This is a genomic window from Streptococcus sp. Marseille-P6264 (assembly GCF_902460355.1).
Classification (GTDB): Bacteria; Bacillota; Bacilli; order Lactobacillales; family Streptococcaceae; genus Streptococcus.
This window is the reverse complement of record NZ_CABPTO010000004.1, coordinates 115,344-173,014: the sequence shown is the minus strand read 5'-3', so window position 1 is coordinate 173,014 and position 57,671 is coordinate 115,344. Positions and strand designations below refer to the sequence as shown.

Genomic DNA, 57,671 nt, shown 5'->3' with positions numbered 1-57,671 from the left:
GGTGACACCACCAGCTATTATCGGTTACCCAGAAGGTTACACGGACCATTTCCGGGATCCAAAACTATGGAAGAAAGATGGTCATTATTATGCGGTTATTGGTGCCCAACGTCAAGACAAAACTGGTACAAGTCTGGTCATGCACTCACTTGATGGCTTTGACTGGTCTATTCTAGGTGAAGTGGGGACTCCTTATCAGGATTTTGGTTATATGTGGGAGTGTCCTAACTATTTTGAAATGGATGATAAGGGGATTCTCCTCTTTTCCCCTCAAGGACTAGCACCAGAGGGGAATTATTACCACAATATCTATCAGACGGGTTATGTAGTGGGGAATCACATAGATAAGGAAAATTTGCGGCTGACCGATCAGAAAAATTTTGTGGAGCTTGATCGTGGCTTTGATTTTTATGCAGCCCAGGTCATGCAGGCTGGAGGTCGTACAATTCTCTTTTCTTGGATGGGTCTACCAGATATTAACTACCCAACAGAAGACTATGCTTATTGTGGTTGCTTGACTATGCCACGTGAGCTTTTCTTAGATGGGGACAAGTTGATTCAAAAACCTTTGCCGGAATTGGACAATTATCGTAAAGAAATATTGTCTAAAAATATTAATGCTTCAGAGGGGAAGGTATTCATGACTGGTTTTAAAACCAATCTTCAGTTTTCAGTGACCAAGGCGGAAGAAAGAGGGCAAGTGGTGATTAAACTTACAGCCAGTCAAGATGGTCGTTTGGGAACCAAATTGATCTTAGATTACGATAGAAAAGAGATAGTTTTAGACCGTAGCCAGGCAGGTGCTCCTCTAGCAGAGGAGTATGGCAGCCAGCGCGTGCTTTTGGAGGATTTGGGTCAGCAACTTGATTTGGATATTTATCTGGATCGCTCATCCCTAGAGATTTTTGTGAATGGTGGGCAAGAAGTAGCTTCAAGCCGTATCTTCCCAGGGGATGAGCAGGTCTATACAGTGATTGAAGGAGCAGATGCTGAACTCGACATGACGATCTATGACTTGACGATTTAGGAGTTGATATGATTTATTTTGATGCCGATAAGCAAATTTTTCATCTGACCAACGGTCAGGTTTCCTATATTATTGGTGTGGAGGAAAAGGGACTTTTGGCCCAGCTTTATTATGGTAAGGCTGTTTCAGGTTATCACGGTGGGCGTCACTACCCCCGCTTTGAGCGCTCTTTCTCCTTTAACTTTGAGGAGGACAAGAAACGTGTCTATTCTAGAGATACCCTTTTACAGGAAATCAGTAGTTTTGGTGGTGGTGATTTTCGGGTACCAAGCCTTGATATAGCAGGGTCGGATGGCTCTCATCAAACTGATTTTCGCTATGATTCTTACGAAATTTATAAGGGCAAGCCTGACTTGGGAGGGCTTCCTGCGACCTTTGCTTCAGAGGAAAATCCTGTTGAGACTTTGGACATCTGCCTTAAAGATAAGTATCGCCAGCTAGCTCTCCATCTACGTTACAGTATTTTTGAGCAGCTATCTGTTATTACCCGTAGTCATATCGTGGTCAATGAGGGCAGAGATGAGGTGGTTATTCACAAATTGTCTAGTCTTAGTCTGGATTTTCCAGCGGACAAATGGGAATCTATCCATCTACCAGGTGCTTGGGGTAATGAACGTCAATTGCAGAGGGACCCTCTCGTTCGAGGGATACATACCTTTGACAGTAAGCGTGGAACCAGTAGCCATCAGGAGAATCCCTTTGTTGCCTTGGTTAAGAATGATACGACTGAGAATCAGGGGCAGGCCTATGGTTTTGCTTTAGTCTACTCAGGTAATCACGAAGAAACCATCGAAGTAGACCAATACCAGCAAGTCCGCTTGACTATGGGGATTAATGGTTATGACTTTGTTTGGCATTTGTCTGCAGGAGAGTCTTTTACCACTCCTGAAGTTGTAATGGTTTATTCAGACCAAGGCCTTAACAGGATGTCCCAGATCTTCCATACAGTAGTACATAAGCATTTGACACGAGGGGCATGGAAGGATAAGGAACGTCCTATTCTTATCAATAACTGGGAAGCCACATATTTTGATTTTGATACAGATAGCATCAAAGGCTTGATGGATGAGGCTAGTCAACTGGGGATGGAGCTCTTTGTCCTTGATGATGGCTGGTTTGGACAGCGAGAAGACGACCAAACTTCTTTAGGAGATTGGTTTGTCAATGAGGACAAGCTACAGGGTGGCTTGCAGGCCCTAGCTACCTATGCTAAGAGTAAGAATTTAGACTTTGGTTTGTGGTTCGAACCTGAAATGATTTCACGGTCTAGTCAACTTTTTGAAGCTCACCCTGATTGGTACCTTCATCATCCAGGGTATGAGGCTGCGACTAGTCGTTCCCAATTTGTCCTAAACCTTAGTCGTGATGATGTCACCGATTATGTGATTGAAACCTTGTCAACTATTTTAAGGACAGTGGATATTTCCTATGTCAAGTGGGATATGAACCGTTATCTCAGTGATATTTATGCGACTGGAAATATTAGCAATCATGGCGAGGTAGCTCATCGATATGTGTTAAATCTTTACCGGATTTTCGAACATTTGCTAAGAGTTTTTCCTCATATCCTCTTTGAGGGCTGTTCTGGTGGAGGTGGCCGTTTTGATATGGGCATACTCCACTATATGCCGCAAATTTGGACTAGTGACAATAGTGATGCTATTGCTCGCCTAAAAATTCAATATGGTACTAGCTTGGCATACCCAGTTTCTAGCATGGGCGCCCATGTGTCTGCTGTACCTAATCATCAAAATGGGCGTATAACCAGCATGGAGACTCGCTTTAATATTGCCATGACAGGAGCCTTTGGATATGAATTAGATCCAAGACAGTTAAGTTCAGAAGAAAAAGCAATCATTAAAGACCAAGTTGCCTTCTATAAGAAGAATCGTCAGCTCCTTCAGTATGGAACCTTTACACGATTGACTAGTCCTTTTGAGACCAATGCTTGTGCTTGGCAGTTGGTATCACAAGACAAAAATCAGGCTATGGTGATTTATACAACGGTCCTTAGTCATGCGGCTCCAGCTCTACAAATTTTAAAAGTTAAGGGCTTAGAAGCAAGCAGTCTCTACTATTGCCAACAAACAGAGCAATGCTATTACGGAGACGAATTAGCTGAAGTGGGATTCTATATCCACCCCATTTTTAACCAAAAAGACTTTGATAGCCGACGCATTGACTTTGTTAAGGTAGAAGATTTACCGAAGGGGAAATGACCGTAAATGGACAAACTATACTCTGCACCCCAAAAGTTAGATAGAAAAACCCTAACTTTGGGGTATTTTATTATGAAATCCGAAAAGTTTTATGGTTATGAATAGACCTTTAAGTCACCTAACCAAATGGAACAGCTTTTGTAGACTATATTAATTACTAAAACATTAAACGAATTAGAGTCAAACAAAAAGGACTGAAACTTTAAACATTTCAGTCCTTTTTTTGCCGCTTTCTTCTTGACAAAAGATGTAAAGGGAGCTATACTATATTTAAAAAGTAAAGTTTGTTTTACATTATGGAAAGGAGGCAGCCTTGGAAAATCGAATTCAAGAATTGCGAAAAAGAAAAAAGCTCAGCCAGGAGGAGCTGGCTGAGAAGCTAGAGGTCACAAGACAAACGATTATTTCTTTGGAAAAGGGCCGCTACAATGCCTCGCTGCTTTTGGCTCATAAAATTGCATCCTTTTTCAATTTAAGGATTGAAGAAGTGTTTCTCTTTGAGGAGGATGAATCATGAAATGGACTTATTTGTGTAAATGGATATTGGCTATTTTGGTGGTGGTTGGCTTATCTTATCTCCATTTGCAAGCTAATTTTATCCCTAAAGAAATCTTGCCTTTTGTGGGAATGTTCCTGATTGTGGTGATGTTGAAAATTTCCCAAGCGTATGAAAAATAGGAGGCTGACATGGAAACATTAACTAAACAAGAATTTCGGAAAAAACTTCAAAAGAAAGTGATCATGGGTCGCATCCTAATCCTAGTCCTCTGGCTGGGACTGGGATGGAGCTACATTCATTCTCTGGATGATTTACAGGAAGGCATCATGGTTGGTCTGCTTCTAGGGATTTCTTTGATGGTTCTGCGTTATAATCTTGCCTTGAAACGGGAGGAAGCCTTTAATAGGCTCTACATTCAGGTGACGGATGAGCGCAATCGCATGATTGACGAAAAGACTCGTACCCTGCTTTTTGATATCCTTTTGCTGCTGGCAGCAGGCCTGAGCCTTCTGTCTATGATTTTTCCTATCATTTTAAATCTCAATCAGTTTCTGACTTTGACCATTATCCTAGTTTTGGCCCTTTACTATCTCTTGCGTTTTCTCCTGTCCAAGCGTTATTAAGAAAAAAAGCTGGCAGAGCCAGCTTTTTCAACAAGCTTTTAACAGAGCTTGTTTTTATTTTCTATAGAGTCGATCGTACTGGTAAACAGGGTCCATGGTCACATGGATGCCTAGTTTACGCAGGACATTTTTATCTTCGTCGGTCAGCATCACAGTCGAATGAGCTTCGCTACCCTTGAGGTTGCCTAACTGTTGCATAGCATGTGCGGCATCTTGATTTTCCATGGCTGTGATCGCAAGAGCCATTAAGATTTCGTTTGAGTGGAGGCGAGGATTGCGACTACCCAGATGATTGATTTTCAGACCTTGGATTGGTTTAACGTACTCGGGTTCGATCAGCTTGGTCTCTTTGGCAATGTTGGCTAACTTCTTAATGGCATTGATCAAGACAGCAGCCGTAGGACCAAAGAGTTCAGAGGTCTTACCGGTTACGATTTCGCCGTTTGGCAATTCCAAAGCCAGAGCGGGGTCACCAGTGCTTTCAGCCTTGGCACGCGCAGCAACGGTTACTTTGCGATCCAGCGGTGTGATGCCCAAGTCGTTCATCAATAGTTCGATTTTCTTGATAGCAGATTCAGAAACGCGCTCCGCCTTGAAGTCCAGAATAGTCTGGTAGTAGCGGCGGATGATTTCCTGTTGAGATGCCTCGATAGCTGCATCATTATCTACAATGGCAAAACCGACCATGTTAACGCCCATGTCCGTTGGAGAAGCATAAGGTGATTTTCCAAGGATGCGCTCTAGCATACGTTTGAGTACTGGGAAAATTTCAATATCACGGTTGTAGTTGACTGTAGTCTTGCCATAAGTTTGCAGGTGGAAAGGATCGATCATGTTGACATCGTCTAGGTCTGCTGTCGCCGCCTCATAGGCTAGATTGACCGGATGGTGCAGGGGCAGATTCCAAACTGGGAAGGTCTCAAACTTGGCATAGCCTGACTTGATGCCATTGATTTGGTCGTGGTACATGTTGGACAAGCAAGTAGCCAGTTTACCAGAACCAGGACCAGGTGCGGTCACCACGACTAGGTTACGGCTGGTTTTGATATAGTCGTTTTTGCCCATGCCTTCGGGCGAGATGATATGGTCCATATCAGTCGGGTAGCCCTTGATTGGATAGTGGATGTAGGAGTCAATCCCGTTCTTTTCTAGCTGAGCTCGGAAGAGATCGGCTGCTGGCTGGCCGGCATACTGGGTAATGACCACTGAGCCTACATAAATATCCAGCTCATTAAAGGTATCGATTAGTCGCAGCACTTCTTGGTCGTAGGAAATGCCCAAATCACCCCGCGCCTTAGAGTGCTCAATGTTGTTGGCATTGATGGCAATGACAATCTCTACTTGGTCCTTGAGCTCTTTGAGCAGTCTGATTTTATTATCCGGCTCATAGCCTGGCAGGACGCGGGCAGCATGGAAGTCTTCCAGCATTTTACCGCCGAATTCCATGTACAATTTGCCCTCAAATTGATTAATGCGCTCCAAGATATGGTCGCGCTGCAGGTTTAAGTATTTCTCTGAATCAAAAGCAATTTTTTTCATGTATAGTTTCACCTCTGCTAAGCATTATAACAAAATTTTCTTCAAATTGGAAAATTAAAAGAGATTATATTAGATAAAATAGATAGCAGCCCGAATGAAGAACGGGCTGCTTCTCGAAATTAGTAGTTGGTAATCGTGTCCACCGTTGAGCGATCCAGCTTTTTGACCAAAGCTTGCAGGAAAGCTTGGGCTTGCAAGAAATCGTCCATGGCATAGAGAGTTTGGTGGGAATGAATGTAGCGAGCGCAGACACCGATTGTGGTAGATGGCACACCACCGCTTTGGAGATGGGCAGCGCCAGCATCGGTTCCGCCTTTTCCGCAGTAGTATTGATACTTGATACCAGCTTCTTCTGCGGTTGTCAGGAGGAAGTCCTTCATGACTGGCAGCATGAGATGACCAGGATCAAAGAAACGAATCAGCGTTCCTTCGCCGATGGCTCCTTGGCCGCCATAGATGTCACCTGCTGGGGAGCAGTCCACAGCTAGGAAGACCTCAGGGGCAAATTTTGTCGTAGAAGCATGGGCACCACGCAGGCCAACTTCTTCTTGAACATTGGCACCGACATAGAGTTGGTTACCTAGTTCTTGACCAGACAAGGCTTGAGCTAATTCGCTGACCATAAGGACGCCGTAGCGGTTGTCCCAGGCTTTAGAGATGATATTTTTTCCGTTAGCTGTGAGAATAGCAGAGCTGTCTGGCACGATGGTGTCTCCCGGACGGATACCATAGCTTTCAGCTTCTGCCTTGTCCGCAAAGCCGCCGTCAAAGACAATATCGCCAATCTGTGGCATGACTGGTCCGCCAGCACCGCGTGTCAGATGAGGAGGAACAGAGCCTGAGATTACAGGAATTTCTCGGCCTTCACGGGTAAAGAGTTTGAAGCGTTGACTGCTCACGACCAATGGATTCCAGCCACCGATTTCCACTACACGGAAAGTCCCGTCGGGCTTGATCTCGCTAACCATGAAGCCAACCTCGTCCATGTGAGCCGCAACCAGAACTCGGGGAGCATTTTCAGCTTGAGAATGCCGAACCCCGAAGATGCCGCCTAGACCGTCGGTAACGACCTCATCAACGTGAGGAGTGATTTTTTCTCGCAGATAGCTGCGAACAGGTGCCTCGTGACCAGAGATTGCTGAAAGCTCGGTCACTTCCTTGATTTTTGAAAATAAGTCAGACATAAATTTACCTTCTTTCTGCCTCTATTTTATCACTTTTTTAAAGGGAATAACAGGATGAACTAGAAGAAGCTGAGAAATCTGCAATATTGTTTGTCGCCTCTACGCTTTTGTGTTAAAATATTCTACATGAAAGCTAAAAAAATCATTTTAACAACAACCGCTCTTTTGGGAGCAGGAGCCTTGGCCTTTGGAGCTGCCAAGCTTGTGCAGGAGCAGAAAAGACTGCGTAATAGAGAAGAAATTGTTCAAATCGTGCGGGAGTTTTTTTCCAGCCGAGGACCGATTGCAACGGTTTATGTGGAACTTTATGAATCAACCGACAGCCGTACAGTTGGAGGGGTTGTCCTAGAAGACGACCGCCATTTCACCTTCGTCTATGAAAATGGTCAGTTGACCTACGAGGAAGAGTGATGATTCAGCCGCAAAGCATGGAGGAGCTGGCTTCTTATGTAGAGCATAAGGGGAAGACTGTCTTCTTTTTCACAGCAGATTGGTGTGGAGACTGTCGCTTTATCAAGCCTTTTCTGCCAGAGATAGAAGCGGAGAATCCTGACTTTACCTTTGTCGAGGTGGATCGGGATCAGTATATGCCTGTCGCCCAAAAATGGGATGTTTATGGGATACCTAGTCTGGTTGTTGTGGAAGATGGCCGAGAGATTGGTCGCTATGTCAATCGTGAACGCAAGACCAAGAGTCAAATCAATGATTTTTTAGCGAGTTTATAAGAAGATTTAAAAGTATTTTTGGAGGAAGAAATGATTTTTACATACAACAAAGAGTATGTTGGAGATATTCTGATGGTCATCGCTGCTGATGATCAGGGAGCTAAGCTAAGCGCTGAGCGCAAAGGAAATGTAGCGCGTGTTTACCGCGAAGATAATGGACAGACAGTAGCTTGGAATATTTTTGAACTGTCAAATCTTTTTGAAATTGCAGAGCGCGGACAAGTTCAGCTGACGGATGAGCAAGTTGCGACTCTCAACCAAGAATTGACCAAAGAGGGCTTCCAAGCGGAGCTGGTTAACGACCGTGAGCCTAAGTTTGTTGTGGGGGAAATCCTTGAGATGGTGGCCCACCCTGATAGTGATCACCTCAATATTTGTCAAGTGCAGGTGGCAGCCGACAAGACGGTTCAAATCGTGGCTGGTGCTCCGAATGCTCGTGTCGGCCTCAAGACGATCGTGGCTTTGCCTGGTGCTATGATGCCGAAGGGCAATCTCATCTTTCCAGGAGAACTCCGTGGCGAAAAGAGTTTTGGTATGATGTGTAGCCCACGGGAACTCCAGTTGCCAAATGCGCCGCAAAAACGTGGGGTTATTGAATTATCAGATGACCAAGTTGTCGGAACTCCATTCGACCCAGCTAAACACTGGACTGCCTAGGGAGTTGTCAGTATCTGATACACCAAATAGAAGGAAATAAGATGGCAAAAAATGTTGTGATTACAGGAGCGACATCAGGAATCGGTGAAGCCATTGCGCGAGCTTATCTGGAGCAGGGGGAGAATGTCGTTCTAACGGGGCGACGGACAGACAGACTGGAAGCCCTCAAATCAGAGTTTGCAGTAACCTATCCAAATCAAACAGTTTGGACTTTTCCACTGGATGTCACGGATATGGCTATGGTCAAGACTGTCTGCTTCGATATTTTGGAAACGATAAGGCAGATTGATATTTTGGTCAATAACGCTGGACTAGCTCTTGGCTTGGCTCCCTATCAAGACTATGAAGAATTGGATATGCTGACCATGTTGGATACCAATGTCAAAGGTTTGATGGCAGTCACTCGCTGTTTCTTGCCTTCTATGGTAGCAGCCAATCAAGGTCATATTATCAACATGGGATCAACCGCAGGAATCTATGCCTATGCAGGTGCAGCTGTTTACTCAGCCACCAAGGCTGCTGTCAAGACTTTTTCAGATGGACTGCGAATCGATACCATTGCAACGGATATCAAGGTGACCACCATTCAGCCTGGAATTGTCGAAACAGATTTTTCTGCGGTACGTTTCCACGGTGACAAAGAGCGTGCTGCCACCGTCTATCAGGGAATTGAGGCCTTGCAAGCTCAGGATATTGCAGATACAGTGGTCTATGTGACCAGTCAGCCTCGTCGTGTGCAGATTACAGATATGACTATTATGGCCAATCAACAGGCGACAGGTTTCATGGTGCATAAAAAATAAAGAATTTTCTCGAAAAGTTACAAATTTCTGTAACTTTTTTTGATTCCCTGCGAATAGATAAGTAGGAGGAAAGAATATGTATAATAAAGTCATCATCATTGGCCGGTTGACGGCTACACCAGAGCTACACAAGACAGCAAATGACAAGTCGGTCGCGCGTGCGACAGTGGCGGTGAATCGCCCTTATAAATCTCAGAGTGGTGAGCGTGAGGCGGATTTTGTAAATGTGGTTGTCTGGGGGCGTCTAGCTGAGACTTTAGCCAGCTATGCAAGTAAGGGCAGCTTGATTTCTCTGGATGGTGAGTTGCGGACTCGTCGCTATGAAAAAGAGGGGGCCACTCATTATGTGACAGAGGTGCTCTGTCATAGCTTCCAGCTCCTGGAAAGTCGGGCTCAGCGCGCTCTGCGTGAAAATAATAGCGGAGCTGATTTGGCAGATTTGGTACTGGCAGAAGAAGAGCTCCCTTTTTAAGAACGAACTGACTGATCTGAGAGTTCCTTGATAAAAAAGAAAGTTAGGAAAGTAATCCTAGCTTTTTTGATTAAAGAGTAGGTGGAGAAATGGACAACTGAAGCAGGTCATTTACTTCATCAAGCCTGAAAAAGTATTTTTATAAAGGGGTTTCTATTGTTTTCCTATCTTAAATTTGGTATAATAAAGGTGAATCCAGAGGCAGGCTAGAAAGGAAAAAATCGGAAACGAAACAGCCGCTGATGGTCGCTTTGCACATTGCAGTTTGAAATAAGGAGAGGAGGTTTATCATGTCTTTGTCTACCTTATTTGAAGTATCAATAGCTATTTTGGGTGTGGCCTCTGCTGGTTACCTCATCTATGCCTATTATGAGTTTCTAAAAGATATAGCTCATATGGAGAAAGTACATCATTTTCATCACGGAGGTTGAGACAAAAGTGTCTCGACCTCGCTTTTTATTAGAAAGAGATCCTTGAGGTTGCAGCTGCTTGCTCAAGAGCCACAGATCGTCGAGCAACCTCGTGGGGCTGGGACTATTTGTAAGGTCTTGGAAAGCTTTTAAAGCTGTGCTCAGAAACAGGGAGCCAAGCTGGATGTTTGAAACTTTAGTGTATCCCAGCGCCTCCCTGATATTCTAGTCCTCTTGGTTTTCATATTGATTTAAAAATGTTAAAATAGTAGGCAAGAAAGCGGAGAGAGTGCATGCCAAAAGAAGAAAATTTAACGGGGAATCAGGTTGTAGCCCTAACAAAAAAATATTTAGCTGCAGAGGATGTGGCTTTTGTTCAAAAAGCGTTGATCTATGCGATGGAATGCCATAGCGGGCAGACTCGCCAGTCAGGGGAACCCTATATTGTCCATCCGATTCAGGTGGCGGGAATTTTAGCCAAGCTCAAGCTGGATGCTGTTTCAGTAGCCTGTGGTTTTTTGCATGATGTCGTAGAGGACACATCTGCGACCTTGGACGATCTGGAGCGGGAATTCGGCCATGATGTGCGCGTGATTGTGGATGGTGTGACCAAGCTTGGGAAAGTCAAATACAAGTCTCACGAAGAACAGTTGGCGGAAAATCATCGCAAGATGCTCATGGCCATGTCTGAAGACCTTCGAGTGATCTTGGTCAAGCTGGCTGACCGTCTGCATAATATGCGTACTCTGAATCATTTACGGCCAGACAAACAAGAGCGAATCTCGCAGGAAACGATGGAAATCTATGCTCCTCTGGCCCATCGTTTAGGGATTTCCAGTGTCAAATGGGAATTGGAAGACTTGTCTTTCCGTTATCTCAATCCAACGGAGTTTTATAAAATCTCCCACATGATGAAGGAGAAGCGTCGAGAGCGGGAAGCTCTGGTAGAGGAAGTTGTCCACAAGATTGAAACCTACGCGGGAGAGCGCAATCTACATGGGAAGATTTATGGTCGTCCCAAGCATATTTACTCCATCTACCGCAAAATGCAGGACAAGAAGAAACGGTTTGATGAGATCTACGATCTTATTGCCATTCGTTGCATTTTGAGCACTCACAGTGATGTCTATGCCATGCTGGGCTATATCCATGAGCTTTGGAAACCCATGCCTGGTCGTTTCAAGGACTATATTGCCAACCGCAAGGCTAACGGCTACCAGTCCATCCATACGACCGTTTACGGACCTAAAGGTCCGATCGAGTTTCAGATTCGGACCAAGGAAATGCACGAAGTGGCAGAATACGGGGTCGCTGCTCACTGGGCCTATAAAAAAGGAATGAAGGGTCAGGTTGACAGCAAGGAATCTGCCATCGGGATGAATTGGATCAAGGAACTGATGGAGTTGCAGAATCAGTCTGGTGATGCCAAGGAATTTGTTGATTCGGTTAAGGAAAGCTATCTGGCGGAGGAAATCTATGTCTTCACACCGGATGGAGCAGTGCGGTCTTTGCCTAAGGACTCAGGACCCATCGATTTTGCCTATGAGATCCATACCAAGGTCGGGGAGAAGGCGACAGGAGCCAAGGTTAATGGTCGCATGGTGCCACTCAATACCAAGCTGAAGACTGGGGATCAGGTGGAAATCATTACCAATGCCAACTCCTTTGGACCTAGCCGCGACTGGCTCAATCTTGTCAAGACCAGCAAGGCCAGAAATAAAATCCGCCAGTTCTTTAAAAATCAAGACAAGGAGCTGTCTATTTCTAAAGGGCGGGAGCTCTTGCAGGCTCAATTTCAGGAGAATGGTTATGTAGCCAATAAGTACATGGACAAGAAGCACATGGAAGATGTGCTGCAAAAGACCAGCTATAAGACCGAAGAAGCGCTTTTTGCGGCAATTGGTTTCGGTGAGATCGGTGCCATTAGTATTTTCAATCGTTTGACAGAAAAAGAGCGCCGTGAGGAAGAGCGGGCCAAGGCTAGAGCAGAAGCAGAGGAATTGGTCAAGGGCGGTGAAGTTAAGGTCGAAAATAAAAAAGACACCCTTAAGGTCAAGCACGAAGGCGGTGTGGTCATTCAGGGGGCGTCTGGTCTCCTCATTCGTATTGCCAAATGCTGTAATCCTGTGCCTGGTGACGACATTGTTGGTTATATTACCAAAGGACGCGGCGTAGCCATCCACCGGCAGGACTGCATGAATCTCAAGGCTCAGGAAAATTACGAGCAGCGCTTGCTTGATGTGGAATGGGAAGAAAATAACTCGACTAAAGAGTATATAGCCCACATTGATATTTATGGTCTTAATCGGTCTGGCCTCCTTAACGATGTGCTGCAGGTTCTGTCCAATACCACCAAAAATATCTCAACGGTTAATGCCCAGCCAACTAAGGATATGAAATTTGCTAATATCCATGTTTCTTTTGGCATTGCCAACCTGTCCATGCTGACGACGGTGGTGGATAAGATCAAGAGCGTGCCAGAGGTGTATTCGGTCAAACGGACCAATGGTTAAGTTGGAGCTTGTCAGAGTGGATGTTAGTCAGAAAATAAAGGAAAAAATATGAAAATCGTCATTCAGCGCGTCAAACGTGCTCAAGTTAGTATCACCCAGCAGCTGCACAGCAGCATTGAACAAGGTCTTCTGCTCTTAGTAGGCGTCGGGCCTGAGGATAGTCAGGAAGATATGGACTATGCAGTCAGGAAAATTGTCAATATGCGGATTTTTTCCGATGCTGAGGATAAGATGAATCTTTCTGTTCAAGATATCGGAGGGGAGATTCTTTCCATTTCCCAATTTACGCTCCATGCAGATACCAAAAAGGGCAATCGGCCAGCCTTTACAGGAGCAGCCAAGCCGGATATGGCTAGTCCCTTCTATGACAAGTTTAACCAGCTATTAGCTGAGCAAGTGCCAGTCAAGACGGGCGTGTTCGGAGCAGATATGCAGGTGGAATTGGTAAATGATGGACCAGTGACCATTCTGCTAGACACTAAAAATCGATGAAAGAATTGCGCGCCTTCTAAACGTCAGTAGTTTAAGGCTAGGCAAAAGATAGCTTGCTTCTTTCCTAGAGACAAGGAACATTTCATAGGCTTCATAAGTAACTTTTAATGACCCGTGCTGGTTTCCTTAGAAGTTCTTATGAGGCTTTTTGTGTGGCTTAAAAAAGATATTATTCTAGTAGGCGGCTTTGGAGTTGATAAAGCGGAATGGCAGACATGGGTTGCTCCTTGTCAGATGCGACAGATGTCTAGGGCTTATTGGAAAAGGGCTTTACGACTTATGGTATAATGATATATAAGTTTGAGGAGTCTCTTGATTTTTTCAGACTGATTTTCATAAAAAGAATAGGAAATAAGTATGCTCTCGATTCTTGCTTTATATATCACCCTGATGCCGGTCATTCTGGCTGGGATTCTGAATATGATCTTTTGCAAGTCTTCACTGCTAGGGGCGGCATACCGACCCATGGATGCCGGGCTGATTTTAAAGGATGGGAAGAGACTTTTTGGGGCTAACAAGACCTGGAAAGGTTTCTTTGGCATGATTGTCTGGGGAGCTTTGGCTCAGATACTTTGGGGCTTGCTCTTGAAGAGTATTCCTAGTCTAGAGAAGCTGCACTTGGTCTATGCCTTCTACGAAAATACCGTGCTATTTAATCTGCTGCTTGGAGCTCTTTTGGGGCTAGCCTATGTTTTGTTTGAACTGCCCAATAGCTTTATCAAGCGCCGTTTAGAAATCAGAGAGGGCAAGACGGCGGAGAATGGCTGGAAATGGACCTTTATCTGGATAGACCAGATTGATTCCTTGATTGGCTGTATTATTTTCTTGCTTTTCTATATCCCTCTGTCCTGGCAGCAGATGCTGGGCATTCTAATCCTAGGGGCGGGTACACATATAGGAGTCAATCGTCTGCTCTACTGGGCTAAGCTTAGAAAAAATCGTATGTGAGATGGGAGTTTTTGATGAAAGAACTATGGCTGGAAAAAGAGCCTTCAGCCGTCTATGGCGGTAAAATCAATCAGTTAATCAGCCTTTGTCGGCTGGGGCTTTCGGTTCCTAGAGCCTTGATTTTGCCAGCGGATCAAGTAATGGCTTGGCTAAGAGCAGCTCTGCCAGAATACTCAAAAGAGGGACTTAAAGAATTAATCGAACTGGGCAAAGAGGAAATTGCGGAGCGTTTGCAGCAGTATCCCTTGGATCCAGCTTGGCTACAGGAGTTAGCAGCCTTTTGTCAGGAAAATCAAGCTTATATCGTTCGCAGCAGTGCCCTCTTAGAAGACGGACAGGCCATGTCATTTGCCGGTCAATATGACTCGATTGGCAACTGCCGGACACTGTCAGAAATTGAGCAGGGCATTCGTTCTTGTCTGCTTTCTCTCTTTAATCCAGAAGCATTGGCCTACTGGCAGCGTCAGGGGCTGGCTGAGAAGGATTTTGCTATGGCGGTGCTGATTCAGGAGCAGATAGAGCCTGACTTCAGCGGCGTCTGCTTTTCCCTAGACGTGGCGACTAATCAGGATCAGTCTATGTTGCTTGAGTATGTAAAAGGCTCGGCTGAGAGCTTGGTTAGTGGCCAAGTTAATCCTGAGCAACTAACTCTTCTTTGGTACAAGCCGGACTGGAGCCAGTTTGAGAAAGTTGAAATCCCTCTGGCAGTCTTGCAGAAGCTGCATGACCAGGTTTTGGAGATTGTAGCACATTTTGGTCGGCCCATGGATATTGAGTGGTGCGCTGTCCAAGAGCAAGTCTATCTACTGCAGGCTCGGCCCATCACAACTGTGCCAACTAAAATCGACAGTGGTCGCTGGACAACGGCGAATTTTCGGGACGGAGGCGTGGCAGCCCAGCCCTGTCCCAACCTTATGTGGAGCCTTTACCGCCATTCTTGGCAAGAGGCACTCTCCAGCTTTTTGCTGGCAATTGGCCTAGAGCCTGAAGGTGTGATGCCGCCGCTGATGCACCTGCATTATGCTCGGCCTTTCTGGAACTTAGGCGTGGTCAAGCAAGGTATGGAGCAGATTCCGGGCTATATTGAGCGAGACTTTGATGATGAGCTGGGAGTTAATAAAGACTATCAAGGTCAAGGTTTTACCAGCAAATTAAGTCCAGCCTTGCTCTTGAATTTCCTGCGGGTAGCATTAAAAACGCAAAAAGTAACTAAGACTTTTCTGCATCAGGCGCCAGACAAGTTGCAAGAGCTGCGCCAGCAATTTACCCGCCTGAATCAAGAAATAGGAGAACTGAACGACCAAAGCCCGCTGCAACAAGTCGAGAGTCTTTGGCAGTTAGTGCTAAATCAGGCTTACTTAGACAGTGAAGGAACTTATTTCTGGCAGGCCTACATCAATACGGTCCAGCTGTCTATGAAAAAGACTAGTCTGCTCAAATGGCTAACGGTCGATGAATTTTTCCGACTGATAGCTAAATTAGGCAATGTTTCGCATACCAAGCCCTTAGCTAGAATGCTGGAAGTTGCGGATCTTGTTTTGGCAGAGGAGAGACTGACAGACGATTGGTTGAAGCTATCGGTGGAAGAATTGCAGGAACTGGCTGCACAATATCCTGAGCGAGCAGATTTCATCAAGATTCAGGATTTCCAAAAGGAATTTGGCTATCACTCGGCACGGGAGCTGGACTTGCGAGTAGCTAGTTATGAAGAAGATGCTCATCAAGTGCTGACAGCAGTCCAGCGGTTGGTTGCTGATTCAGCTTACTACCAGACGGCCAAAGCTTCGCTCGGTCCTGGCTCGGAGTCTGAGCTGGATCTGGCTCATCTATCTCGAACCAAGCAGAAAAAAATTGAAAAAATCAATCAAGACCTTCGGAACTTGCTCTGGTGGCGGGAGGAGTTCAAGGATATTTCCACGCGCTATTACCACCTCATTCGCCAGATTAGCCTCAAACTCGGCCGAGCCTATGAAAAGCGAGGCTTTCTGAAAGATTCTCAAGATGTTTTTTACATTAAGAAAGAAAGCCTGACTGCCTTTATGGAAGGGCAAAAGACTGCTGACCAGCTTCAAGAAGAAGCGACTGATAATCGGCATTATTGCCAGGCCTATCGGAATTTTGAGCCAGTGGGTGATTTGACTGATAAAGAGATGAGCTTGGAAAAGGTAGCCCATGACAGTCAGGCCCTGCTGACGGGAATGCCAGCCAGCAGCGGTCAGGTGACCGGTCGGGTTCGAGTCCTCTTGGATTTGGCGGATATTGAGACGATTGAGCTGGGAGAAATCCTTGTTACTCGCTATACAGATACGGGCTGGAGTTATGTTTTTGGTATTCTGGGCGGTCTTGTGACAGAGTACGGTGGAGTTCTCTGCCATGCATCCATTGTCGCTCGGGAATGCGGGATTCCAGCTCTGGTCTGTGCCAAGAATGCAACTCAGCTGCTAGAAACTGGCATGCTGGTAACCTTAGATGGAAGAAGAGGAGAAATAAGAATTCATGAAGAAGAATGAACCTTTGTTTATCGGTGAATACGATAAATCTGTTATCCTGACCTATATGGGCGCTGCTTTTGCACTGTTGGCAGTCTATGCCGTCATTCAGTCCCAGCTGCGGCTAGCCATGATGGCTTTTATCGTTAGCGGTATCTGTGACCTCTTTGATGGTGTGGTGGCTCGGCGGATGAAGCGGACTGAAAGTCAGAAGCGTTTCGGCATTGAAATTGATTCGCTCTGCGACATGATTAGCTTTGCGGCTCTTCCGGCAATGCTCCTCATGACCCAGCTACCCTTGGGAGCGGCCAATATCATTTTGGCTGTCCTCTATGTCTTGGCTGCGGTCACGCGCTTGGCTCATTTTAATCGCTTGGCCAAGCATGATGAGGGATCTGGCTCTTATTTTATTGGCTTGCCTGTGACTTACAGCGCTCTCTTTTTCCCTCTGACCTATCTGGTCTGTCAATGGCTGGCGCCTGGTTTCTTTGCTTGGGTGTGGCTGGGCTTGTCTCTTTTGCTGACCGTCCTATTTGTCTACAACTGCCGGATTCCCAAGCCGAATAAGCTGGCCTACCTAGTTTTTGCGATTCTGGCTGTTGCAAGTCTGATTGGTCTGGGGGTTCTGCCCCATGGTTAAGGTCTATCAGAGAAGGACTGGACAGGTAGTGGAACCGACAGAATACAAGGCGGGTCTGTTAGACAAGCTTTATGGTACTGCTTGGGGCCGCTTCTTATTGCCTATATTGACCCGACCTAGCCTGTCTTATCTGCTGACTTTGAAAGACTACACTCCTTTTTCTCGCAAGAAAATAGCAGCTTTTGTGGAAAGTTATCAGCTGAATCTAGCTGACTATGAGGATGGCCCCTATCCTGGCTTTGCGGCTTTTTTCCAGAGGAAAATCAATCCAGAACTACGTCCAATTTGTCCTGACAGTCAAGTACTGGCAGTGGCGGATGCTAAGCTGGAGGCTTTTACCATCAGTCAGGACTTGCAGCTGACGATTAAGGGACAGACATACAGGCTAGCTGACTTACTGTTGGATGAAGAGTTGGCTCAGCTATTTAGAGGCGGAACAGCGCTGGTCTATCGCTTGGGAGTAGAAGATCTGCACCGCTATCTGGCTGCCGAATCCGGCAGAATTACCCGAAGACGAAAAATTAAAGGCCGCCTGCATACGGTCAGACAGGTAGCCCAGAAGCGGCGCTTGATTTACAAGGAAAATAAAAGAGAATACTGTCTTTTAGAGACCGAGCTAGGGCCTGTCCTGCAGATGGAAGTAGGGGCGCTCTTGGTCGGCAGAATATACAATCACAATCAGAACCATTTGGTTAGGGGACAGGAGAAGGGCTGCTTTGGTCTGGGCGGCTCAACTATTCTTGTCCTCTACCCGGCAGACACGATTCGCTTGGATCAGGATATCCTGACTTACTCAGACCTTGGAATAGAAACCCAGATTCAAATGGGTGAAAAGATTGGAGAAAAGCTATGTTTAAACGATTAGCTGTTTATTATAAGGAAATGTTTCCTTTGCTGCCGCGCTTTTTTGTGGCTGCCATCATGTTTTTTGAGATTTATTTTGTCCTTCTGCTCAATGACGGAGTGACCACCTTTCACTTTGACCATCAGGAGTTGATCGGAATTTTTACGATTTTTGTCTTTCTGATGATTCTGCGGATTGCAGATGATTTCAAGGACTATGAGACCGACAGACGGCTCTTTCCTCATCGTGCTCTGCCATCTGGCCGAGTGAAAAAGAAGGACTTGGCTGTTGCCCTCAGCTTTATCGTAGCTGTCTCTGTACTCCTTAATGTCCTCTTTATGAACAATATCGGCTGGTTCCTCTTTCTCTATATCTACGGAACCCTCATGTCCTTCTGGTTCTTCAAGCGTGACAAGATTCAAAATTCTCTGCCATTGGCTCTAGTGACCCATAATCCAGTCATGATGATTTTGAATCTCTATACTATTTCCTTTGTCTGCTACAAGTACAATCTGCCTCTCTTGTCCCTACCGACCGTCTTGCTGGCTTTTACCATGTATTTCCCAAGTCTGATCTGGGAAGTCTGCCGCAAGATTCGGGCACCAAAAGACGAGACCGAGTATGTGACTTATTCGATGCTTTTTGGCTACAAAAAAGCCACTCGCTTTATCGAGGTGGTGACTCTGCTGGATATCTTGACCAATTTTGTCCTCCTCTGGAATATTTCCCATGTCGGAGTGGTAGTCTTGGTGCTGAATGTTATCTGGATGACCGTCCAGTTTGAGCAGTTTATCAAGGATCCGACTCGCTTTAATATCCGAGAGCGGGTGGAGCGTTATACTTATATCACAGAGACGACCATGGTTCTGTCCGTTGCTGTTTATCTTTTGATGGGGGTACTTTGATGAAAAGAATCAAGCAGACAGGGCTTGACCAGGTTGGAGGCAAGGCCTATCATTTGCTGAAAATGCAGGCTGCTGGTTTGCCGGTTCCTGACTTTGCAGTGTTTGCTTTTGACTTTTTTCAAAAATCTGCCAGCTTTGCTGACTTGGAGCGGATGGAAGCAGCTTATCGGTCTGGAGAGTTGGACTTGTCCCAGCTCAGTCAGCAGCTGCAGGATTGGGCCATAGAGCAGTTTAGTCAAGAAGATCTAACGGCAGCAGAAAGTTGGGTTCGTAAGGAATTTTTCCAGACAGACTGTCGCTTTGCAGTTCGCTCATCAGCTACTATTGAGGATGGGAAGGCCTCATCCTTTGCCGGTCAGTTTGAGAGCCAGCTCAATGTGAAGCCAGAGGGACTTAAAGAAGCCATCCAAGTGACCTTGCTTTCTCTTTATCAGGAGTCGGCTCTTAGTTATCTATTTGAGCAAGGCCTATCGTTGAAGCAGGCACAGATGATTTGCATTGTGCAGGTCATGCAGGAGGGAGACTTGTCTGGGATTTACTTCACAGCTAATCCCAAGGGCATTCTGAACGAGCACATCATTGTCATCGGTCGGGGCTTGGGCAATAAGGTTGTCGAGGATAAGATTCCTACAACCATGGTGACGCTCCATCCCAAGGACCAGCTCTTTTATACAGAGCAGACGGAGGACTCACCGGACTTATCACAGGAACAACTCGAGGACTTACAAGCCTTGGCAAGTCAGGTAAGTCAGCTTTTCGGATCTTATATGGATATGGAGTTTACCTTCGCAAATGGTCAACTCTATCTCTTGCAGGCACGACCTATTACTACCTTGCCAGAAGGACAGCAGATTATTCTGGATAATAGCAATATTGTAGAAAGCTATCCGGGCGTTTCCAGTCCTCTGACTATTAGCTTTATTCAAGAGGCTTATGCCAGCATTTTCCGCAGTCTTGCCCAGCGCTTGGTTGGCAAGGATGCCCCTGAGTTAGCTGCCTATGAAGCCACTTTTCAAAATATGCTGCAGCCGGTCAATAGCCGAGTTTATTACCAGATTCAGAGCTGGTATCAGCTCTTGCAGCTTCTGCCTTTTTCGAAGAAAATCATTCCTATCTGGCAGGATATGCTGGGAGTGAGAGAGACGGAGGTGCCTCAGATGCCAGTGCACTTGTCTACTTTCAAACGCCTGCAAATCATGCTTCGAATCATCCGAGAGTTTTGGACGGCACCCAAGCAAATGCGGCAATTGGAAGAGCAGTTTGCCCAGATTCAGCGCGAATACGAAGCGAGCTTTTCTCCCGACGCAGATGCGGAGACCTTGATTGGCTTGGTCAGCAAGCTAAAAGAGGATATTCTGGCTCACTGGGACATTACGCTGGTCAATGACCTCTATGCTTTTGTCTATACTGGACTCCTGAAGAAGTCGCGTCGCGGCGGAGCTGTTCAAGCTGAAATTGCAGGAATTGAGCAGATTGAAAGTATGCGGCCGGCTTTGGCTCTGCAGGCTTTAACAGCTCAGCTGAAAGCAGAAGAAAATGCAGCGATTAGACAGGCCATGGCAAGTGAAAGTCCAGCAGTCTTTCTAAGTCGCCAGCACCCTTTGGTCCAAGAAATTACTCATTTTATCCATGAATTTGGTGATCGAGCTCCGGAAGAGTTGAAGTTAGAAACTCCCACCTTCCGAACGCATCCAGAGCGTCTGCTCAAGCTCCTGCTGCAAATGTGCCAGCAAGAGGGGAAGAAGTTGGCCCCTCAGAAACTTGAAGAAGAGGTGCAAAAATCAGGCTGGTGGACGAATTTCCTTCGCAAGCGAGCCATGACTGGTGTTAAATATCGGGAAAGCTCCCGCTTAAACCGCACACGAATCTACGGCATGATGCGGCAGATTTTCCGAACGCTGGGTCAGCAATTAGCCGAGCAAGGGCTGCTGGCTACGCCTGACGATGTTTTTTACCTGACAAAGGAAGAATTGTTTGAGTTGACCAGAAAGCCCAGAGATGTTAGTGACCTGATAACCGAGCGTCGGGAGAAATTGGAGGCGGATAAGGAGTTGCCAACCTTTAGTCGCTATGTTTTTGCTGGACAGGTCTTTGAGAAATACCTGAAACCTCAAAACCGTACCAGCAGTCATAATACAGGTGTTCGATCTCTACAGGGAATTGGCTGTTCACCTGGCTGCGTCAAGGCCCAGGTTTTGGTCGTGGAAGATGTGCAGGAAATTGAGTCTGCTCAGGACCGGATTATCGTGACCAAGATGACCGATCCGGGCTGGGTCTATCTTCTGACCCAAGCCAAGGGTGTCATTGCCGAGCAGGGGTCCTTGCTCTCCCACACGGCCATTATTTCCCGCGAGTTAGGTATCCCCTCTATTGTCAATGTCAGAGGCGCCTGCAGTCACTTGCAAAACGGCGACTGGATTGAGATGGATGGCCTGACTGGCAAGATTCGACTAATCAAGGAGGAAGACCATGATGGAAATTAAACCAGTCAAATCCAATACGACAGAGCTGGATGATTTTCTAGCCCTGCCCAAGAAGATTTACCAGCCGGACCACCTTATGCAGTCGGAGGAGGAAGAGCTGGCCTTGATTGAAGGCAGTCACCCGCTGAGTTCGGAATTAGAAACCTATGCCTTTGTTGGCTATGTGGACAGTCGGCCGTGCATTCGAGGACTTCTGACCTTCTATCCAGATGATGAGGCTGCTTACTTGGGATTTTTCGAGTCAATCAATGACCAGCAAATTGCATCTGCTTTTATTGAGCATTTAGCAGGTTTTGCTCGCAGTCTCGGAGCGACTAAGTTAATCGGTCCGGTACAGGCAAGTTTTTGGCTGGGTTATCGAATGCAGCTGACTGGAACAGAGAAGGTCCCTTTTACTGGAGAACCTCATAATCCAGACTATTATCCTGAGCTATGGCAGGTGGCTGGTTTTGAGCTCAAGGAGCGCTATCTGTCCAATTTTTATCCCAAGGTTAGCAATAAAATTCATCAGGATAAGCTAGCTCATCGTTTTGAGTCTTTTGAAAAAGCTGGTTTCATCATTTGTTCTCCCAAAAAGAAGGACTGGGAAGAAGCTTCGCTGCAGGTTTTTGAGCTTCTTAATCGCCTCTATCAAGATTTTCCGATTTATCGCTCTATTTCCAGTCAGCAGTTCAGTCAGATTTTTCAAAAATACCAGTATATTCTTGATTTTTCGATGGTTAAGCTGGCTTATAAGGATGGCAGGCTAGCAGGTTTTCTGATTGCCATGCCGGACTATGGCTCTCTGGTTTATCAAAAACTCACTCCTCTTAATCTGGCCAAGCTTTTCTGGACCAAACGTTTTGCCAAACGTTATACGATTATGTATCTGGGAGTGGATGAAGAATTCTTGGGCTTGGGCTCTGCCTTGGCCTATCCGATTTTTAAAGAAGCGCAGAAACGGCAAGCCTCGGCTATCGGCGCCCTGATTAATCAAAATACCGTTACGCGCCATTATGCAGCAGAATTGCAAGGGGACAAGCATGAGTACGGCCTCTTTGAGTTGGATTTGCCCTCTTAGGTGCCAGACTATAGAATGATATGCAAAAAGCTCATGAATCAGCTGAACAACTGGCTTCATGAGCTTTTTATCTGTTGAAAATCTAGATGGATGCTTCAATCAATTGCTTAAGATTGTCTAGGAGGCTGTCTAAGGCTAGGACCGCTTTCTGTTGCTGGTCTGGCTGGTAGAGATGTTGGAAGTAGTCTTGGATATTTGCTTCAAAATCTCGAGGCAGGCGAGCGCAATTTTCTTTGGCATATTGGAGCATGCGCTTTTCGCCTGGATGGAGCTGCTCATTGAGGGCAAAGAGTGCATCAAAGTAAGAGGCGAAAAGCTCACTGCTGCGGTGATTGATGCTGAGCAGGTCTTGGCGCTTGAGGGCCTTTTTGATCTGTCTTGAAAAAGCTGGCATCGCTTGGTCGAGGAGCAGGAGCTGCTTGCTGATGATATTCTTTTTCAGTTCAGCTGGATAGGGCAGGCTGTACTTGCTCTGGAGGGCAGCGTAGCGGCCGTCTCGATCGTAGAGAATCTTGCTGTGGATCAGATTGTACCACATACAGGTGGTGTAAGAATTCTGGGCTTGGTGCTCTAAAATGACGGTCCGCAGGTCTTGGTCAAAGTCGTCCAGTGAGCGGTAAATCAGCTCAATCTCGATACCATTATTGAGGACGCAGTCGTCTTCCAATTCCCAAAATTGATTGCCAATTTCCATATAGGAGCAGTACTTGCTGAGGATTTCCTGGCGAATGGCTGGCGCGAGAGGAGCACTCAGGTAGACATAGACATCATAGTCTGAGTCTTGGTCAAAATGTTGCCCAGCCCGTGAGCCGCCTAGAGCCAGAGCTTCGACTTGCTCCAGTTGGGCTAATTCTTTAAAGAGATGTTGTGGCATAATTTGTCCTTCTTAATTTTTTGACATCATTCTAGCAAAAAGTGAAAAGGTTTGCAAGGGGGGAATAGGATCTTTCCTTTCTTTTAAAAAAACTTGATGAAGTGGAAGTGTCTAGAGTATTATTTTGATCAGAAAAGCCTTGGTCTTTCTAGGAGGTTTGTAATGTGATTTGGTTGTTTTCTATACATCTTTCTATTGATTTAATTTATACTTCTTAGTGCAGGTAGATAGGATTTTTCCTAAAAAACTCCATAATTCCTACTACAACAATTATAGAGCATATGACGTCGGATACGAAAAATAGGAGGTCGGGATGTCTCAGCCTCCTATTCTTCCTTCATCTGTTCAAAGACATAGAGAAAAAATTCTTTCGAAACTTCGAAATGTCCGTATCTTATCTGAGAAGCATACTGGCGCCACTGAGGATGTTGTCGGACTTGGTCAATGGGACAGTCTTTGACAGGTTGGTAGTAGCTGACATCTCGCCGAAATGGGACAAAGCCTTCGAACATCTCTACTTGGTAGGCAGCGTCATCTAGAATTTTGCCAACTGCTGTAAAGGCCTGCAATTTTTCCTGACCGCTCAGTTGATACTTGGGACTGTAGTAGAGAAGATAGTCCCCCTTTTTCATTCGGTTTAGCGGTGCTTTCTTTCCATGGCAGAGTTGGCAAAAGCCTCCCTCTACACCTCTTAGTACATGTTCTTTTGATACGACACCAATCCAAAATCTAGTCATTTCCTGCCTCCAGTTCTATTAAGAGTTGGTTTAATGTTTCTGTTTTATCTTCTAATTTTCCAAAGAATGCCTGATCAATGTCTTCTACTAGAGGAAGGGCTTGGTTGACCTTTTGCAGCCCCGTATCCGTTAGAAGTATGATGTTGGCACGGCTGTCCTTGGGATGGACTTCCCGCATGATCAAACCTTTCTTGACCAAGAGGCGGATGATTTGGGATACGGTCATAACATCCATGTCAGAAAATTGTGCAATATCGGTTTGACTCACCCATTCTTGCTGACGCAGAAGCGCTGCAAGAGTGGTCAGAACGACAAACTGGGGATGGGTCAAATCAATTGTTCTCAGTTTGTTTTTTATCAGCCCATGCCACTTGTGGTAGGCACGGATAAAGAGCAGACCGGTTGATCTTTTGTATTCATTCTTGTAGATGGAGTTAAACTGCGATTTTTCCATTAACTTTCCCTCTAGATATTTTATAAGTACACTTATTATAATCCGACATCTTATTTTTGTCAATAAAAACCCAGTTTAGACTAAAAAGTCTGAACTAGATCCTGTTTATAGTTTTTCTACATAAATCTGCTGGGCAATCATAGGACTAACTTGGATTGCTCGGCCGTCTACTTCTAGTTGATAGAGCTGGCTGTAGTCGTCATACTGGAGGAAATTGATTTCTTGGTTTATGTCCAGATTGTGCTTTTCCAGATAGGCCAAAAGCTCAAAGTCGTCGTGGACACGGCAGATGAGGTAGTTGCCAGGCTCTTGAGCAGAGGCAAGAGATTGATGATATTTTTCTTCCAGCAGTTGGTGCTTGGCTGGGATTGTTCCGCCATGCGGGCAGGTTTCAGGGAAATCTAGCATTTTTTCCAAGCCTGCGACAAAACGCTCAGAAACGGTGTGTTCTAGAATCTCGGCTTCCTGATGGATTTCGTCTGTGGTATATCCCAGCTTTTGAACCAGAAATACCTCGATCAATCGGTGCTTGCGGTAGAGGTCAGAGACCAGTTGCAGGCCTAGGTCGGTTAGCAGATAGCCCGCCTTTTTGTCCTTGATTAGGAGTTCTTCAGCCAGCATTTTCTTCATCATCTCTGTCACGGCTGGCGGGGAAACCTGCATGTGCTGGGCGATTTCCTTATTGGTGATTTTATCCTGGCGCGTGCCAATTTCGTAAATACATTTTAGATAGTCTTCTTTATTTGGCGTCATTTTCAGTCCTCGTTGTTTTCCTAAGACTAGTATAGCAAAAAATGCCGAAAGAATACAATTTGAGCTTGGATGTTCCTTTGTACATTGACTTTTAGCTGAAATTTTGGCATATTTAGAGGTAAATAGGAGAGGTATCGAAGGCTGCATGAGCCTGCTAGCGAAGCCTCGAACGGTGCTGAAAAAATTTTATATAATGGATGTGGATGGTGATGAAAGTAGAAATAGAGCAATGCTATACAGAATTACAAGCGCTCGGCTGGTCTCAAGCTACTCTCGATAAAGTTTTTCTAGCAGAAATGGTGTCATTACCGTATGAATCAACCCGCCAAGGTCTTTTTGAGGAGGCCCTTATATTTGGCAGTCCCCTCTTTCAGAAGCTATGGTCTTTTGAATGTCGATCCCCCCAGCCCCAGCAAGCGGAGCAGTTGTTAGAGCTAGCTATGCTCTATATGGATATGCCTGACGAATTGAGCGGAGAGGCAGCAGAGATTACCAAACTGCTCTCGCATATACATCCAGACTTATCGCCACACGCTCCCTTTTGGTATCAGTTTTGTCATACGATTCGGCAGGCTTTTTCTCCGACAGACTTTATTGCAGGCAGTGGCAATCAAAGGTTAAAAGGTCAGTTGCACCAGTTTCGCTACCTTATTTCCAGTCAGCAAGCCCAGTGGGTTAGAGAGCATTTTCGTAAGCTGGGGATGACAGATGGCCAGGCTCTCGTAGCCTATTTTCAGACGCATCCTGACCTGGACTGCCAGCTTTGGGAATCTTCGCGGCTGCACAATAAAGCCTTTGTCAATAAGGGCAAGGTGACCTACCCAGACCAGCAGCCCTATCAGGCCAATATCAAGATTCTCCATCGTTTCCATACCGAGTTCATTCTGGATAGGGAAGGGCAATTTCTCAATATCCTAGATCCAGAAAGTAGCAGTCAAAATGGGCTAGTCAATGGAGCTAGTTTTAATTACGGGGAGAAACCCTCGCTTTTCAATCATAGTTCCCATTATTACTATGATGTCAAAAGTCCAGCCCAGTGGGATCCCCAGTTTCGCAGGCTAGCGATCCGAAATGGCGGGCAAGCCTTCAAAGCCCCTCAAAATAATCGCGGCTTGGCTGGTTACCATACGGCTAGAAGTTGCTATGCAATTGCGGGGAAAAGCGTTAAAAGTCAAGTTGATGCCCAAGTAAAAGATTTTGAAAAATCATTAGTCGAAAAGTTAAAAGGGAAAGCTTATCTCAAATATTTATGGAATAAAGTGAAAAATAAGTATCTGAGACTATAGAAATGAGGTGGGAAGATGCCGATTAAAATGATCGCTACGGATATGGACGGTACCCTTTTGGATCCGAAAGGAGAGCTGGATTTGCCACGTTTGACAGCAGTTTTAGACCAGCTGGAGGAGCGGGACATTAAGTTTGTCATTGCGACGGGCAATGAGATCCAACGAATGCGCTTATTGTTGGGCGATTTGACAGAGCGTATGACCCTGATCGTTGCTAACGGAGCTAGAATCTTTGAAAAGAATGAAATGTTGCTGGGCACTTTCTGGCAGCCTGATTTAATTGCGGACACGCTGGCTTATTTTCAGGGTCAAGAACGAGAGGTGCATCTGGTGGTCACTTCTACTAAAGGTGGTTTTGTTCAGGACGGTACGGATTTTCCGATGATTAGCAAGATTATGACAGAAGAAATGGCAGTTCATTTCTACAAACGAATGAATTTCGTGCCTAATCTGCAAGAGCATCCGTTTGAAGAAGTCCTGAAGATGAGCGTTATGGTCGATGAAGCGCAAGCAGCAGAGATTACGCAGCAGATCAATACAGCATTTGCTGGACGATTGAGTGCTGTGACCAGCGGTTATGGTGCGATTGACATTATCCAAGAAGGTCTTCACAAGGCTTGGGGACTTCGTCAGCTCATGGATTGGTGGCAAATCAAAAGCAAGGAAATCATGGCTTTTGGTGACAGCGAAAATGACTTGGAAATGCTAGAACTAGCGGATTTCTCCTATGCTATGGAAAATGGGGATGAGAAGATTAAGCGCATTGCCAGTCGTTTGGCACCAGCCAATTCAGAGGCCGGCGTTTTGCAGGTGATTGAGCAATACTTAGAAAAAGGAGTCTAAATGGCAGTTCAACTATTAGAACAGTGGCTTTTAAATGAGCAGGCAAAGATCCAGAAAAATTATCGGGATCTGAATCAGCTTGCAGTAAAAGAGCCAGCGATTATTTTTATCGGTGATTCGATTGTGGAATATTTCCCGATGCATGAGCTATTGCAAAGCCCTAAAACCTTGGTCAATCGTGGCATTCGTGGTTACAAGACTGATTTGCTTTTAGAGAACTTGGATGCCCATCTTTTTGGGCAGGCTCTGGACAAGGTCTTTCTCCTGATTGGAACCAACGACATTGGTAAGGAGATGCCTCAAGCTGAAACACTGGCCAATCTGGAAGCAGTTGTTCAGGAGATTTCCCGCGACTATCCTCTAGCTCAGATCCAGTTGCTGTCCGTCCTGCCTGTGAATGAGCAGGAGCAGTACAAGGGGACGGTTTATATCCGAACGAACGAGAAAATTCAGGCTCTCAATCGTGCCTACCAAGACCTAGCAAGCATCTATACTAATGTCCATTTTATCGACCTTTATGCTAACTTCTTGGATGCGAGCGGTCAGCTGCGGGAGGATTTTACTACGGATGGCTTGCACTTGACTATTGCTGGCTATGCGATACTGTCAAAGGCTTTGCAGCCGTATCTCTGAGAAAATATTTTTCTTGGTCAGCTTAATCAAGCGGTTAAAACTGGCATTTCAAAACGAGTGTGACTTTGTTATCACACTCGTTTCAGACTGAAGACAAAGTTCTTAGAACAGAAGTTGCTAAGGGCTTTGTCTTCAGTCTGAAAGAACAGTTTCAACTGTTCTTTTTTGTTTCTTTTTATGAATCAACTACGACTACTTTCTCTTTACCAATCTTCACGCCGATGCCGAGACTTGACTTCAAAACCACTCTTAAAAAATATCGAAAAGAAGCTTGATATTAAGAATGGTTAAGATAATTGAAATTGCATAACCTAGGATTGTGTTCCACTTGGCATTAGTAAATTCTCCCATCAGTGACTTCTTAGAGGTAAGATAAATCAAAGGGAAAATTGAAAACGGAAGAGCGATTGAAAGAAAGACCTGTGAATAGACCAATAACTGATCCAAGGTTTTTTCTTGATGCCCAAACAAGACGGCGACTATAATCACAGGGAGTAAGGCAAAAATCCGTGTACCGATACGGATAATCCACTGAGGTAATTTCAGATGCAAGAAACCTTCCATGACAATCTGTCCAGTCAATGTACCTGTAATAGTTGAATTTTGCCCACTTGCTAAGAGGGCCAGAGCAAACAAAGTTGACAGAGTTGAGCTGGCTATCGCTCCTGCTATTGTCGAATCTTGTAAAGCATTGTACATTTGAGAGAATGCCGAAATTTCAGACGCATGACCAAAAAAGAGAGATGCTCCTAAAATGAGAAGTAAGGAATTGACAATAAAGGCTAAGGACAACTGAAGATTTGAGTCCCAGGTCATAAAACGCACAGCTTTTCGAACGTCCTTCTTATCTTTGTGGTTGATTTTCCTTGTTTGGGATAGGGACGAATGAAGATAGAGATTATGGGGCATGACTGTCGCACCTACAATCCCTAGAGCCAAGGTCAGTTGACTCTCATGTCCTGGCAGGGGACTTTCAAATAAAGTTGAAGTCGGTAAATAACCACCAAATATCCCCTGAATACTTGGATTGGATAAAGCCACTAGATAAGCAAAGATACCTAATATGGTTAAGATAAGAGTCGTAACGATGGCTTCAATTTTTTTGAAGCCAAATTTCATCAATAACAACAAAAGAAATACATCTAAAACGGTTAGGAGGATAGCAACCATAATCGGTATTTTAAACAAAAGATTTAAGGCAATCGCTGAACCTAAAACCTCAGCCAAGTCTGTCGCCATTAAAGCTAATTCTAAAATCACCCACAGACTATAACGGAGCCACTTGGGAGCATGATGAGCTGTTGCCTGCGCTAAGTCCATCCTCGTCACGATACCAAGCTTTCCAGCCATTTGTTGTAACTGCATAGCAATGATGGATGAAATCAAAATAACAAATAAAAGGCTATACTTGTAGGAAGCACCACCAACCACGCTGGTAATCCAGTTTCCAGGATCCATATAGCCAACTGCTACAAGAGCGCCAGGTCCTAAAAATGCTTTTAGATTTTGCCAAAAATGATTATTATTTGGAGTTTCAATCGATTGATTGATCTCAGAGAGAGAGATTTTCTTGTAAGAAGACATCGGAATTTTACACTTTCTAATCTGTCTTTACCTATTTTTAAAATGGAAGTATTGAAAAAACAATGAAAATAGTTCCCTATTTTCCAATTCTTCTTTATTATATCACACTTTAGAGGGATAATTGAGGAAAGAACTGATAATTGAAATAAGCAAGGTCTGTATTACAAAAAGCCAGCGTAGTAAAACGCTGGCTTCAGATTGAAGACAAAATCCTCAGAACAGAAGTTTCTAAGGACTTTTTTGTAAAGTCGTATAATAATGATAAGAAAAGTTATGAGGTGCTCGCTATGTTTCACAAAGAAAAACCAGATTATAATCGCTGCCAATATGGCTTCTATACGATAGACGAATTGGTTCCCAAAGATCACTTTCTTCGACAATTGGAAGCAGAGGTTGATTTCGACTTTATCTATTCTATATTTATTAAAGATTTTTGCTTGCTTTAGTCTAACCACTGGTTAAAGGCAGTTTTATCATGATGATTGTAACCTGCCCGCTTATAAAAATTCCAGGTGCTTTCTTTCTGGGAGCCCGTCAGCAGCATCATTTTGTAGCAATTGGTTTCGGTCGCTATTTTCTTAGCAAAATCAAGGCATTCACTAGCATAGCTCTTGCCTCTAAAGTCATGATGAGTAACGACATTTTCGATCAGGGCGTAGGGGCGCAGTCCTCTCGTGAGATTGGGAATGACGGCGCAAATACAAGAAGAAACAATCTTTCCGTCAAGCACTTTGACAATAATATGGTGGTCTGGATCTTCTATCACCCGTTGCCAGACTTTTTGTAGGGTTGGGCTTTTTCTGGAATGGCCGTCTAGTGCAAGGAGAGGTACAAATGGAGTAATTCATCTAGGTCGTGTGGACCGGCTTCTCTGATCATCTTTTGCCCCACTATTTTGGAATCTTTTCGTTTATTTAGAAATATTATAGCATGTATAGCCCTTAAATTTCTAGCTTGCTCCAAATTAAAATCTTCCCCAGTTTCAAAGGTCAGCGAGAGCCACTTTCACCTTTTTCTGAAATCTATTATAATATACATTTCAAAAGTCAGAAAAATCTCATAATTGTTATGTAATAGTTCTAAAGCAATCCTGAGCATATTCTTATACAAGAGTTGGAAAAAGTGATAAATTTGTAGAGTAAGTTTATTGAAACGTTTTCATTAACCTATCTGAAAGTTTTCAATAAATAATTTAATTTTGAAGGAGAGTTATCATTATGACTCAAGGGAAAATTACTGCATCAGCAGCAATGCTCAACGTATTGAAAACATGGGGCGTAGACACAATCTACGGTATCCCATCAGGAACACTCAGCTCATTGATGGACGCTTTGGCTGAAGACAAAGATATCCGTTTCTTGCAAGTTCGCCACGAAGAAACTGGTGCTCTTGCAGCGGTGATGCAAGCTAAATTCGGCGGCTCAATCGGGGTTGCAGTTGGTTCAGGTGGTCCGGGTGCGACTCACTTGATTAACGGTGTTTACGATGCAGCTATGGACAACACTCCATTCCTTGCTATTCTTGGATCACGTCCAGTCAACGAACTCAACATGGATGCCTTCCAAGAACTTAACCAAAACCCAATGTACAACGGCATCGCTGTCTACAACAAACGTGTAGCTTACGCTGAGCAATTGCCAAAAGTTATCGACGAAGCTTGCCGTGCTGCAGTTTCTAAAAAAGGTCCAGCTGTTGTTGAAATCCCAGTAAACTTCGGTTTCCAAGAAATCGACGAAAACTCTTACTACGGTTCAGGTTCTTACGAGCGTTCATTCATCGCTCCTGCTTTGAACGAAGTTGAAATCAACAAAGCGGTTGAAATCTTGAACAATGCTGAACGTCCAGTGATCTACGCTGGTTACGGTGGTGTTAAAGCTGGTGAAGTGATTACTGAATTGTCACGTAAAATCAAAGCACCAATCATCACAACTGGTAAAAACTTTGAAGCTTTCGAATGGAACTATGAAGGGTTGACAGGTTCTGCTTACCGTGTTGGTTGGAAACCAGCTAACGAAGTGGTCTTTGAAGCAGACACAGTTCTTTTCCTTGGTTCAAACTTCCCATTTGCTGAAGTTTACGAAGCCTTCAAGAACACTGAAAAATTCATCCAAGTCGATATCGACCCATACAAACTTGGTAAACGTCATGCCCTTGATGCTTCTATCCTTGGTGATGCAGGTCAAGCAGCGAAAGCAATCCTTGACAAAGTAAACCCAGTAGAATCTACTCCATGGTGGCGTGCAAACGTTAAGAACAACCAAAACTGGCGTGATTACATGAACAAACTCGAAGGTAAAACTGAGGGTGAATTGCAATTGTATCAAGTTTACAATGCAATCAACAAACATGCTGATCAAGACGCTATCTATTCAATCGACGTAGGTGATACTACTCAAACATCTACTCGTCACCTTCACATGACACCTAAGAACATGTGGCGTACATCTCCACTCTTTGCGACAATGGGTATTGCCCTTCCTGGTGGTATCGCTGCTAAGAAAGACAATCCAGATCGCCAAGTATGGAACATCATGGGTGACGGTGCATTCAACATGTGCTACCCAGACGTTATCACAAACGTTCAATACGACCTTCCAGTTATCAACGTTGTCTTCTCAAATGGTAAATATGCCTTCATCAAGGACAAATACGAAGACACAAACAAACACTTGTTTGGTTGTGACTTCCCTAATGCTGACTATGCGAAAATCGCTGAAGCTCAAGGAGCAGTTGGATTTACAGTTGACCGTATCGAAGACATCGATGCAGTTGTTGCAGAAGCTGTTAAATTGAACAAAGAAGGTAAAACTGTTGTTATCGATGCTCGCATCACGCAACACCGTCCACTTCCAGTAGAAGTGCTTGAACTCGATCCAAAACTTCACTCAGAAGAAGCGATCAAAGCCTTCAAGGAAAAATACGAAGCAGAAGAACTCGTACCATTCCGTCTCTTCTTGGAAGAAGAAGGTTTGCAATCACGCGCAATTAAATAATTCCTCTCATCGAAAATCAAAGAATAAACTGCGTTATCTTCACCTTGCCGTACTCCAGTACTGCCTGCGGTTCGATGCCTTGTTTATTCAATGATTTTTATAGAGAGAAACTTGAAAAGATCGGAGCAATCCGGTCTTTTTCTTTGTCTTCTTTCTTATCACAAGATTGTGATAGTTTACATCTTCATAACAAAGGGATAAAAGGGCTTGATTGTTTTGCTCACTCAGTATAAAATATAAACCTAAAAATGAAAGAGGTTTTGAAAATGAATGAAAAACAAATAAAAACACTGGGTTGGATTGCAACTTTTATGTCTGTTATGATGTATGTGTCCTACATTCCACAAATCATGAACAACCTAGCGGGTCAAAAAGGGAATTTTATCCAACCGCTCGTCGCAGCAATCAACTGTAGTCTTTGGGTCTACTATGGCTTGTTCAAAAAAGAAAGAGATATTCCGCTTGCAGCAGCTAATGCACCGGGAATTATTTTTGGACTAGTGACGGCCATCACGGCTTTGATTTAAAAAGTCGCAAATAGTTAGTATTCTTGTATCCTTTTTTATATTTTGTTAAAATAGAAGCCTAACGAAGGTTTAGGAGTGAATCAAGATGTCGACGAGTTTCTTTTTATTATTTGGCTGTATGATGCTAGCGTTTGCTGCCTTTACCTATTTTATGTACAGTAAGTTGGTTTTTAGTGGTTATTTAGATGATAAAAAATGTACTGAAAAGACTGAAGGAAAAATCATAAGATACTCAAATGTTCTTTATAACGATGTTAGTCTCCCAGTTGTAGAATATACTGTTGACGGGAATCAGTACAAGGTAGTAGGACCAAGATTTCTTTCTAGCGTATCAAAAACGTTTGCTACACCGCTTAACTCTGTTGTTTCTGAAGTAAAGTTGGAAGGTTTCGATAATGGAGAAATTCCACAAGTGTTAAGGTATCAGGTACGGCGAAATAGTTTCATTTCTGTAACAAAATCACCACTTATGGAGCGCTTCCCAATCGGTGGAAAGGTCACTGTTTACTATGATCCGAACAAACCTAAACTGTCTTACGTAGAAAGACCATTAAAACCAGGTCGCTTTTTATGGCTGAGGAAAATCTCAATCTATCTTCTTATCCTAATGATGCTTGCTTCAGCCGTCTTCATCATGTTTATTCTTCCAAATCTTGTCAAATAGAAGTTGCTTGTTTTGTTCTCAAGTTCAGTTTTTAATCATGAGAGTGGGACAGAAATCGAATTCTAACGAATGACCGATTTCTGTCTCACTCTCTTTCTTTTGTATCTTTTATATTTGATTGACTTGCTGGCTCATCCTTGCTACACTAGTTTTATCAAGCTATTGGAGAATGAGAATGGCCAATCTTTTACTAATTGAAGACAACAATGATATTCATGAGATTTTAAAAAATCTCTTTACGCAGGAGCATGTCGTGTTTTCAGCTTATTCTGGAACCGAGGGGCTGCGGATTTTTGCGGAAGAAGAGATTCATCTAGTCCTGCTGGATATTATGCTGCCGGGAAAAAATGGCGATGAGGTGCTAAGGGAAATTCGCAAGACCAGTCAGGTGCCAGTGGTCATGCTGACAGCTCTGGGGGAAAAGAGTCTCGTGAGCCAGTATCTGTTGGACGGCGCCAATGACTATATTGTCAAGCCTTTTAATCTAGACGAAGTGGCAGCGCGTGTCACTGTCCAACTGCGAGGCAGTCAGCAGGCCCAGTCTAAGCCTGCTGGGGAGACCTTGATCAAAAACATTCGCCTTCTGCCAGATACCTTTGAAATTGCTTCTGGGGACCAGTCCATGCGGCTGGGGAAAAAGGAATTTCAGATCTTCCAGACCTTGCTGGCTCATCCTAAAAAGATTTTTACCAAGGAGGAGCTGTATGAGTCGGTCTGGGAGGAGACCTATCTGCCAGGCGATAATACGCTCAATGCCCATCTCAGCAATCTTCGTAAGAAATTAGCCCAGCTGGATAGTTCGACAGACTATATCGAGACCATTTGGGGTCTGGGTGTGCGGCTCAAGGAGGATTAGCCATGTGGTTGATTTTAGCCTTCGTACTCATACTCTTCTTGTCAATCATGCTGGTTCGCTATCATCTGACGATTCGTAGTCTGACCAGCCAGATCCGTGACAAACGTCGTACAGGAAGTCAGCTTCGCTTGACCTTGAGAGATCAAGCTCCGAGTCTGGTGGCTCTGACTGACGAGGTGGAGCAGCTTTTTCAGGAAATTGATAAGATGTCCTTTGTGACCCAGCAGGAAAAGAAAACCTTGGACATGGCCATCAGCAATATTGCCCACGATATCCGAACGCCGCTGACCATTGCTAGTGGCTATACCCAACAGCTACTCAAAGACGCTGATAAGGACCAGATGGATCAGCAACTGCAAAAGATTGCGGATAATCTAAGTATGGTATCCAGACGCTTGGAGGCTCTGATGGAATACCGTCGCTTGATGGAAGGAGCCATTCGACCGAAGTTGCAGCGAGTAGATCTATTTCAGCTGGTCACCCAGCAACTCTTTGCTTACTATGATGCCTTTCAGCGAGCAGGGATAGATTTAGAGGTGGATTTGTCTGAAAATCTGCTTCTGGAAACGGACAGTGATATCTTTGATCGAATCGTCCAGAACATGCTCAGCAATGTCCTCAAACATGGTCGAGAAGCAGCCAGCATCAGTCTGAAAAATGAAGGGCAAAAGGTTATTTTCCAAGTCAAAAATAAGGTTCAGAAGCCTATTTTGCATTTGGATAAACTAACCAATCGTTTTTATTCTGAAAATCTCTCCAGCAGTGAGGAATCCTCTGGACTGGGCCTTTATATCACCCAGCAGCTGGTCGAAATCTTAGGTGGTGATTTGACCATTCAAGCAGAGGACGATTGGTTTGAATTGATTGTGGCTTTATAAAAAATAATCAGCTAGTCAGAAGATTAGCTGATTATTTGGTTTTAGAGATCTTTTTTCTTGAAAATGAGGAGGCTGTTGCCTAGGAAGAAGACTGCTATGCCAATCGCTACCAAGCTAGCTTGCAAAACAACTGCAGGATCCGCAGCCAACTCTATTCCAAATCGTAAGGTTAAATAGCGGAACAACTCTATATGGGGATAGAGTAAGACTGGAAAGGCGAGCAGGGCGCTTCCGACAAAATAGGTAATAAAGACCGCGGCAATAGAATGACTGAGATAGAGGACGAAAGACACGATACCAATCCAAGCTATGGTTATCATGAGCTGGACGAGAATAGTTATGAAAAATTGGCCAAAGAAGCCTGTCGGAGCTGTCCCAATTCCATTGATAGAGCTAGCGATGATGAAGGAGATGCCTAGCAAGAGGATGAATTGGAAGATGGCGACAACAAAGGAGACCAAAGTTTTAGATAGGAAGAACTCTGTCCGTGAAATACCGTGAGCGAGGCTGTTTTTATAAAGCTTACGGGACAAGTCCACACCTAATAAGAGGCAGACGACAATGAGAGTGAAAAATATAACATTGTCAGAATTTCCAGAGAAATGGGCAAGAGCATTGATACCCGTCATTTTTACTGGTGCTTGCTGAGCGACGTTTTGTCCATCCGTCTCAATGGATGTTCCAAATCTGCTGGTAACCTTATAGAGGACGCCGAGCAGGATATTGGCTAGTAAAACGAGCTCAGTAATCCAAAAGCCCTTGGAGTGGAAGAGACGGTAAAAGTCAGCGCGAATGGTTTGAATCATGATAGACCTCCCTGGTTTTGATCAAGTAAATCTGTAAAGAAATTTTCGAGATTTTGCCGTGCATAGTAGATTTCTTGAATGACTAAGTCAGCTGTGGCTAGCTCTTTTACGATATTGTTGATGTTGTGCGAGTGGGTAAAGACATGGATTTCATTTTGTGCATTGACCACCTTGATGCGGTAGCCTAATTGGTCTTGGAGCAGCTGGCTGGCTTCCTCCAAATGATCCGTTTTCAAGACGATATAATCTTCGCTTTGCTCTTCAAATTCAGCCTTGGAAATTTCCTTGATCATATGACCTCGGTCGATGATACCAAAGCGCGTAGCGACTAGATAGAGCTCGGATAGGATATGACTGGAAATAACAAAGGTCATGCCCAGCTCTTCATTAAGCTTTTGGACAAGCTGGCGAAATTCCTTGATGCCGACAGGATCTAGTCCGTTGATAGGCTCATCTAAAATCATCAGATCTGGCTTGGATAGGAGGGCGATAGCGATGCCTAAACGTTGCTTCATGCCGAGGGAGAAGTCGCGAAATTTCTTCTTGCCTGTGTCCGTCAGGTCTACATAGTTGAGCGTTTCTTGGATGGCCTTATCGGCATTAGGAATCTGGCGCAGTTTGCAGTAGTAGCTGAGATTTTCGTAGGCGGTCAAGTGGTTGTGGGCAACGGGCGTTTCAATGACCGAGCCGACCCGCTTGAGGGCTTGTGTCCATTCGGCCTGATTGCTGGAACCAAAGAGAGACACGGTTCCGTTGCTGGCATGCATCAGCTGGGTCATGATTTTGATCAGGGTGGTTTTACCAGCCCCGTTTTTACCGATGAGACCGTAGATATCTCCTTTTTTGATGGTTAGGTTGACATCGCTCAGAGCTTGCTGCTGGCCGAACTTTTTACTGACCCCTTGTAAAACTAAAATATTTTCCATGGTTTTACTTCTCCTTTTTGATTTATTCTTGGAAATCCTTTCCTCACTATCCAGTATATCGGACACTTATTAAGTATTCATCAAGCATTTCTAAAATATTTCTAAAATCTTGAAATAGAAATTATAATTCTTGTTTAAGCGGATTGAGGCCTATAGAAAAGAGAGTGGGACAGAAATCGGTAATTCGTTAGAATTCGATTTCGTCGTCCCACCTCCGCACAGTCGAGTAGGGCTGTAAAAGCTGATGAAATCAGCGTAATGAGCCCACTCAAGCACTGCGTCTTGCTCGACAATCCAAAGACAATTGAGAGGCTAGGACTTTTGTCCCAGCCTCAATTATCTATTTCCAATTCATAAAGGCCGCGTAGTGCGTTGCAGGCGTAGATTTTTTCTGCTGATTGTAAGTCGTCTAGGCTGAGGATTTTTTCTGTGGCCTGACCTGTTGCCAAGAGATGCTGGCGGTAGATACCGTCCAAAAGGCCTAGCTTGACTGGTGGCGTGTAGAGGTGGCCGTCCAATTGGAGGACTAGGTTACCGATGGAGCTTTCTAGCAGCTGCCCTTGGGCATTGTAGTAAATCTGCTCCTGCTGGCCTAGGTCTAAATGTGGTCGATAGCTGGTTTTGAAATAGGTGAAAGGCTGCTGTAAGTTGGCATTTTGTGGAACGAGAATGGCCTTGCAGAAAGCTTTTGGGAGTGCTTGTAGCTTTTCTAGCTGGCAGGTTACTTTTCCAGATTTGGCGATGGAGATCCGCAGGCGGTAGTCTGTACTTGGATCCAGTTCTGCTAGGGTTTGGTTCAACTCTGCCTTCAGTTTTTCCTCATCAAATGGATAAGCAAAGTAACGAGCGGCTTCCCGTAGACGCTTCAGATGTTGGTCTTGGAAGATCAGGCTGCCTTTCTCAATCTTCCCTGTCGTAATTAGGTCAAATTGAGGATTTTTCCGATAAAGAACAGCCGATTTTTGCTGGGTTTCGATGTACTCGGATTCCCATGTGCTATCCCAGGTGATGCCTCCGCCGACACCGTAAATCGCCTTGCCAGCCGCAAGCTGAATGGTGCGAATGGCCACATTGAAAATCCGTCTCTGGTCTGGCAGGCAGATGCCAACAGTGCCGCAGTAGACACCGCGAGCTGCTTTTTCTGTCGCCTTGATGATAGCCATGGTCGAAATCTTTGGAGCGCCTGTGATAGAGCCGCACGGAAAGAGCGCATCAAAAATTTCTCCTAGGCCAATCTCAGGTCGTAGCTGGCTCTTGATAGTGGAGGTCATTTGCCAGACAGTGGAATATTGCTCGACCTGACACAGCTGCTCGACTCGCTCGCTGCCAATCTCTGAAATGCGGTTCATGTCGTTGCGAAGCAAGTCAACGATCATCATATTTTCCGCTCGATTTTTAGGATCCTGACGCAGCCAATCTGCCTGCTCCAAGTCCGCAGCGACTGTTAGACCGCGATTGGTAGTGCCCTTCATCGGCCGTGTTGTCAGCTCACCTCGGCGCTCCTCGAAAAAGAGCTCAGGACTGATGGACAAGACTGCCTGATTATCGTGCTCTACGTAGGCATTGTAGGCGGCGTTTTGCTCGACGACCAGACGGTTGTAAATAGCCCAGCTGTCCTGTGGATTAAGCTCTGCGCCTAGCTGCACCGTGTAGTTGACCTGATAGGTATCGCCCTGACGGATATGGTGGTGAATGGTTCCGATGGCCTTTTCATACTCTTGCTCAGTCGTTAGGCTCTGCCATTGCGCGGGCATCTCTACCTCGTCGTAAGCCAAAGGGAATGGTGCTTCATCGGCCCTATCATGAATGGTAAAGTAAATCAGGTACTCGCCCAGAAGAGGGGCTTTGTGGACCTGTAGTTTTTCCTCAAAAGCGGGAGCAGCTTCGTAGCTGACATAGCCAATTGCATAAAATCCCTTCTTCTGCCAGTCCTCAACCTCTTGCAGAATCGCCCTGACTTCAGCCAACTCGCGTGTTTTGAGCTCTTTGATGGGCTGGCTGAAAATCAAGCGCCGACCCAGTTCTTTAAAATCAATAACTGTTTTCTTGTGCATGAATTTATTGTATCATAAGATAATTTGAATGAAAACGGATTTATCAGATGAGACACTGTTTATTTTATAATAGTTGACAGATTAGTAAATGTGTCGGTATACTAATTTAAAAAAGAAAGAGTGAGGTGCTTATGAAATCAAACAAATTGCTATGGATAAATGGAATTGTTGGCATCTTAGGAGGCCTTCTGATCCTTTACGCTTCTTTAAATAGATGGCACTGGGAAATTATTTATTTAGTTCCTAAACTAATCGAAAACCCTGGCTGGGGCGATATGGTTATATTGACCAGCTGGCTGCTTTTGGGACTTTCTATCGTCGGAATGTATCACTATAGCAACGACCCAAGAGTCAATAAGACGAGTCATGAGCTTCTATTCTGCGCCTCTGTCATGGGATTTATTCCTTTTCTAGCTATATTTGCAGGTCTTCTATCTATAGGAGCTGGGGTTCTCTATCTTCAAGATTTTTAAAAATTTAAGAGTGATGGCAAAGTTGACTGACCCATGTTTACTCCTGCTCGAAAGGCCTTGAAATTTATGATAAAATAAGGAAATGACAAAATTGTAAAGGAAGTCTTATGAAAAAAATCAATGAATCTTATAAACTCATCGTCTTTGCGGCGCTTGCTCTGGCTCTGGTTCTCTATATCGGGAACATCTGGTCCGGTCTGCAGAGTCTGACTTCGGTTTTTTCACCCATTATACTGGGTGGAGTCCTGGCCTTTATCTTCAATGTTCCGATGAAAAAACTGGAAGATTTCTTGGACAAATGCCGAGTCCCTCAAAAGTTGCAGCGCAGTCTGGCCCTGATTTTGGAGGTGCTGATTTTAGCTCTCATTATGACGGGGATTGTCTCCATCGTCGTGCCGACTTTGACCACAGCGGTCAATCAGCTGAGCGCGACCATCGGCAAGGTAGCACCTCAGCTATCCAAGTGGCTGCAGCAGTCTGGCTTGCTTTCCTCTAGCCAGCTGCAAGATTTGACCAAGCAACTGCAAAACAGCGGCATTGTCAACAGGGCCATCTCTCTTCTGGGCAGTCTGACAGGCAATATCTCTGCCATCTTTGGCAATTTCTTCTCTGTCATCATGTCAATCTTTCTCATGTTTGCTTTTTTGAGCAGCAAGGAGCATTTGCAGACGATTACGAGCCGTCTTTTGCAGGTTTTACTTCCTGAGAAGGCTGTGAAGCGCATATCATACGTAGGATCTGTCATTGTTGAGACCTATGATAAGTTCCTGATGGGGCAAATGATTGAGGCTGTCATTGTTGGTGTTTTGGTCTTTATCGCCTACTCTCTGACAGGCCTGCCTTATGCGGCCTTGACAGGAGTTCTGGCTGGAGTGCTCTCTTTTATTCCCTACATCGGGCCTTTCTCAGCTTGTGCTCTAGGAGCTATCTTTATCTTTACCGATAGCCCTTGGAAAGCCCTCCTTTCTATAGCAGTCTTTCAGCTGGTGCAGCTGATTGAGGGCAATATCATCTATCCGCGCGTGGTCGGCCAGTCCGTCGGTCTCCCAACTCTCTTTACCCTTGCTGCAGCCCTGATTGGGGGTAACCTCTTTGGTTTGGTCGGCATGATTTTCTTCACGCCTATCTTTGCGGTTATCTATCGTTTGGTTAGAGAGTTTGTTGTGGAGAAGGAGGAAGTCAGAGGGGACATAGGTAGGTGAAGAAATGAAGTTTAGTGACTTCATTTTGATGGCTGTTTTTGTTCCTGATCCTGCCAAAAGATCCTCTCAAAGGAAGTGTCATAGACACAGTTTGTTCCAAAGTCCATCAACTATTAAATTATTGTAAGCGGAAAGAAATTATCTTTGCTAATGTTTCGGCAGCTTACTTTTCTTTATCTGTAGACTTCTATTTAGGTATATTTAAAAAGTATATGAATGCCCCCCAAAAAGTTAGATTTTTGTGTCTAACATTTGGGGGGCTTTTTTTAATGAATTTAACTTATTAGGACAAAGACTAAATCTATAATCTCAGAAAACAAGAAAATAGTTACAAGCAAGTTTCAAATAAATATGGGGCAACTATTATAATTTTAGATACTTGATTAAGTTGAACAATCGTTTTGGATCATAAAGTGTTGAGAGTGGGGAAATAAATGGTAAACATGTTATAATAAGGGCAGTAGAACATCGTTAAAGGAGAGAATGATGCAGGTGAAACCAGAACTGGAGATAGAGAAACAACTGATCACCCAACTGGTAACTGGTGAAAGCCAATGGACTTATAGAGAAGATTTAAAAACAGAAGAACAACTATGGGACAATTTCTTTGAGAAACTAGCCCAAAACAACGTTGCTCTGCTAGCAGACAATCCCTTGACAGAACAGGAAAAACGCCAGATAAAAAACCAACTCAACTTTATCAGCTACTATGATGCTGCCAAGTGGTTGGTCGGTGAAAACGGCATTGCCAAGGTTGAGGTTCAAAGAGAGGATGCTAGCCTAGGAACCATCCGATTATTCGTCATTTGGCGTGATAATATCGCGGCTGGTAAGTCTAGCTATGAAGTTGTCAATCAAGTCGAGAGAGACAAATCCAATCCTCTGGACCAAGACCGTAGGCTAGATGTGACACTCTTGATTAATGGTCTCCCCATGATTCAGATTGAGCTTAAAAGTCCCCGAGTAGCTTTTTTAGATGCCTTTCATCAGATTAAAAAATATGACCGTGAAGGCAAGTTCCGTGGCATCTACTCTAACTTGCAGATGTTTGTTGTGACAAATAAGGTTGACACTCGCTATATCGCAGCAGCCCGTGAAAATAAACTCAATAAGCAATTTCTAACCAAATGGGTGGATAAGGATAACCAACCTATAACGAGCTTGACGAGTTTTGCCCATGAAGTCCTTTCTATCCCTCGTGCTCATCAGATGGTTATGCAGTATTCTGTTCTTGATGATAACAAGAAAGCTCTCATTCTTTTACGCCCCTATCAGATCCACGCCATCGAAGCAGTGCAAGAAGCTTCTCGCCAGCAAGCATCAGGCTATGTCTGGCACACGACAGGTTCGGGAAAGACCTTGACTTCTTATAAGGTGGCGAGAAATCTCCTTCAAATCCCATCTATCCAAAAGACAATTTTTGTCGTTGACCGCAGAGACCTTGACCAACAGACCACTTCATCTTTTCTCTCTTATGCGACCAATGATGTTATTGATATCGATGAGACGGATAATACACATGATCTGGTCAAGCGACTAGGTAGTAATGATAAGCGGGTCGTGGTGACCACCATCCAGAAAATCACTACCATGATGCGCAAGTTTGACCAAGGTCTTTACCAACGAGATGCGGACAAAATCAAGGGACTCCGAGTGGCCTTTGTCGTGGATGAATGCCACCGTGCCGTAACACCACAAACACAAAAAGACATTAAAGCCTTTTTCCCGCAGTCTCTCTGGTATGGATTTACAGGCACCCCCATATTTAAGGAAAATAAACGCCAGCAAGTCGGTGACCTAGCCTAAACCACCCAGCAACAGTATGGAGACCGTCTCCATGAGTATACGGTCAAGGAAGCCATCCACGATGGAGCTGTTTTAGGCTTTAAGGTGGATTATCGCAATACCCTCATTACAGATCAGGCTGAAAATGAAATACCGGATACCGTCTACGAGAATGAGGAGCACATGCTGGAAGTCTTGGATGCCATTATCAATAAATCGCGCCAACAACTAGGCTTCCAAAAAGGAGTGGGTAAGACCTACAATGCTATCTTGACTGTCAAGTCAATCCCTCAAGCCCAAGCCTACTATGACCTACTCAAACGAGTCAAGGCCGGGGAGACGAGAGTCAAGGTGTCGGAAAGGGTCAAGCAGGTCCTTCCTGATTTTCCAAAGGCGACCATCACCTACTCCGTTACGGAGAATGAAGAAGAGTCAAGAGCCAACCAAGAGCACATGAAGCAGGTCTTACTAGACTATAACCAAGAGTTTGATACCCACTTTACCATGGCGGATCTTCGTGGCTTTAATACGGATGTCAATAACCGTCTAGCTCGAAAACAGGACAAATACCTCTATCGCAATGAGCAGTTGGACTTGGTTATCGTGGTCAATCGTCTCTTAACGGGATTTGATGCTCCTTGCCTATCAACTCTCTTTATCGACCGCAAGCCTATGCAACCGCAGGACTTGATCCAAGCCTTTAGCCGAACCAATAGGATATTTGACTCCAGTAAGACTTATGGGCATATCATCACCTTCCAAAAACCTCTAGTCTTTAAGGAAGCAGTGGACAATGCCCTCAAGCTCTACTCAAATGGTGGAGAAAACGAGGTCCTAGCCCCAAGCTGGGAAGAGGAAAAGAGAAACTTTTTGAGAAGCTGCAGTGATTTTCAAAATCTCATCACCGATGATCCTGAGGAAGGACTCCAAATCGAGCAAATCTCTACACCTGAGTTAAGAAAGCTCGCCAAGGCCTATCAAGTCTTTGATAAATATCTAGCCTCTATCCGAGTTTATAAAGAGTATGATGAGGAAGAAATCTATGCCCAGACAGGACTAAGCGCAGAAGAATTGGAAACCTATCTTGGCTTCTATCAAAACATCCTAGCTGAATTAAAAAGCCGAAGAGATGATGGTGATGAGGATGGGGAGCCCCTTGATATTCACTATGAACTAGAGTCTATCCAAGTGGATGAAATCAACTATGCCTATATCCTAACCTTAATCCAAAGCCTGATTGAGCAAGGTCAGAGTCAAGAAGAGAACCTAAGCGCTCATGATAGAGAGGCAGTGGATAACTATATTCAGAGCCTTGAGAAGACCAATCCAAATCTTGCCCAGATCATCACTGAACTTTGGAGAGAAGTCCAAGCAAATCCAGAAAGCTATCGTGGCCAGTCTATCGCAAATATCTTGGATCAGATGATCGAGGCTGTTATCCAGCAACACATCCAAGTCTTTAGCAAACGTTGGTATGTCGGAGAGGATGAACTCCGTTACTATGTCGAACACTACCGCAAGGGAGCCAGAAAACAACTAGGAGAGAGTCAGCTGACCAAGAGCCAGCGCTATCAGGACTATAAGATAGAAGTGGCAGATGCCCTCAACCCACTCCTCTATAAAAAACAAATCAAAGAAGCCTATACCCAACTGATAGAAGAGGTGATTGAACCATTGAGGGTTGGGAGATAAAAGTGAAAGAAGGAAACAGTTTTGAAGGATTATACAGAAAAAAGCGTTTTAGATATGACATGTATTGAGGCGAGAGAATACTTTTTAAAATCTAGTTCTTATTTTAGTGGAAATTTACCTTCATATTTTGACTTCACTAGTGTATTAAAAAGAGTCTCTAAGGAATTGGAGAACAAAAATTTAAGTGATGTTTGGGAAAAGACACCAGGAAATTATTATAATGTAAACCGAAAGATTATTATGAATAAAGATGGTCAGTATGCATGGAGGCAACTCCAAGTTATACATCCGTTTATCTACGTAGATCTTGTGAACATTATTACAAAAAGAGAAAACTGGAAAGTACTAAAGGACAGGTTTTCTGAATTTAACAATACTTCCGATACATCAAAAATTAGATGCATTTCAATACCTAAAGAGTCAAAATCAAAACTTACTGATACCGGGAATACGATTTTAGGATGGTGGAAAAACTCAGAACAAGCAATGATAAAATATTCATTAGATTTTGAGTATTGTTTACAAACTGATGTTACTGATTGCTATCCATCGATATATACACATTCTATCTCATGGGCTATCCATGGGAAGGATGTGGCTAAGTATAACCGAAAAGTTAACATTCTTGGCAATAAGATTGATAAAAGAATTCAGTTTATGCAAAATATGCAGACAAACGGTCTTCCTCAAGGCAGTACATTGATGGATTTTATTGCTGAAATAATTTTTGGGTATTCTGACAAGTTGTTAATAGAAGAATTGAAAAAAAATAGAATTGATGATTACCAAATTGTTAGATATAGAGATGACTATAAAATATTTGCAAATAGTAAAGAGGATGTTGAAAAGATACTAAAAATTCTCTCAATGATTTTGTATGATTTGAATTTAAAGTTAAACTCGTCAAAAACTATTTTATATAATGATATTATACTGGATGGAATTAAACCTGATAAACTTTATTGGACTACAAAATACGAAAGCTTTGTGGGCTATTTTCCGGCAAAAGAGATACTTCTAAATATAAATAATGATGAGCTTCCTGAGGACGAAGATGATATATTTGATGATTTGTTGAATAAAAAGAAAGACCGACGTGCTTATTTTAAAATATCAATTCAAAAGCATTTGCTAGAAATAAAAATCTTAGGAGAAAAATATCCGAATTGTGGACAACTTAAGAAAGCTTTAACAGATTTATATAAGTATAGGATCATGAAAATTAATAAGATACCAGATGATATTGATCAGATTATCAGTATCCTAGTTTCAATCATGATAAAAAATCCAACGACAATTCAACATTGTACTGTAATTCTTGGAAGGATATTTGAATTTTATAATGAAAAACCTTCAAGGATATTAGATTTTATCAAGAAAATCTTAAAAAAATATTCAAAGATACCAAATACTGATTTAGTTGAGATATGGTTACAAAGATTTACAGACTTACTTGATATAGAAGAACAATTCTCATATCAGTCTGAAATATGTAAGTTTGTAAACAGTTCTATAAATATTCTATTTTGGAATTCGGAATGGTTAAAAAAAGATTATCGTATTGCAGATGATTGGCATATTGATAGAATAATAAAAGAAAATCTTGACTTTATTACGCCTGAAGAAGAAATTAATGCATTTTCTGAGATTGATTATGATAATGATGTGAAATATTAATTAGATATGGAGAAAAAATGAGTATAAAAGATGGTGTAAATAATTTATATGAGATTGTTAATTTGTTTAAGAAAATCACAGATTATACATTTTATATAAATATTATTCTTTCTCTTGTTTCAATTTTTTGTAATTATCCTACAATTCTCGCTTTACAACTTATAACTATTTCTATAAATATCTCAGTATCCTTTATTTCAGATTTTATATTCTTTCCAAAAGCAGAAGAGGAACGATTAAGAACCAATATAAAAAATGCCTTTGGGGTAGATATTACCGAATATGATACTGATGGTTATTATAACAATAAACAACCACATTCAATTCATAAAGCAATATTAAATACATTTGAAAATATTTTTTTTACAAAAAATATTGTTGATAAAATGATTCTTAAGGACTTGCTAAAACCAATTCTTTCAGGAGTGTTATTGGTTGTTGTATTTGTTTTTTTCAAGGAGAGGAGCATTATATTGATTGTATTTCAATCAATATTTTCCAGTAATTATTTAATTGGGTATATAAAATTATGTATCTTCAAGAATAAACTTGGTATATTGTATTCTAGATTTAGGAGTAAGTTACTGTCAGAATGTCGCAAAGAGGGAGTGGACTCTTTAACTAAAGAAGAGCTAGTGATATTAATTACTGATAGTATAGAATATGAACTGTTAAAATCATCTTTCAAAATCATGCCTTCCTCAAAAGTATTCTGTGAAAATAATGAAGAGTGGAGTAGTGAATGGGATAGCATAGCAGACACAATTGTTATTTCGAAAAATGAACATCAATAATAATACGATAAACAACTAACAAAAATGACGAAATAAATAATTGTTTATATATTTCTCTTTAGACAATTATATTATGTAATTCAGAAGTGCTAGTAGTCTAAGTTGTAAAAAAGTTATTAAATGAATATAAGAAAGAATAGTTATATGCAAAGAGTAAATACATTAGCAAAGATTAGATTTAAGGGATATGATAATTCTCTTGAGAGAAAAACTATAGGAGATATAACAACTAGTTTTTCAGGAGGAACTCCAAAATCAAGCAACAAGAGTTATTACGAAGGGAACATACCTTTTATTAGGTCAGGTGAAGTTAAATCAAAACAAACAGAATTATTTATAAGTGATGAAGCTTTGAAAAACTCTTCGGCAAAAATGGTATCACAAGGTGATATTTTATATGCTCTGTATGGTGCAACAAGTGGGGAGGTTGCAATAAGTGAGATAAATGGAGCGATTAATCAGGCTATACTTGCCATTAAACCTAAACAAGGATATTCTTCTGAGTTTATTATGAACTATCTAAAAAAAGAGAAAGATAATATTTTAGAAAAATATCTACAAGGCGGTCAAGGTAATCTTTCTGCAGCGATAGTAAAAAGTATTGAATTAAGTTTGCCTAGTCTGGAAGAACAATCTGCCATCGGCTCCCTTTTCCGTATCCTAGACGATCTTCTGTCTAGCTACAAGGATAATCTTGCCAACTACCAAGCTATCAAGGCAACCATGCTCTCCAAGATGTTTCCCAAAGCTGGACAGACAGTTCCTGAAATTCGTTTGGATGGATTTGAAGGTGAGTGGGTTGAAAAAAGATTAAAGGATATATCTAAACGTGTGACACGAAAGAATAATGATTTAGTGTCAGAAAGAGCCTTAACGATATCGGCTCAATTCGGTTTGATAGATCAGGAGGAATTCTTTCAGAAAAAGATAGCTTCGAAAGATGTAAGTGGATATTATCTTATAAAAAAAGGGGAGTTCGCATACAATAAAAGTTATTCGACAGGTTATCCCTTAGGAGCAATAAAGCGTCTTGATAAGTATGAGAATGGAGTATTATCTACTTTGTATATTCTTTTTAAAGCAGTAGATGTTGATTCGGACTATCTTACTCATTATTATGAAAGTGATAAGTGGCATAGAGAGGTTTCAATGTGTGCTGCTGAGGGAGCGCGAAATCATGGATTATTAAACATTGCACCAGCTGATTTTTTCAACACTAGATTAGTAATACCTAAAGAACTGGCTGAACAACAAGCCATCGGCTCTTATTTCTCTAACCTCGATAACCTCATCAACTCTCATCAAGAAAAAATTTCTCAGCTTGAGACTCTGAAAAAGAAACTCTTGCAGGATATGTTTATATAGAAGGAGTGCAGGAAGATGTCAAAAGTAAAATCTGAAAGATTCAAGAAAGAAGAAAAACCTGTAGTAGCAATTTGCTATGATTTTGATAAAACCCTGTCTCCTGATGATATGCAAGCTCAAGGATTTATACAGAAGCTTGGGTATGAAATCAGTGAATTTTGGAAGAAATCCAATGGTTTTGCCAAGGCTAATAATATGGACAAGAACCTTGCCTATATGTTTACGATGAAAACAGAATCTGCAGGGAAAGTCCTATTTACAAAAACAGAGTTAGCCAAGTTTGGATCAGTGGTGGAACTATTCCCAGGAGTTGAAAGCTGGTTTGAACGTATTCGAAAGTACGGTGAGGAAAAGGGGGTTATTGTTGAGCATTATATCATTTCATCTGGTTTGAAAGAAATGATAGAGGGAACATCAATAGCTAAAAATGGTGCTTTTAAGAAAATTTATGCGACTTCTTTTTATTGTGATGAAAGTGGGGTTGCGGTCTGGCCAGCTCAAGTAGTGAATTACACCAATAAGACTCAATTTCTTTTTAGAATTACTAAAGGTATTTTAGATGTAAACGACGACGCAGTGAATGATTTTGTTGCCGAAAGTGATTTACGAGTTCCTTTTAGAAATATGGTCTATTTAGGGGATAGTGATACAGATATTCCATGTATGAAGCTAGTCAAAACAAGAGGTGGCTACTCTATCGGTGTATTCAATCCAAAAACCAATGACAGAAAGAAAGTTCACAAAATGACTCAGGATAATCGTATTGATTATTTTGTTCCAGCTGACTACTCAGAAAACACAGAACTTGATAAACTAATCAAGACGATAATTGATAAGACGGCTTATAATGAATTGTTAGAAAACAAGAAAAATGCTGATAAACTTGAAGCAAACTTAAGAAAGCGAAAAAGAAATCCAAAACTAAGGTAATTGTTTGCTAAATTAAAAGAATACCGATTAAGATTTATCGATGCTAGTATATTTATATACTTAAAGGAGTTACCATGGTATCTGTAACACAACGTATAAAAGAAATTAACCAACCTCGAGGTGGTTATCTGCCCATCAAGTTATTTTCAGTAGAGCAGTTCGAAGATCACAGAGTTCTGCATTCTGTAGAGTCTGTATCTCCAAGCCTAGTGGGGATTTGTGTGGACTATCTGACTCGGCTTATGAACGGCTCGGACGCTAGGAGTGCTTTCGAGATTTCTCTCATGGGTGCCCGTAAGATTGGTATGGGAGATCTAGCAGAAGCGTTATTAGATTTGGTGACAGGATTGGATGATTTATCGATTGATAGTGCCTGTCGATTGGCTTGTTTTGATGTCGTCCTTCGTGCAGGGATTAAGTATTATAAGTCCTTTGAGGAAATATCGCTGGACTCTGAAACGATCGAGAATATTCGCATCATGGTAGAACGAAGTCTTTGCTTTTTTGACCTTTATGGTCCTGTGATAAAGGATGGTTTTTGTTTTATTGGGGGTTATACAGATACGATTGACAGGGGTGATGGAGATTTTCTTACCAAGGATACATTATGGGATTTTAAGGTGACTAAAACAGCTCCTAATAAAGACCATACACTACAAGTCCTTGTATACTATATCATGGGCTTACATTCCTTTGACCCTGACTTCCTTTCTATCGAAAATCTTGGATTTTATAACCCTCGAAAAAATATTGTTTATCAACTTCCAGTCTCTTTTATTCCTTTAGATTTGATTCGAACGATTGAGAATGAAGTGATTTGTTATAAATGATTGCTTGTTTAAAAAAATTAATTGCAAAACTTAGAAAGAAACACTATGGAAACAACACAAACTTCCCAGTCGCTTTACCAAGCCCTGTGGAACTCAGCGGATGTTCTCCGCTCTAAGATGGATGCTAATGACTATAAGTCCTATCTTTTGGGCATGGTCTTTTACAAGTATCTGTCTGATAAGATGCTCTTTTTCGTGGCGGAGACTATGGAGGAGGGGACAGATAGTCTGGAGGATGCCCTTGAGGTCTATCGCTCCTACTACGAGGATGCGGACACTCACGAGGATCTCCTCACGGTCATGAAGGATGAACTCAACTATAGTATCAAGCCAGACCTGACCTTTACCGCTCTAGTAGCACGTGTCAATGAGGGAACTTTTCAGCTGGAAGATCTGGCGCAGGGCTTTCGAGATATTGAGCAGAGCGACGACCTCTATGAAAATCTCTTTGAAGATATCGACCTCTACTCTAAAAAGTTAGGGGCAACTCCGCAAAAGCAAAACCAAACGGTGGCGGCAGTCATGAAAGAGTTAGCTGTGCTAGATGTGGCTGGTCATGCTGGTGATATGCTGGGGGATGCCTATGAGTATCTGATCGGTCAGTTTGCGACTGACTCTGGCAAGAAAGCTGGTGAGTTTTATACACCTCAGCCAGTTGCCAAACTCATGACTCAGATTGCCTTTTTAGGTCGTGAGGACCAGCAAGGTTTTACCATCTATGATGCGACTATGGGCTCTGGCTCTCTCTTGCTCAATGCCAAGAAATATTCTCATAAGCCGCAGACAGTTGTCTACTTCGGTCAGGAGCTCAATACTTCGACTTATAACTTAGCTCGGATGAACATGATTCTACACGGTGTTCCAGTTGAAAATCAATTTCTCCACAATGCCGATACACTGGATGAAGACTGGCCGACACAGGAGCCAACCAACTTTGATGGGGTTCTCATGAACCCTCCATACTCTGCCAAGTGGTCCGCAAGTTCTGGCTTCCTGAATGATCCTCGTTTCTCTCCTTTTGGGAAACTTGCTCCCCAGTCCAAGGCTGACTTTGCCTTCCTCTTGCATGGTTACTACCACCTCAAGCAAGATAATGGGGTTATGGCCATCGTCCTTCCCCACGGGGTTCTTTTCCGAGGAAATGCGGAAGGAACCATTCGCAAGGCCTTGTTAGAAGAAGGGGCCATTGACACGGTTATCGGTCTTCCAGCCAATATCTTCTTTAATACCAGCATTCCGACCACAGTCATCATTCTCATGAAGGATCGGACTGATCGCGATGTTTTCTTCATCGATGCTTCCAAGGAGTTTGACAAGGGCAAGAACCAGAATATCATGACGGATGCTCATATTGACAAGATTCTGGAAACTTATAAGGCTAGGGAAGATGTAGATAAGTTTGCCCATCTAGCCAGCTATGAAGAAATCGTCGAAAATGACTACAACCTCAATATCCCTCGCTATGTAGATACCTTTGAGGAGGAAGAAGTTGAACCGCTGACAGACATCGTCAGCAAGATTAACCAGACAAATAAAGCAATCGAAAGCCAAACAGCTTCATTACTTGAAATGCTGAACCAACTCCACGGAACCACACCAGAAGCCGATGCTGAGCTCAAACAGTTTCTGAAGGAGTTCAAAGGGTGATGGGAAAGTAGTTAGATACGTCAACCTGATTTAATATCCCAGCCAAATCAACCTTTGGCTGGTTTTTATTTTTAAAAGATGGTATAATTAAATTACCTAATAGGTAATTTAATTCGAACAGAAAGGGACTTATGAAGCTTATCTATACAAACAAAACTGTTAAAAAGCAGTGCACAGAGCTGAGGCAGGCGAAAAAGGATTTTTCGGATAAGGTTGCGGTAAAGTTGCATCAGTTGATCAACTTTTTGGAAGCAGCGGATTCTTTGGCTAGTGTGACCGCTTTTCCTAAATATCACTTTCACCAACTCAAGGGAAAGAGACAAGGGCAGTTTGCTTTGGATATAGATGGTCGAAGGAGTTCCTATCGGTTGATTGTAGAATTTCGTGATGAGGATCTAGAAAAGGTATTTCCTAGTCCCGTTGAAATCGAAATTCTAAAAATAGAGGAGGTCAGCAATCACTATGAGTAATAAAATTGTTGAATACAAAGACCTGATTGCTTTTCATCCAGGTCAGTATGTTGAAGAGTTGATTGAAGATTATAACGTAACGCAAAAAGAATTTGCAGAGCGTTTGGGAGTGTCAGCAAAGACTGTCAGCAAAATAGTCAATGCTGAGGAGTCTATTAGTAAGGATACGGCTCATAAGTTAGCCAAGTTAAGCGGAGTTTCTATGCAAACCTGGCTCAATCTTCAAAATGCTTACGATGTAAAAGTGGCAGAGATTGTAGATCAAAGAGAGCTAGAAGAAGGTAGCGAGAAAGAAATCTGTGAGATGATTGATTTCAAGTATTTTAAGGAAGAAGGTTACGTTCCAGACAAACGCTATACTTTGAAAGAAAAGATTGTCGAGCTTCGAAAGATCCTAGGTGTGGCAAGTTTAGAAAACCTCTTAACTTTCAATCATCTAGTGAGTTATCGGAATACACGTGAGTTTACGCCTAAAAGTATAGTCAACTCCAATATCATGCTGGAGTTGGCATCTAAAAAGGCGCGTGATAAAACGACTACTAAGCTCAATCGTAGAAAACTAGAGAAAAATCTGCCTGCTTTGAGAGGGTTAACTAGGCAAGATCCAGAAGTCTTTCCTCAACGCTTGTATGATATCTTGCTAGACTGTGGTGTTGTTCTAGTCGGTCTACCTGCTTTGGCAAATGCTAATTTGAATGGTGCTACAAAAAAATTCAGCAATGGTAGTGCCTTGCTTTTACTCACGGACCGAAACAAGGCATCCGATATTTTCTGGTTCTCACTTTTCCATGAGATTGGGCACATTCTACAGAATGATTTTTCATCTGAAGACGGAAACAGTGAGTTATACCGTCGTTCTGAGGAACAGGCAGACCAGTTTGCAAAAGATCTCTTGATTAGACCAGAAGACTATCAGGCTTTTGTAGAAAAAGGAAACTTTAATAAGTCAGATATCCTTCAATTTGCTGAAGAAATAAATATTCACCCGAGTATTGTTCTAGGAAGATTACAAAATGAGGGTATTCTCAGTTTTGATCGTTTCCGAGAACTAAAAGCCAATTATTACTTTGTTTCTTGATTGTTTTGGAATTCTTAGAAGATGAAAAGATGCTTAAAGTTTAATACAGTTAGCAGTGGTGGCCAATTGATTCGCTCAAATTCCGCTCGTTTTATTAAAAATCGATAAGAGAAATCAAAATTTAAACAAGCTATAGTCTTTTCTAATAACAAGGCATAGTTGCTTATAAGAATTAGCGATACCCTATTTTAAGCTACAAACGAGTATGTGACTTAAAAACAAACAACACAAGGGATTTGAGACAAGTACCTCAAATCCTTTTCTTTTGTCCATAATAGGGATATAGTTTAAAACTATATCAAATCTTAATTTTTTCCAATTATACAGAGGGCGGATTTTCTGTTAAGATAGTTTCAACAACAATTTTTGGAGGACGTTTATGTCAACGACTATCATTGGTTTCCCTCGTTTGGGTGAATTCCGCGAATTAAAATTTACAACTGAAAAATACTTTAGAAATGAAATCTCAGCAGACGAACTCTTGGCAGCAGCGAAAGACTTGCGTGCGAAGCACTGGAACATTGTCAAAGAAAAAGGCATCACTGAAATCCCATCAAATGACTTTTCTCACTACGATAACTTCCTAGATGCAGCTTTCCTCTTCAACGTGGTTCCTGCTTCAGTTCAAAACTTGGACCTGACTGATCTTGAGCGCTACTTTGCCTTGGCGCGTGGTTACCAGGGAGAAAAAGGGGATGTTCGTGCCCTTCCGATGAAGAAATGGTTCAACACCAACTACCACTACATCGTTCCTAAGTTTGAAAAAGACACTCAAGTAAAACTTGCAGGTCACAAGATTTTTGATGAGTTCCAAGAAGCAAAAGAACTTGGTCTTAACACTCGTCCAGTCCTTGTAGGGCCATTCACTTTCCTTCAATTGTCAGACTTTGAAGAAGGCGTGAAAGCAGAAGATTTCGTAGACAGCTTTGTGGCTGCTTACCAAGAAGTTTTTGCAAAATTGGCTGAACTTGGTGCGACTCGTATCCAACTAGATGAAGCTGCTCTTGTAAAAGATTTGACAGCTGAAGAAAAAGCTCTCTTCTTGAACCTCTACAACAAGCTTTTGGCTGACAAGAAAGGTCTTGAAGTTTTGCTTCAAACTTACTTCGGAGACGTTCGTGACGTCTACGCTGACCTTGTAAACTTGCCAGTTGACGCTATCGGTCTTGACTTCGTTGAAGGTAAGAAAACTCTTGAATTGGTTAAAGGTGGTTTCCCAGCTGACAAGACTCTCTATGCAGGTATTGTCAATGGTAAGAATATCTGGCGCAATAACTATGAAAAGAGCTTGGCTGTTCTTGAGCAAATACCAGCTGAAAACATCGTATTGACAAGCTCATGCTCACTTCTTCATGTGCCATTTACAACTGCTAATGAAGAATTTGAACCAGCTATCTTGAACCACTTCGCTTTCGCTGTTGAAAAATTGGATGAACTCCGTGACTTGGATGCTATCCGCAATGGTCAAGGTGCAGAAGCGCTCGCAGCCAACAAAGAACTCTTTGCGACGGAGCGTGTGGGTGAAAATGCGGAACTTCGTGCGCGTATCGCTGGTTTGACAGACGCTGACTACACTCGTTTACCAGCCTTTGCAGAACGTGAAGCGATCCAAGAAGAAGCCTTCAAACTTCCAGCTCTTCCAACAACAACTATCGGTTCATTCCCTCAAACCAAGGAAGTCCGTGCAAAACGTTTGGCCTTCCGTAAGGGTGAATTGTCAGCAGAAGACTATGACAAGTTCTTGGCAGAGCAAATTGATGAATGGATCAAATGGCAAGAAGAAGTTGGATTTGACGTACTTGTACACGGAGAGTTCGAGCGTAACGACATGGTTGAGTACTTCGGTCAAAACTTGTCAGGTTACCTCTTCTCTAAAAATGGTTGGGTACAATCATACGGTATGCGTGGGGTGAAACCACCAATCATCTGGGGTGATGTCACTCGTCTCAACCCAATCACTGTTAAATGGTCTAGCTACGCCCAAAGCCGTACTGACAAACCTGTCAAAGGTATGTTGACTGGACCTGTTACCATTCTTAACTGGTCATTCCCACGTGAAGACATCTCTATCAAGGATTCTACTCTTCAAATCGCTCTTGCTATCAAGGATGAAGTTCTTGACCTTGAAGCTGCAGGTGTGAAGATTATCCAAATCGACGAGGCTGCTCTTCGTGAGAAATTGCCACTTCGTCGTAGCGACTGGTACGAAGACTACCTTGACTGGGCTATTCCTGCCTTCCGCTTGGTACACTCTACAGTAGCGCCAGACACACAAATCCACACTCACATGTGTTACTCAGAATTTACAGATATCATCCCAGCTATCGACAACATGGATGCGGACGTGATTTCCTTTGAGGCAAGCCGTTCAAACCTTGAAATCTTGGACGAACTCAAAGCGAAAAACTTCCAAACAGAAGTGGGACCTGGGGTTTACGATATCCACTCTCCTCGTGTGCCAAATGAAGGCGAAATCGACCACACGATCGAAGCTATCCTTGCTAAAGTACCAAGCAAGAAAGTTTGGATCAACCCTGACTGTGGTTTGAAAACACGTGGTATCCCAGAAACAAAAGAAAGCTTGATCCGCCTTGTAGAAGCGGCTAAAGCAGCTAGACAAAAACTGAATTAATATTATTTCTACATTTAAACTCAGCTCTGATAAACCTGCAACAAAGCTGTTTGCAGGTTTGTTATAGGCTGCTAGTTAGTAGATTGAAAGGAATTTTATCTCTATGGTGAATCGCCAAACTCCTAGTCTCTCATTTGAAGTATTTCCTCCTAATCCGGCAGTAGGCAATGATAAGATTTTTCAGGCGTTGAGGGAGATGCAAGATCTGGCTCCCCACTTTATCAGTGTGACTGCCAGCAATAATAAATTTGATATTGAGGAGACAACGGTTCGTTTGGCTGAGTTTATCTCCAATGACCTTGAGATTCCAACGATTGCCCATTTGCCAGCTGTTTATCTAACCAAGGAAATGGTGTCCAATATCTTGCAGGCTTTGGATCGTGTTGGGGTCAATCAGATTTTGGCTTTGCGAGGCGATATTTTTCCAGATGTGGCTCCTAAGGATGATTTTAAATATGCGACTGACTTGATTGAGTATATCAAGACAGAAGCACCACATTTTGACATCATCGGAGCCTGCTATCCAGAGGGGCACCCAGACTCACCAAACCAGATCTCAGATATTCAGAATCTCAAGAAAAAGGTTGATGCAGGCTGCTCTAGTCTTGTCACTCAGCTCTTCTTTGACAATGAACGTTTCTATGATTTCCAAGATAAGTGTACCTTGGCTGGGATCGATGTTCCGATTCATGCAGGTATCATGCCTATTCTGAATCGAAATCAAGCGCTTCGTCTTTTGAAAACGTGTGAGAATATTCATCTTCCGCGCAAATTCAAGGCTATTCTGGATAAGTATGAACATGATCCAGAATCATTGCGGACAGCTGGTTTAGCCTATGCGGTGGATCAGATTGTTGATTTGGTGACCCATGATGTAGCAGGGATCCATCTCTATACGATGAATAATGCGGCAACAGCTTACCATATCTATAAGGCGACCCATGCGCTCTTTAACCATACCCCATCCGTTCAATCTTTTTAAGATGAATGAAGAAACCACTAATCAGATTCATTTGCTGTTTAGTGGTTTTTGTTTTATAATATGGATAAAAGTTTTATCCAAATCTAAGGAGGAGCTGATGGAGCATTCGCTGACCTTGGTTAAGTCTATGCAGTTTGGCCAAGAAGATTGTTTTTTTGCTTTCTGTGGTTATTCAAAAACGGAAGGCCATCATAGCTTTGGGCCGGCTGTTCGGGATGTGTATGTCATTCATATCGTATTGGAGGGGCGGGGGACATACTCTGTTGGCAATCGGCGCTATGATTTGCAGGAAGGGCAGGGCTTTGTGGTACCGCCGGGTCAGTCGGTCTTTTATCAGGCTGATGGAGAAGAGCCATGGTCTTATGTCTGGATGGGACTGGGTGGGCACCTCTTGCCTCGTTATCTGCAGGCTCTAGGACTACAGTCAGGCCAATGGTCTTTTGAGCTGACTTCTTTGCAGGAATTTAAGGCTTTGGTCTTTGAAAGTCTGGCCTATGAGGGCAGCGGAATAACAGCTGAACTAGCTCTGCAAAGACAAGTTTATCGCTTCTTAGAGCTCTTGTCCCAACGTCTTAAGCAGATATCTTTAATCACGGAAAGTCGCCGAGTCAATCCTTATGTCCAGCAGGTCTTGGAACTGTTGAGCAGTCATCTGCCAGAAAGTTTATCTGTACAGGAGTTAGCGCAGAAATTGGCGCTGCACCCTTCCTACCT

Annotated in this window: 51 protein-coding genes and 2 pseudogenes (2 of these 53 cut by a window edge); 42 read left to right on the top strand and 11 right to left on the bottom strand. The window is 43.2% G+C overall.

Annotation, left to right across the window (positions count from 1 at the left end):
* From FZ941_RS06905 to FZ941_RS06885, 5 genes are all read left to right on the top strand, one after another.
* Positions 1 to 1,027, top strand: the 3' portion of a protein-coding gene (locus FZ941_RS06905; protein WP_148887332.1) for a sucrose-6-phosphate hydrolase. The gene continues 437 nt to the left of window position 1, outside the view; only the last 1,027 of its 1,464 coding nucleotides appear in the window; the start codon falls outside the window, past its left edge; the stop codon is at positions 1,025 to 1,027.
* Positions 1,028 to 1,035: 8 nt separating this feature from the next.
* The gene (locus FZ941_RS06900; protein WP_148887331.1) at positions 1,036 to 3,246 is read left to right on the top strand and encodes an alpha-galactosidase; all 2,211 of its coding nucleotides are present in this window, start codon (positions 1,036 to 1,038) and stop codon (positions 3,244 to 3,246) included.
* A 313-nt stretch (positions 3,247 to 3,559) separates the two neighbouring features.
* Positions 3,560 to 3,763, top strand: coding sequence for a helix-turn-helix transcriptional regulator (locus FZ941_RS06895; protein ID WP_002896748.1), 204 nt, complete (start codon positions 3,560 to 3,562; stop codon positions 3,761 to 3,763).
* The gene (locus FZ941_RS06890; RefSeq protein ID WP_148887330.1) at positions 3,760 to 3,924 is read left to right on the top strand and encodes a hypothetical protein; all 165 of its coding nucleotides are present in this window, start codon (positions 3,760 to 3,762) and stop codon (positions 3,922 to 3,924) included. The genes FZ941_RS06895 and FZ941_RS06890 overlap by 4 nt, the downstream gene beginning before the upstream one ends.
* Before the next feature lie 9 nt (positions 3,925 to 3,933).
* Positions 3,934 to 4,368 carry a hypothetical protein gene (locus FZ941_RS06885; RefSeq protein ID WP_148887329.1) on the top strand — a complete coding sequence of 145 codons (435 nt, stop codon included), beginning with the start codon at positions 3,934 to 3,936 and terminating at the stop codon, positions 4,366 to 4,368.
* Positions 4,369 to 4,422: 54 nt separating this feature from the next.
* Here the strand turns inward: FZ941_RS06885 and FZ941_RS06880 are convergent, their stop codons facing one another.
* Together FZ941_RS06880 and pepA are read right to left on the bottom strand one after the other, a co-directional pair.
* Positions 4,423 to 5,907 carry a DUF1846 domain-containing protein gene (locus FZ941_RS06880; protein WP_148887328.1) on the bottom strand — a complete coding sequence of 495 codons (1,485 nt, stop codon included), beginning with the start codon at positions 5,905 to 5,907 and terminating at the stop codon, positions 4,423 to 4,425.
* Between the two features lie 119 nt (positions 5,908 to 6,026).
* The gene (gene pepA, locus FZ941_RS06875) at positions 6,027 to 7,091 is read right to left on the bottom strand and encodes a glutamyl aminopeptidase (RefSeq protein WP_148887327.1); all 1,065 of its coding nucleotides are present in this window, start codon (positions 7,089 to 7,091) and stop codon (positions 6,027 to 6,029) included.
* Positions 7,092 to 7,217: 126 nt separating this feature from the next.
* Between pepA and FZ941_RS06870 the strand changes: the two genes are divergently transcribed.
* From FZ941_RS06870 to FZ941_RS06805, 15 genes are all read left to right on the top strand, one after another.
* Positions 7,218 to 7,502 carry a DUF4651 domain-containing protein gene (locus FZ941_RS06870; RefSeq protein WP_148887326.1) on the top strand — a complete coding sequence of 95 codons (285 nt, stop codon included), beginning with the start codon at positions 7,218 to 7,220 and terminating at the stop codon, positions 7,500 to 7,502.
* Entirely contained in the window at positions 7,502 to 7,816 is a 315-nt protein-coding gene (locus FZ941_RS06865; RefSeq protein WP_148887325.1) for a thioredoxin family protein, read from the top strand. Before FZ941_RS06870 ends, FZ941_RS06865 begins: the two co-directional genes overlap by 1 nt.
* Before the next feature lie 30 nt (positions 7,817 to 7,846).
* The gene (gene ytpR / locus FZ941_RS06860) at positions 7,847 to 8,473 is read left to right on the top strand and encodes a YtpR family tRNA-binding protein (protein ID WP_148887324.1); all 627 of its coding nucleotides are present in this window, start codon (positions 7,847 to 7,849) and stop codon (positions 8,471 to 8,473) included.
* 41 nt (positions 8,474 to 8,514) lie between these two features.
* On the top strand, positions 8,515 to 9,276 hold the full coding sequence (locus FZ941_RS06855; RefSeq protein WP_148887323.1) for an SDR family NAD(P)-dependent oxidoreductase: 762 nt from the start codon (positions 8,515 to 8,517) through the stop codon (positions 9,274 to 9,276).
* Positions 9,277 to 9,352: 76 nt separating this feature from the next.
* Complete coding sequence (locus FZ941_RS06850; protein ID WP_148887322.1) at positions 9,353 to 9,748, top strand: single-stranded DNA-binding protein; 396 nt, start codon at positions 9,353 to 9,355, stop codon at positions 9,746 to 9,748.
* A 290-nt stretch (positions 9,749 to 10,038) separates the two neighbouring features.
* Positions 10,039 to 10,179: a hypothetical protein gene (locus FZ941_RS10600; RefSeq protein ID WP_167320505.1), complete on the top strand. Its 141-nt coding sequence runs from the start codon at positions 10,039 to 10,041 to the stop codon at positions 10,177 to 10,179.
* A 272-nt stretch (positions 10,180 to 10,451) separates the two neighbouring features.
* The gene (locus FZ941_RS06845; protein WP_148887321.1) at positions 10,452 to 12,671 is read left to right on the top strand and encodes a bifunctional (p)ppGpp synthetase/guanosine-3',5'-bis(diphosphate) 3'-pyrophosphohydrolase; all 2,220 of its coding nucleotides are present in this window, start codon (positions 10,452 to 10,454) and stop codon (positions 12,669 to 12,671) included.
* 48 nt (positions 12,672 to 12,719) lie between these two features.
* Positions 12,720 to 13,163, top strand: coding sequence for a D-aminoacyl-tRNA deacylase (gene dtd / locus FZ941_RS06840; RefSeq protein ID WP_148887320.1), 444 nt, complete (start codon positions 12,720 to 12,722; stop codon positions 13,161 to 13,163).
* Between the two features lie 357 nt (positions 13,164 to 13,520).
* Positions 13,521 to 14,111 (top strand): CDP-archaeol synthase, encoded by a 591-nt coding sequence (locus FZ941_RS06835; RefSeq protein ID WP_148887319.1) that lies wholly within the window; start codon positions 13,521 to 13,523, stop codon positions 14,109 to 14,111.
* Positions 14,112 to 14,125: 14 nt separating this feature from the next.
* Positions 14,126 to 16,621, top strand: coding sequence for a PEP/pyruvate-binding domain-containing protein (locus FZ941_RS06830; RefSeq protein ID WP_148887318.1), 2,496 nt, complete (start codon positions 14,126 to 14,128; stop codon positions 16,619 to 16,621).
* Positions 16,608 to 17,240 carry a phosphatidylcholine/phosphatidylserine synthase gene (locus tag FZ941_RS06825; protein WP_148887317.1) on the top strand — a complete coding sequence of 211 codons (633 nt, stop codon included), beginning with the start codon at positions 16,608 to 16,610 and terminating at the stop codon, positions 17,238 to 17,240. Before FZ941_RS06830 ends, FZ941_RS06825 begins: the two co-directional genes overlap by 14 nt.
* Positions 17,233 to 18,105 carry a phosphatidylserine decarboxylase gene (locus FZ941_RS06820; protein WP_148887316.1) on the top strand — a complete coding sequence of 291 codons (873 nt, stop codon included), beginning with the start codon at positions 17,233 to 17,235 and terminating at the stop codon, positions 18,103 to 18,105. Before FZ941_RS06825 ends, FZ941_RS06820 begins: the two co-directional genes overlap by 8 nt.
* Positions 18,090 to 18,989: a UbiA family prenyltransferase gene (locus FZ941_RS06815; protein WP_125446379.1), complete on the top strand. Its 900-nt coding sequence runs from the start codon at positions 18,090 to 18,092 to the stop codon at positions 18,987 to 18,989. Before FZ941_RS06820 ends, FZ941_RS06815 begins: the two co-directional genes overlap by 16 nt.
* A complete protein-coding gene (locus tag FZ941_RS06810) occupies positions 18,989 to 21,472 on the top strand; it encodes a phosphoenolpyruvate synthase (protein WP_148887315.1) in 2,484 nt (827 codons plus the stop codon). The genes FZ941_RS06815 and FZ941_RS06810 overlap by 1 nt, the downstream gene beginning before the upstream one ends.
* Positions 21,459 to 22,532 carry a hypothetical protein gene (locus FZ941_RS06805; protein WP_148887314.1) on the top strand — a complete coding sequence of 358 codons (1,074 nt, stop codon included), beginning with the start codon at positions 21,459 to 21,461 and terminating at the stop codon, positions 22,530 to 22,532. The genes FZ941_RS06810 and FZ941_RS06805 overlap by 14 nt, the downstream gene beginning before the upstream one ends.
* Before the next feature lie 82 nt (positions 22,533 to 22,614).
* On the opposite strand, the gene FZ941_RS06800 is transcribed toward FZ941_RS06805, so the two are convergent.
* The 4 genes from FZ941_RS06800 to FZ941_RS06785 form a co-directional block, all read right to left on the bottom strand.
* Complete coding sequence (locus tag FZ941_RS06800; RefSeq protein WP_148887313.1) at positions 22,615 to 23,406, bottom strand: DUF4037 domain-containing protein; 792 nt, start codon at positions 23,404 to 23,406, stop codon at positions 22,615 to 22,617.
* Positions 23,407 to 23,732: 326 nt separating this feature from the next.
* The gene (locus FZ941_RS06795; RefSeq protein ID WP_148887312.1) at positions 23,733 to 24,143 is read right to left on the bottom strand and encodes an EVE domain-containing protein; all 411 of its coding nucleotides are present in this window, start codon (positions 24,141 to 24,143) and stop codon (positions 23,733 to 23,735) included.
* The gene (locus FZ941_RS06790; RefSeq protein WP_148887311.1) at positions 24,136 to 24,597 is read right to left on the bottom strand and encodes a MarR family winged helix-turn-helix transcriptional regulator; all 462 of its coding nucleotides are present in this window, start codon (positions 24,595 to 24,597) and stop codon (positions 24,136 to 24,138) included. Before FZ941_RS06790 ends, FZ941_RS06795 begins: the two co-directional genes overlap by 8 nt.
* A gap of 105 nt (positions 24,598 to 24,702) precedes the next feature.
* Positions 24,703 to 25,350, bottom strand: a complete 648-nt coding sequence (locus FZ941_RS06785; RefSeq protein ID WP_187418395.1) for a metal-dependent transcriptional regulator — start codon at positions 25,348 to 25,350, stop codon at positions 24,703 to 24,705.
* Between the two features lie 203 nt (positions 25,351 to 25,553).
* On the opposite strand from FZ941_RS06785, the gene FZ941_RS06780 reads away from it, so the two are divergent.
* From FZ941_RS06780 to FZ941_RS06770, 3 genes are read left to right on the top strand one after another with little or no spacing between them, the layout of a single operon-like run.
* Positions 25,554 to 26,636 carry a DUF3114 domain-containing protein gene (locus FZ941_RS06780; protein WP_398587560.1) on the top strand — a complete coding sequence of 361 codons (1,083 nt, stop codon included), beginning with the start codon at positions 25,554 to 25,556 and terminating at the stop codon, positions 26,634 to 26,636.
* Between the two features lie 15 nt (positions 26,637 to 26,651).
* On the top strand, positions 26,652 to 27,479 hold the full coding sequence (locus FZ941_RS06775; protein ID WP_148887308.1) for a Cof-type HAD-IIB family hydrolase: 828 nt from the start codon (positions 26,652 to 26,654) through the stop codon (positions 27,477 to 27,479).
* Positions 27,480 to 28,112, top strand: coding sequence for an SGNH/GDSL hydrolase family protein (locus FZ941_RS06770; protein ID WP_148887307.1), 633 nt, complete (start codon positions 27,480 to 27,482; stop codon positions 28,110 to 28,112).
* Between the two features lie 249 nt (positions 28,113 to 28,361).
* Here the strand turns inward: FZ941_RS06770 and FZ941_RS06765 are convergent, their stop codons facing one another.
* Complete coding sequence (locus FZ941_RS06765; protein WP_148887306.1) at positions 28,362 to 29,696, bottom strand: Nramp family divalent metal transporter; 1,335 nt, start codon at positions 29,694 to 29,696, stop codon at positions 28,362 to 28,364.
* 442 nt (positions 29,697 to 30,138) lie between these two features.
* The gene (locus FZ941_RS06760; RefSeq protein ID WP_398587559.1) at positions 30,139 to 30,462 is read right to left on the bottom strand and encodes a GNAT family N-acetyltransferase; all 324 of its coding nucleotides are present in this window, start codon (positions 30,460 to 30,462) and stop codon (positions 30,139 to 30,141) included.
* A gap of 451 nt (positions 30,463 to 30,913) precedes the next feature.
* Between FZ941_RS06760 and spxB the strand changes: the two genes are divergently transcribed.
* From spxB to FZ941_RS06735, 5 genes are all read left to right on the top strand, one after another.
* Positions 30,914 to 32,689, top strand: coding sequence for a pyruvate oxidase (gene spxB / locus FZ941_RS06755; RefSeq protein ID WP_125406299.1), 1,776 nt, complete (start codon positions 30,914 to 30,916; stop codon positions 32,687 to 32,689).
* Positions 32,690 to 32,955: 266 nt separating this feature from the next.
* Complete coding sequence (locus FZ941_RS06750) at positions 32,956 to 33,216, top strand: SemiSWEET family transporter (RefSeq protein ID WP_187418394.1); 261 nt, start codon at positions 32,956 to 32,958, stop codon at positions 33,214 to 33,216.
* Positions 33,217 to 33,301: 85 nt separating this feature from the next.
* On the top strand, positions 33,302 to 33,880 hold the full coding sequence (locus FZ941_RS06745; protein WP_148887304.1) for a DUF3592 domain-containing protein: 579 nt from the start codon (positions 33,302 to 33,304) through the stop codon (positions 33,878 to 33,880).
* A gap of 175 nt (positions 33,881 to 34,055) precedes the next feature.
* Complete coding sequence (locus FZ941_RS06740) at positions 34,056 to 34,736, top strand: response regulator transcription factor (protein ID WP_148887303.1); 681 nt, start codon at positions 34,056 to 34,058, stop codon at positions 34,734 to 34,736.
* A gap of 2 nt (positions 34,737 to 34,738) precedes the next feature.
* Positions 34,739 to 35,614, top strand: a complete 876-nt coding sequence (locus FZ941_RS06735) for a sensor histidine kinase KdpD (RefSeq protein WP_148887302.1) — start codon at positions 34,739 to 34,741, stop codon at positions 35,612 to 35,614.
* A gap of 41 nt (positions 35,615 to 35,655) precedes the next feature.
* On the opposite strand, the gene FZ941_RS06730 is transcribed toward FZ941_RS06735, so the two are convergent.
* The 3 genes from FZ941_RS06730 to pabB form a co-directional block, all read right to left on the bottom strand.
* Positions 35,656 to 36,420, bottom strand: coding sequence for a lantibiotic ABC transporter permease (locus FZ941_RS06730; RefSeq protein ID WP_125383567.1), 765 nt, complete (start codon positions 36,418 to 36,420; stop codon positions 35,656 to 35,658).
* Positions 36,417 to 37,346, bottom strand: coding sequence for an ABC transporter ATP-binding protein (locus tag FZ941_RS06725; RefSeq protein ID WP_015604339.1), 930 nt, complete (start codon positions 37,344 to 37,346; stop codon positions 36,417 to 36,419). Before FZ941_RS06725 ends, FZ941_RS06730 begins: the two co-directional genes overlap by 4 nt.
* A gap of 332 nt (positions 37,347 to 37,678) precedes the next feature.
* Entirely contained in the window at positions 37,679 to 39,400 is a 1,722-nt protein-coding gene (pabB, locus tag FZ941_RS06720) for an aminodeoxychorismate synthase component I (RefSeq protein WP_148887301.1), read from the bottom strand.
* Between the two features lie 131 nt (positions 39,401 to 39,531).
* On the opposite strand from pabB, the gene FZ941_RS06715 reads away from it, so the two are divergent.
* The 14 genes and pseudogenes from FZ941_RS06715 to FZ941_RS06650 form a co-directional block, all read left to right on the top strand.
* The gene (locus FZ941_RS06715; RefSeq protein WP_041826859.1) at positions 39,532 to 39,873 is read left to right on the top strand and encodes a hypothetical protein; all 342 of its coding nucleotides are present in this window, start codon (positions 39,532 to 39,534) and stop codon (positions 39,871 to 39,873) included.
* Positions 39,874 to 39,980: 107 nt separating this feature from the next.
* Positions 39,981 to 41,075 (top strand): AI-2E family transporter, encoded by a 1,095-nt coding sequence (locus FZ941_RS06710; RefSeq protein WP_148887300.1) that lies wholly within the window; start codon positions 39,981 to 39,983, stop codon positions 41,073 to 41,075.
* A 483-nt stretch (positions 41,076 to 41,558) separates the two neighbouring features.
* Positions 41,559 to 44,552 (top strand): annotated as a pseudogene (locus tag FZ941_RS06705) (type I restriction endonuclease subunit R).
* Positions 44,553 to 44,606: 54 nt separating this feature from the next.
* Entirely contained in the window at positions 44,607 to 46,229 is a 1,623-nt protein-coding gene (locus tag FZ941_RS06700) for an RNA-directed DNA polymerase (RefSeq protein WP_148887359.1), read from the top strand.
* Between the two features lie 17 nt (positions 46,230 to 46,246).
* On the top strand, positions 46,247 to 47,023 hold the full coding sequence (locus tag FZ941_RS06695; RefSeq protein WP_148887299.1) for a hypothetical protein: 777 nt from the start codon (positions 46,247 to 46,249) through the stop codon (positions 47,021 to 47,023).
* Between the two features lie 120 nt (positions 47,024 to 47,143).
* The gene (locus FZ941_RS06690; RefSeq protein ID WP_148887298.1) at positions 47,144 to 48,388 is read left to right on the top strand and encodes a restriction endonuclease subunit S; all 1,245 of its coding nucleotides are present in this window, start codon (positions 47,144 to 47,146) and stop codon (positions 48,386 to 48,388) included.
* Between the two features lie 15 nt (positions 48,389 to 48,403).
* Positions 48,404 to 49,300 (top strand): annotated as a pseudogene (locus tag FZ941_RS06685) (HAD family hydrolase); the annotation flags it as partial.
* 92 nt (positions 49,301 to 49,392) lie between these two features.
* Positions 49,393 to 50,148: a hypothetical protein gene (locus FZ941_RS06680; protein WP_148887296.1), complete on the top strand. Its 756-nt coding sequence runs from the start codon at positions 49,393 to 49,395 to the stop codon at positions 50,146 to 50,148.
* A gap of 45 nt (positions 50,149 to 50,193) precedes the next feature.
* The gene (locus FZ941_RS06675) at positions 50,194 to 51,795 is read left to right on the top strand and encodes a type I restriction-modification system subunit M (protein WP_148887295.1); all 1,602 of its coding nucleotides are present in this window, start codon (positions 50,194 to 50,196) and stop codon (positions 51,793 to 51,795) included.
* Positions 51,796 to 51,926: 131 nt separating this feature from the next.
* Positions 51,927 to 52,265 (top strand): type II toxin-antitoxin system RelE/ParE family toxin, encoded by a 339-nt coding sequence (locus FZ941_RS06670; RefSeq protein ID WP_148887294.1) that lies wholly within the window; start codon positions 51,927 to 51,929, stop codon positions 52,263 to 52,265.
* Positions 52,258 to 53,343: a HigA family addiction module antitoxin gene (locus FZ941_RS06665; RefSeq protein WP_148887293.1), complete on the top strand. Its 1,086-nt coding sequence runs from the start codon at positions 52,258 to 52,260 to the stop codon at positions 53,341 to 53,343. Before FZ941_RS06670 ends, FZ941_RS06665 begins: the two co-directional genes overlap by 8 nt.
* 379 nt (positions 53,344 to 53,722) lie before the next feature.
* Entirely contained in the window at positions 53,723 to 55,975 is a 2,253-nt protein-coding gene (gene metE / locus FZ941_RS06660; RefSeq protein WP_148887292.1) for a 5-methyltetrahydropteroyltriglutamate--homocysteine S-methyltransferase, read from the top strand.
* A 103-nt stretch (positions 55,976 to 56,078) separates the two neighbouring features.
* Entirely contained in the window at positions 56,079 to 56,957 is an 879-nt protein-coding gene (gene metF / locus FZ941_RS06655; protein ID WP_125371621.1) for a methylenetetrahydrofolate reductase [NAD(P)H], read from the top strand.
* Between the two features lies 1 nt (position 56,958).
* Positions 56,959 to 57,671, top strand: partial view of an AraC family transcriptional regulator gene (locus FZ941_RS06650; protein ID WP_187418398.1) — the 5' portion only. The gene runs 232 nt beyond the window's last position; 713 of the gene's 945 nt are visible here — the first part of the coding sequence; it begins with the start codon at positions 56,959 to 56,961; the stop codon falls past the right edge of the window.

Excerpts from the sequence above, each read along its gene's own strand:
- FZ941_RS06800 (WP_148887313.1), bottom strand. The coding sequence starts at position 23,406 with ATGCCACAACATCTCTTTAAAGAATTAGCCCAACTGGAGCAAGTCGAA.
- FZ941_RS06765 (WP_148887306.1), bottom strand. The coding sequence starts at position 29,696 with ATGTCTTCTTACAAGAAAATCTCTCTCTCTGAGATCAATCAATCGATT.
- FZ941_RS06710 (WP_148887300.1), top strand. The coding sequence starts at position 39,981 with ATGAAAAAAATCAATGAATCTTATAAACTCATCGTCTTTGCGGCGCTT.
- FZ941_RS06810 (WP_148887315.1), top strand. The coding sequence starts at position 18,989 with ATGAAAAGAATCAAGCAGACAGGGCTTGACCAGGTTGGAGGCAAGGCC.
- FZ941_RS06740 (WP_148887303.1), top strand. The coding sequence starts at position 34,056 with ATGGCCAATCTTTTACTAATTGAAGACAACAATGATATTCATGAGATT.
- FZ941_RS06855 (WP_148887323.1), top strand. The coding sequence starts at position 8,515 with ATGGCAAAAAATGTTGTGATTACAGGAGCGACATCAGGAATCGGTGAA.
- FZ941_RS06850 (WP_148887322.1), top strand. The coding sequence starts at position 9,353 with ATGTATAATAAAGTCATCATCATTGGCCGGTTGACGGCTACACCAGAG.
- FZ941_RS06715 (WP_041826859.1), top strand. The coding sequence starts at position 39,532 with ATGAAATCAAACAAATTGCTATGGATAAATGGAATTGTTGGCATCTTA.
- FZ941_RS06665 (WP_148887293.1), top strand. The coding sequence starts at position 52,258 with ATGAGTAATAAAATTGTTGAATACAAAGACCTGATTGCTTTTCATCCA.
- FZ941_RS06770 (WP_148887307.1), top strand. The coding sequence starts at position 27,480 with ATGGCAGTTCAACTATTAGAACAGTGGCTTTTAAATGAGCAGGCAAAG.
- FZ941_RS06890 (WP_148887330.1), top strand. The coding sequence starts at position 3,760 with ATGAAATGGACTTATTTGTGTAAATGGATATTGGCTATTTTGGTGGTG.
- FZ941_RS06785 (WP_187418395.1), bottom strand. The coding sequence starts at position 25,350 with ATGACGCCAAATAAAGAAGACTATCTAAAATGTATTTACGAAATTGGC.
- FZ941_RS06885 (WP_148887329.1), top strand. The coding sequence starts at position 3,934 with ATGGAAACATTAACTAAACAAGAATTTCGGAAAAAACTTCAAAAGAAA.
- FZ941_RS06680 (WP_148887296.1), top strand. The coding sequence starts at position 49,393 with ATGGTATCTGTAACACAACGTATAAAAGAAATTAACCAACCTCGAGGT.
- FZ941_RS06845 (WP_148887321.1), top strand. The coding sequence starts at position 10,452 with ATGCCAAAAGAAGAAAATTTAACGGGGAATCAGGTTGTAGCCCTAACA.
- FZ941_RS06825 (WP_148887317.1), top strand. The coding sequence starts at position 16,608 with ATGAAGAAGAATGAACCTTTGTTTATCGGTGAATACGATAAATCTGTT.
- FZ941_RS06670 (WP_148887294.1), top strand. The coding sequence starts at position 51,927 with ATGAAGCTTATCTATACAAACAAAACTGTTAAAAAGCAGTGCACAGAG.
- FZ941_RS06880 (WP_148887328.1), bottom strand. The coding sequence starts at position 5,907 with ATGAAAAAAATTGCTTTTGATTCAGAGAAATACTTAAACCTGCAGCGC.
- FZ941_RS06870 (WP_148887326.1), top strand. The coding sequence starts at position 7,218 with ATGAAAGCTAAAAAAATCATTTTAACAACAACCGCTCTTTTGGGAGCA.
- FZ941_RS06725 (WP_015604339.1), bottom strand. The coding sequence starts at position 37,346 with ATGGAAAATATTTTAGTTTTACAAGGGGTCAGTAAAAAGTTCGGCCAG.
- FZ941_RS06790 (WP_148887311.1), bottom strand. The coding sequence starts at position 24,597 with ATGGAAAAATCGCAGTTTAACTCCATCTACAAGAATGAATACAAAAGA.
- FZ941_RS06745 (WP_148887304.1), top strand. The coding sequence starts at position 33,302 with ATGTCGACGAGTTTCTTTTTATTATTTGGCTGTATGATGCTAGCGTTT.
- metF (WP_125371621.1), top strand. The coding sequence starts at position 56,079 with ATGGTGAATCGCCAAACTCCTAGTCTCTCATTTGAAGTATTTCCTCCT.
- FZ941_RS06730 (WP_125383567.1), bottom strand. The coding sequence starts at position 36,420 with ATGATTCAAACCATTCGCGCTGACTTTTACCGTCTCTTCCACTCCAAG.
- FZ941_RS06815 (WP_125446379.1), top strand. The coding sequence starts at position 18,090 with ATGTTTAAACGATTAGCTGTTTATTATAAGGAAATGTTTCCTTTGCTG.
- FZ941_RS06700 (WP_148887359.1), top strand. The coding sequence starts at position 44,607 with ATGACATGTATTGAGGCGAGAGAATACTTTTTAAAATCTAGTTCTTAT.
- ytpR (WP_148887324.1), top strand. The coding sequence starts at position 7,847 with ATGATTTTTACATACAACAAAGAGTATGTTGGAGATATTCTGATGGTC.
- FZ941_RS06750 (WP_187418394.1), top strand. The coding sequence starts at position 32,956 with ATGAATGAAAAACAAATAAAAACACTGGGTTGGATTGCAACTTTTATG.
- FZ941_RS06690 (WP_148887298.1), top strand. The coding sequence starts at position 47,144 with ATGAATATAAGAAAGAATAGTTATATGCAAAGAGTAAATACATTAGCA.
- FZ941_RS06735 (WP_148887302.1), top strand. The coding sequence starts at position 34,739 with ATGTGGTTGATTTTAGCCTTCGTACTCATACTCTTCTTGTCAATCATG.
- FZ941_RS06695 (WP_148887299.1), top strand. The coding sequence starts at position 46,247 with ATGAGTATAAAAGATGGTGTAAATAATTTATATGAGATTGTTAATTTG.
- FZ941_RS06795 (WP_148887312.1), bottom strand. The coding sequence starts at position 24,143 with ATGACTAGATTTTGGATTGGTGTCGTATCAAAAGAACATGTACTAAGA.
- FZ941_RS06675 (WP_148887295.1), top strand. The coding sequence starts at position 50,194 with ATGGAAACAACACAAACTTCCCAGTCGCTTTACCAAGCCCTGTGGAAC.
- spxB (WP_125406299.1), top strand. The coding sequence starts at position 30,914 with ATGACTCAAGGGAAAATTACTGCATCAGCAGCAATGCTCAACGTATTG.
- FZ941_RS06780 (WP_398587560.1), top strand. The coding sequence starts at position 25,554 with ATGGTGATGAAAGTAGAAATAGAGCAATGCTATACAGAATTACAAGCG.
- FZ941_RS06835 (WP_148887319.1), top strand. The coding sequence starts at position 13,521 with ATGCTCTCGATTCTTGCTTTATATATCACCCTGATGCCGGTCATTCTG.
- FZ941_RS06830 (WP_148887318.1), top strand. The coding sequence starts at position 14,126 with ATGAAAGAACTATGGCTGGAAAAAGAGCCTTCAGCCGTCTATGGCGGT.
- FZ941_RS10600 (WP_167320505.1), top strand. The coding sequence starts at position 10,039 with ATGTCTTTGTCTACCTTATTTGAAGTATCAATAGCTATTTTGGGTGTG.
- FZ941_RS06865 (WP_148887325.1), top strand. The coding sequence starts at position 7,502 with ATGATTCAGCCGCAAAGCATGGAGGAGCTGGCTTCTTATGTAGAGCAT.
- metE (WP_148887292.1), top strand. The coding sequence starts at position 53,723 with ATGTCAACGACTATCATTGGTTTCCCTCGTTTGGGTGAATTCCGCGAA.
- FZ941_RS06805 (WP_148887314.1), top strand. The coding sequence starts at position 21,459 with ATGATGGAAATTAAACCAGTCAAATCCAATACGACAGAGCTGGATGAT.
- FZ941_RS06900 (WP_148887331.1), top strand. The coding sequence starts at position 1,036 with ATGATTTATTTTGATGCCGATAAGCAAATTTTTCATCTGACCAACGGT.
- dtd (WP_148887320.1), top strand. The coding sequence starts at position 12,720 with ATGAAAATCGTCATTCAGCGCGTCAAACGTGCTCAAGTTAGTATCACC.
- FZ941_RS06820 (WP_148887316.1), top strand. The coding sequence starts at position 17,233 with ATGGTTAAGGTCTATCAGAGAAGGACTGGACAGGTAGTGGAACCGACA.
- FZ941_RS06775 (WP_148887308.1), top strand. The coding sequence starts at position 26,652 with ATGCCGATTAAAATGATCGCTACGGATATGGACGGTACCCTTTTGGAT.
- pepA (WP_148887327.1), bottom strand. The coding sequence starts at position 7,091 with ATGTCTGACTTATTTTCAAAAATCAAGGAAGTGACCGAGCTTTCAGCA.
- pabB (WP_148887301.1), bottom strand. The coding sequence starts at position 39,400 with ATGCACAAGAAAACAGTTATTGATTTTAAAGAACTGGGTCGGCGCTTG.